Genomic DNA, 56,093 nt, shown 5'->3' with positions numbered 1-56,093 from the left:
CAAGTCACCCCACGATCAAGCCGAACGCGGCCATCGCCGCAGCCGCCTGCGCATGCGAGATGCGCGCCTTGCGGAAGTGCTTGGCGTCCATCACGTTCAGCCCGCTGATATCGGTATCACGCAGGTCGGCACCATCGAAGCGCGCCAGTCGTGCCTGCACGTTGCGCAGGCTGCCGCCCTCGAACACCGCATCGCGGAAGTCGCAGCCGGAGACATCGGCTTCGGAAAAATCATTGCCGCACAACGGCGACTTGCGGAATGACAGCCCGCGCAGGTCGGCGCTGACCACCAGGCAATCGCGGAACGACAGCAGCCAGCCACCGGCTTCCTGCAGCTGCGCGCCGGTCAGCTTGCAGCCCAGGAACTGCACCGACGACAGCGTCGAGCGGCGCCAGTGACTGTTGTTCAGATCGCAGTGTTCAAAGCGCGAATCGCTCAGCTGGGCCGAAGTGAAATCGACACCGGCACCACGGCAGCGGCTCCACTGCGTTTCCTCCAGCGAGGCCGCCAGCCACTGCGACCCGGCCACTGCACAGTGGTCGAACTGGAACCCGTCCATGTCCAGGCGGGAAAAATCGCCGTGCTCGAACGAACATTCCTCGAAGCGCGCCGCGCGCGGATGGGCGGCGACAATCGCCTGCATGCGCGCGCGGTCGATGGTTTCGCCGTGGAAACGAGCCTGGGCCATGTGTACTGCCGTTGTTTCAAGCCAAGGTGCATTCTCGCCAACTCTGCGGCGCAGGGGCAGTCTTGTGATGCCGGCTTGGCCGTGCACAGCGCCGTCTCTATTCCGAAAAGTTGAACATCGGCGGCTCCACTGCGCGCTGCCAGTACGACGGTGCGGCCATGTAGAAGCGCTGTGCTTCGGCACGCGCGAACCAGGCCGCGGCGGCATCGCGGTCGCGCGGTACGCCCGGTGCGCCGCGGCCCAGCAGCAGGCCGGCGAAGTACTGGCCAAAGACATGGCCATGCTCGCCGGCCTGCTGGTACAGCTGCAGCGCCCGCGCGGGATCACGCGGCAGGCCGACGCCGCGCTCCAGCGCCGCGCCCAGGTCCACCTGGGCATCGGCATCGCCACGGGCAGCGCGCCGCTGCAGCCTCACCAGCTGCGGGTGCGGCGTGCCGTCCTGCGTTGCCAGTGCGGCCGGCAGTCCGGATGAGCGTGAGGGCAGGCGCTTGTAGACCATCTGCCGCAGGTCCCAGCGCAGCGCCTGCGCGGCGTCGCCACGCTGCCGGTAGGTCTGGGCCAGGTCGGCGAATGCATAGGGATTGCCATGCTGGGCGGCGGCCAGATACCAGCGCTCGCCACGTCGCCACGATGCCCGGATGGGCGGCGCGGTGACCACGTCGGGCGCCGTGCCGTGGCGCAGCGTGCCCTCGCTCCAGATCCGCCCCAGCGCTGCTTCGGCCCGGGTGTTGTGGAACGTCCACGGCTGCGCGGCGGCCGCCCGGGCATACAGATCCAGCGCACGCCGGTCATTGCGCACCTCGAAGTACTCGGCGGCGCTGAAGGCGCTCTCGAAGCGGCCATCGGCGGCCTCGCGTTCCCAGGTGGCGGCCAGCGCGGGCGGCGTGCGCGGCGCTGGACTGCTGCAGGCGCCCAGGGCCAGCGCACAGGCCAGGCCGAACAGGTGGGGCAGGGGGCGTCCAATGCGGTGTGGCATTCCAGTGGTCGATTCATGGCGGGGCCGCAGTATGCCGTTGCGGCGCTGTCTGCGGCCTGCTCTGGTTGCCGACGCAACTGTTGCACGGCCGCGGAAAGCGGGGTAGCTTCAATCCCATGTCGATCCGCCTGGCCACCGCCGTCAATACCAACCGCAATAATCTGCGCACGAATAATCGTGCGCGGCCGATGCGGGACTGCGCCCTGGGTAGATAGACAGCTTCATACGCCCGGACACCAGAAAACCCGCATCGGTCGATGCGGGTTTTTTTGTGCCCGGGTGCAGCCTGCCCGGGCCTGGTTGGCCGGTCGAACACCTTCCCCCCGTGTAATCCCCCACAACAGGAGCCCTCCCATGTGTTCGATCTTCGGCATCTTCGGCCTGCAGGCCGGTGACGATCTTCCCGCCCTGCGCCGCCACGCGCTGGAACTGTCGCAGCGGCAGCGCCACCGCGGCCCGGACTGGAGCGGGGTATACCTGGACGAAGGCGCACTGCTGGTGCACGAACGCCTGGCCATCGTCGATCCGGCCGGCGGTTCGCAGCCGCTGCTGTCGGCGGACGGGCAGCTGGCGCTGGCGGTGAACGGCGAAATCTACAACCACCAGGCGCTGAAGGCGGGCCTGACCCAGCCCTACGACTTCCAGACCGGTTCGGACTGCGAGGTGATCAACGCGCTGTACCGCCAGGGCGGTGCGCCGGCGCAGTGGCTGGAGCAGATCAACGGCATCTTTGCCTTTGCCCTGTGGGACCGCGATGCCGGTCGCGTGCTGGTTGCCCGCGATCCGATCGGCGTGGTGCCGCTGTACTGGGGCCACGATGCCCAGGGCCGCTTGCGCGTGGCCTCGGAAATGAAGGCGCTGGTGGACACCTGTGCTGACGTGGCGCAGTTCCCGCCGGGCCATTACTACGACAGCGCCAGCGGCGAACTGGTCCGCTATTACCAGCAACCGTGGCGCGACTACGCCGATGTGGAAGGGCGCCAGGCCGACCTGGCCGAGCTGCGCCAGGCCTTCGAACAGGCGGTGGAACGCCAGCTGATGAGCGATGTGCCCTACGGCGTACTGTTGTCCGGTGGCCTGGATTCGTCGCTGGTGGCGGCGGTGGCCGCACGCTTTGCCCGCCGCCGCATCGAAGATGGCGGCCAGAGTGAAGCCTGGTGGCCGCGCCTGCACTCCTTCGCTATCGGCCTGCAGGGTTCGCCGGACCTGGCCGCCGCCGCGGTGGCCGCCGAAGCGCTGGGCACCGTGCACCACGGTTTCGAATACACCTTCGAAGAAGGTCTGGACGTACTGCCGGAAGTGATCCGCCACATCGAAACCTACGATGTGACCACCATCCGCGCGTCCACCCCGATGTTCCTGCTGGCACGGCGGATCAAGGCGATGGGGGTGAAGATGGTGCTGTCCGGCGAAGGCAGCGACGAGATCTTCGGCGGCTACCTGTACTTCCACAAGGCGCCCGATGCGCGCGAATTCCACCAGGAACTGGTGCGCAAGCTCGATGCCCTGCACAACTACGACTGCCTGCGTGCCAACAAGTCGATGATGGCCTGGGGCGTGGAGCCGCGCGTGCCATTCCTGGACCGCCAGTTCCTGGACGTGGCGATGCGCTTCGATGCCGCCCACAAGATGGTCGGCGCCGGTTTCGGTGGCCGCCGCATCGAGAAGGCGGTACTGCGCGAGGCCTTCGATGGCTACCTGCCCGACAGCATCCTGTGGCGGCAGAAGGAGCAGTTCAGCGATGGCGTGGGTTACGGCTGGATCGACGGGCTGAAGGCACATGCCGAAGCGCAGGTGAGCGACCGCGTGCTGGCGGCCGCCGACAAGCGCTTCCCGCACAACCCGCCGCAGACCAAGGAGGCGTACTACTACCGCCACCTGTTCGAGCAGTTCTTCCCCAGCCATGCCGCCGCGGAAACCGTGCCAGGCGGCAAGTCGATTGCCTGTTCGTCGCCGGCGGCCATCGCCTGGGATGCCAGCTTCGCCGCGGCCGCCGATCCGTCCGGCCGCGCCATCGCCGGCGTGCACGAACAGGCCCTGGCCTGAGCGATGACCGGTAGCGCCGGGCCATGCCCGGCGCAAGCAAGTATCATCGGCCCCCTGCGCATTGGGGAATGTTCATGGACGTACAGAACGGAGGCCACGCGCCGCCGATGAAATGGGGGTGGCGCTACCTGGCCTGGGCCGCGCTTCCGCTGCTGGCCGGCCTGTTGCTGGCCCGCTATGCCGGCCCGGGCGTGCCGGTGGCGGCGGCCAAGGCCGAAGCCGTGGTCGGCGCCGATTGGGCCCATCACCTGACCTCGCCGCTGGGGCTGTTCCTGCTGCAGCTGCTGGTGCTGCTGCTGGTGGCCAAGGGTGCCGGCGCGCTGCTCAAGCGCCTGGGGCAACCGGCGGTGATCGGTGAAATGGCGGCCGGCCTGATGATGGGGCCGCTGCTGCTGGGCAGTCTGCTGCCGCAGGTCCATGGCCTGCTGTTCCCGGCCGCGTCGCTGGGGCCGCTGGGCATGCTCAGCCAGTTGGGCGTGTTGATGTTCCTGCTGGTGGCCGGTGCCGAACTGGACCTGGGCGCACTGCGCGGGCGCCGCCGGTTCGCGTTCACCGTCAGCCACGCCGGCATTGCCGTGCCATTCGTGCTGGGCGTGCTGCTGGCGGTGTGGCTGTACCCGCAGCATGGGCCGCAGGGCGTGGGCTTCACCGCGTTCGCGCTGTTCGTGGGCGTGTCGATGAGCATCACCGCTTTCCCGGTGCTGCTGCGCATCCTGGCCGACCGCGGCATCACCCACAGCCCGCTGGGGCAGACCGCCATTGCCTGCGCTGCACTGGGCGATGCCACGGCGTGGTGCCTGCTGGCATTGATCGTGGCTGCCGCGCAGGCCACCGGCTGGCTGACGGCCAGCCTGAACCTGGTGTGCGTGGTGCTGTTCGTGGCGATCATGCTGGGCGTGGTGAAGCCCTGGTTCGCGCGCCAGCAGATTGTTGCCGGGCGCGAGGGGCGCTGGTTGCTGGGCATCCTGCTGCTGGCCCTGGCCAGCGCGCTGGTGACCGAAATGCTGGGTATCCATGCCTTGTTCGGTGCGTTCGCCGCCGGCGTGGCGGTGTCGTCCAACGAGCAGCTGCGGCACCTGCTGATGGCGCGGGTGGAACCGTTCGCGGTGACCCTGCTGCTGCCGCTGTTCTTCGCCATGACCGGCCTGCGCATGCGCGCCGATGCGCTGCAGACCCAGGACATCCTGCTGTGCGTGGTGGTGATTGCGGTGGCCACGGCGGGCAAGCTGCTGGGCACCTTCAGTGCCGCGCGCAGCACCGGCATGCCCAGCCGCGAGGCCTGGCGCCTGGGCGCGCTGATGAACACCCGCGGCTTGATGGAGCTGATCGTGCTGAACCTGGGCTACGAACTGGGCCTGCTGGGCGATCGCTTGTTCGCGGTGCTGGTGATCATGGCGCTGGTGACCACCGCGATGACCGGGCCACTGCTGAACCTGATCGAGCGCCGCCGCACCGCGCGGTAGCTTTTGTAGAGTCGAGCCATGCTCGACTTCCGCTCTTGTAGAGTCGAGCTTGCTCGACTGAACCAGAACCAGCCGAGCACGGCTCGGCTCTACAACAAAAGCAGTCGAGCAAGCTCGACGCTACGGTTACCTGGCTGGCACCAGGGTCATGGTGTGCTGCGCGGGGCCTGGCAGGAACGGGGTCGGGCGGCCGTGTACCCAGTCTTCGTGGCCGGCGCCCCAGTACGGTGACAGCGGGTGCCCGCTCTGCCCGCCGGGCATGTGCACGATGCCGTCGGCTTCGTTGCCGGGCGACACCACCATGCGCTGCGATGCGCCGAAGTTCGGCCCCTGCACACGCGGCATGTCACGGTCGCCGGGCAGCGGATCGGCTGGCATGCACAGCCAGCGCTGGGCAAAGGCGGGCAGGGCGCGCGCCACCGGCTGGCAGATCGCCGCGGTGTTGCGTTCGCCCCAGGTGCGCTCCTGCAGCGGCCCTTGCTGCGACAGGTCGGCCTCCAGTTCGCGTGCGGCCGTGGCCAGCAGGTCATCCCAGCTGGCCACGCCCGGCGGCAGCAGATTCGCCGGGCGCTGTTCCAGCATCGGCCAGACCACGCCTTCCAGCTGCGCCAGCCGCGGCGGCAGGAAGTCATCGCCCAGCTGCGCCTTGGCCGGTGCCAGCAGGGCGCCCTCCACGGCATCGAGCACCTTGCCGCGGAAGCCACGGGTGATGCGGTAGCTGACCGAACCCACTGATGCGCGGCCGTCCCAGTGCGCGTTGGCCGCATGCAGCCGTTGCAGCGCAGGGTCGCTGCTGTTGGCGGTCACCTCCTGCAGCAGCGCCCACCAGCGCTGCAGGAATACCGCCCGATCATCCAGCTGGATGGCCAGCAGCGCGTGTTCGTCGAAGCGATCGCGCGCGACCAGCAGGTCGCGGATCTGCTGGCCCCGTGCGCCCAGGTCGTAACCGCCATTGCCGACGGTGGCCAGTCGTTGTTCGTCCACCACCCGGCTGTTGGCGGTCCACAGCCGATGCTCAAGCGGGTCGATCAGCGCCGGAGCGGCATCGCTGCGGATGCCCCAGGGCGCGCAGTCGGGCGTGTCCAGGTTGTCGTTGAATCCCTGTGGCAGGCAGCCCAAGCCGCGGTCGGGACGTGCGCCCACCAGGCGCCAGGCGATACGCCCGCTGCGATCGGCAATGACCAGGTTCTGCGCCGGAATGCCTGCATGGTCGGCCACCTGAAGCGCCTGCTGCAGCGTGCCAGCGCGGGCCATGTCGGCGAAATCCATGCGCACCGCACCCGGCAGCTGCGCGACCCAGCGCAGCGCGTCGCCGCTGCCGTCTGCATGGGTGTGCACGATCGGCCCCCAGGCGCTTTCGCGCACCGGGAAGCGGACCGGCGCCTGCCCAGCCACGTCGATGCGTTCTTCGTGCACGGTCACGGCCGCATCGGCCGGTTCGCGGCGGAAGTCGGCCGTGTCGATGTAGCTGTTGGTGAAGCCCCAGGCCACGTGGCCGTTGCTGCCCACGATCACCGCCGGCACGCCCGGCAGCGAGAAGCCGCTGATGTCGACCCGGCCGCCCGGTGCACCGGGATCGGGATAGCGCAGCCGCACGCGGAACCAGAGCGCCGGCGCGCGCAGGCCCAGATGCATGTCGTCGGCCACGATGGCGCGGCCGTCGCGGGTCAGCGTGCCATCCACTGCGAAGTTGTTGCTGCCCACGGCATCGGCGTCCGCCGCGCCGGTGGCGGGCACGGCGGCAAGCGTGCGCAGGTCCAGCTGGGTGGCATCGGGCAGGGCCGCGTTGCCGCGCGGTTCGCCCAGCAGCGGTGCATCCCACTGGCTGCCGTCGTGGGCCAGCAGCGTGTACAGCGCCGGCGGCACCGCCGCGCGGATGCGCGCCAGCGCCAGTTCGTTCTGGTTGGCCGGGTCCTGCAGGTCGGCATACATGGCCAGCCCGGCCAGCACACTGTCGCTGGCCTGCCAGGGCCGTGGCGCCTGGCGCAGCAGCAGGTAGGCCCACGGCCGCACCGGCAGCGCGGCCAGCCCTTCGTTCACGCCGGCCACGTAGGCCTGCACCACGGCCGGCTGGCTGCCCAGCGCCTGCGCAAGATGGGCGTCGGTGCGCGCGCGCAGGCGGTGCACGCGCATGCGCTTGTCGGCCTCGATGGCCGCCGGCCCGAACAGGGCGGACAGCTCGCCGGCGGCACTGCGCCGCATCAGGTCCATTTCGAAGTAACGCTCCTGCGCGTGCACGCGGCCCAGTGCGCGCATGGCGTCGGTCTGGTTGCCCGCGGTGATGGTGACCACGCCCCGCGCGTCGCGCTCCACGCTGACGGCCGCGGACAGGCCCGGCAGGGCACGTTCGCCGTCCAGCTCGGCCAGGCTGCCGCGCAGCAGCAGCCAGATCGCCAGGCTGGCCAGTACCACCAGGGCCAGCACACACCACAACAACCGCAGCAGCCAACGACGCATGGACAGGGCCCGTGAGCAGGTGAACCCCGATTCTAGCCACAGCCGGTGACCGGCCGCATCGCGAGCGCAACTGCGACTGATTCTGATTAGATCACCGTGATTTCAGATGGGGCACCATGGGCGCCATCGATTCACAGGAGCTCCCCCCATGAAAGGCAATCCGGACGTCATCGCCTGCCTGAAGGAACTGCTGCGCGGCGAACTTGCTGCCCGCGACCAGTACTTCATCCATTCCCGCCGCTACGAGGACCAGGGCCTGTTCGCGCTGTACGAACGCCTGAACCACGAGATGGAAGAGGAAACCCAGCACGCCGATGCCCTGCTGCGCCGCATCCTGTTCCTGGGCGGCGACCCGGACATGCGCCCGCACGCCAGCGAGCCGGGCAAGACCGTGGAAGAGATGCTGCAGAAGGACCTGGACACCGAGTACGCCGTGCGCAACAACCTGGCGGCCGGCATGAAGCTGTGCGAGGAGAACGGCGATTACGTCAGCCGCGACATCCTTCTGGCGCAGTTGAAGGACACCGAAGAAGACCACGCTTGGTGGCTGGAACAGCAGCTGGGCCTGATCAAGCGCATCGGCCTGGAGCTGTACCAGCTGAGCAAGATCGAAAGCGGCGGCGCCCCGGCGCATTGATCTGCAGGTGGCGCCGGGCCATGCCCGGCTGCTTCGCTTCATGTAGAGCCGAGCCATGCTCGGCTGCTGTTGGATCCGAGTCGAGCATGGCTCGACTCTACAACGTTCTGTCGCCCGCCAGCACTGGAGCATCGCGCGCCCGCTTTCGCCAGCCAGCCGCTCCGCCGCCCGCCAGCCGACAAACGAAAAAGCCGGGGAATGCCCCGGCTTTTTCGTGTCTGCTGGCCGCCGGGGCGTGTCAACCAAGGTTGACACCTACCGAAGCGGGGGGCCGGGGTCGCGGGGCCGGGGTCAGAGCCCTTTCCATGGGAAAGGGATCCGACCCCGCGCCGTCACTCCACCGACAGACCTTCGACCTTCTGCCAGCCGCGCGGCAGCAGGTGGCCGCGGGTGGCGCGGGCGCCCAGGTAGGCTTCCAGTTCGTTGAACTTCAGGCCCATGGTGCGCTGGCCACTGCGCACCTGCAGGGTCTGCCCCGGGCTGATGGCCACCACGGCCACCACGCGCTCGGTGGCGAGCTTGGCCTTGGGGATCTCGATGATCTTGTTGCCCTTGCCCTTGTCCAGTTCCGGCAGGTCGCTGGCGGTGATCGCCAGCAGGTTGCCCGAGCTGGTGACCGCCACAATGCGGTCGGTGGCCACGTTGGCCACCACCGCCGGGGTCAGTACCGACGAGCCGGCCGACAGGTTCAGCATGGCCTTGCCGGCCTTGTTGCGGCCGATCAGGTTCTCGAAGCGGGTGACGAAGCCGTAGCCGTGGGTGGACGCCAGCACGAAGCGGGTGTCCGGTTCGGCGCTGGCCAAGGTGACGAAGCTGGTGCCCGGCGCCGGCGAGAAGCGGCCGGTGAGCGGTTCACCATTGCCGCGCGCCGAGGGCAGGGTATGCACCGGCGTGGAATAGGCGCGGCCTTCGCTGTCCAGGAACGCGACCTGCTGGGTGCTGCGTGCGCGCACGGCGCCCTGCAGGGCGTCGCCATCGCGGTAGGACAGGGCGGACGCATCGACGTCGTGGCCCTTGGCGGCTCGGATCCAGCCCTTCTCCGACAGCACCACGGTCATCGGCTCGCTGGGCACCAGCTCGGTTTCGTCGATGGCCTGCGCGGCCTGGCGCTGCACCAGCGGCGAACGGCGCGCGTCGCCGAACTTCTTGGCATCGGCCTGCAGCTCGTCGCGGATCAGCTTCTTCAGCTTGGCCTTGCTGTCCAGGATGCTGAGGATCTTCTCGCGTTCCTTGGCCAGCTCGTCCTGCTCGCCGCGGATCTTCATTTCTTCCAGGCGGGCCAGCTGCTTCAGCTTGGTTTCCAGGATGTACTCGGCCTGGTCTTCGGACAGCCCGAAGCGCGCGATCAGCGCCGCCTTCGGTTCGTCCTCGGTACGGATGATGTGGATCACCTCGTCCAGGTTCAGGAACGCCACCAGCAGGCCTTCCAACAGGTGCAGGCGGCGCTCGACCTTCTGCAGGCGGTGCTGCAGGCGGCGGGTGACGGTGCTGCTGCGGAATGCCAGCCACTCGCTCAGCAGGGTCTTCAGGTTCTTCACCTGCGGACGCCCGTCCAGGCCGATCACGTTCAGGTTTACGCGGTAGCTGCGCTCCATGTCGGTGGTGGCGAACAGGTGGCCCATCAGCTGTTCGGCGTCCACGCGGTTGGAACGCGGCACCAGCACCACGCGCACCGGGTTGGCGTGGTCGGATTCATCGCGGATGTCTTCCAGCCACGGCAGCTTCTTGGCGCGCATCTGCGCGGCGATCTGTTCGATCACCTTCGACGGCGACACCTGGAACGGCAGCGCGGTCACCACGATGTTGTTGGCTTCCTTGGTGAAGGTCGCACGTGCACGCACGCTGCCGTTGCCGGTTTCGTACATGTTGCGCAGGTCGTTGGCCGCGGTGATGATCTCGGCGTTGGACGGATAGTCCGGGCCCTTCACGTGTTCGCACAGGTCGCGCACGCTGGCGTCGGGATCGTCCAGCAGGTGCAGCAGGGCGCTGACGATCTCGTTGAGGTTGTGCGGCGGCACGTCGGTGGCCATGCCCACGGCAATGCCGGTGGTGCCGTTCAACAGCAGGTGCGGCAGCCGCGCCGGCATCCAGGTCGGTTCCTGCAGCGTGCCGTCGAAGTTCGGCGCCCAGTCGGTGGTGCCCTGGCCCAGCTCGCCCAGCAGCACTTCGGCGATCGGGGTCAGCTTGGATTCGGTGTAGCGCATGGCCGCGAACGACTTCGGGTCGTCGCTGGAACCGAAGTTGCCCTGGCCTTCGATCAGCGGGTAGCGGTACGAGAACGGCTGGGCCATCAGCACCAGTGCTTCGTAGCAGGCGCTGTCGCCGTGCGGGTGGTACTTACCGATGACGTCACCGACGGTACGCGCGGACTTCTTCGGCTTGGACGCGGCGTTCAGGCCCAGCTCGCTCATCGAATAGATGATGCGGCGCTGCACCGGCTTCAGGCCGTCGCCGATGAACGGCAGGGCGCGGTCCAGGACCACGTACATGGAGTAGTCGAGGTAAGCGCGTTCGGCGTACTCGCGCAGCGGCAGTTGTTCGAAACCGTGGAACACGGGGCGGGCAAGTTCGGTCATGCGGCGTTGTTACCTATGTCGGGAGGCGAAGACGGCGGTCGGCGCTCTCAATACGCTGATTATCCGGATGCGGCGGGGGATGCCAAGCCGCGCGCGGGGTCCAGGGTCGATTCCAGGCCATTGCCGACCCGGGCCAGGTAGCGCCCGGGGGGCAGGCCGAAGTGGCGGCGGAACACGGTGACGAAGGCGCTGGCGCTGCTGAAGCCCAGTGCGTGGGCGATGTCGGCCACGCTGTGGCCCTCGCTCAGCCGGCGCAGGGCCTCGGCCAGCCGCGCCTGCTGCCGCCACTGGGCGAAGCTGAGGGTGGTCTCGTCGCGGAAGTGCCGGGTCAGGCTGCGCGGCGACAGCCCGGCCCAGTGTGCCCAGTCGGCCAGGCTGCGCTCGTCGGACGGTTCGGCCAGCAGCTGCGAGGCGATCTTCAGCAGGCGCCGGTCACGCGGCATGGGCAGGTGCATGCGCTGGCGGGGCGCGTTGCGGATCTCATCCAGCATGACCTGGATGATGTGGCGGCGGTCCTCGCTGCCTTCGTATTCCAGCGGCCACTCACAGATGCGCTCGGCCACCGCCTGGGCCAGCCGTGACAAGCCCAGCACGCAGGGGTCGGCGGGCAGGTCGCTGCATAGGGGCGCGGCCAGGGCCATGCCCCAGCCGCGCATCGGCCCGTCCAGGCTGACCGTGTGGGCTTCCAGCGGCGGCATCCAGCCGGCCGAACCCGGCGCCAGCGACCAGGTGCCGTGCGAGGTGCGGGTGGTCAGCAGGCCGCGTTCCACGCAGATCAGCTGCGCCCGCGCATGGTGGTGCCAGTCCACTTCACGGGCCAGGCCCTGTGGGCTGTCGAAGCGGAAGGCGATGATCGGCGGGCCATCGTTGCGCTCGAACCAGTCCAGCGCCACCTCGCGCAGCAGGGTGGGTGGGCCCGGTTCACCGGCGTTCACGCGCGCCGGGGGTGGCTGGAATGTGACATTCATTGGCTGGATTGTACTACCGGGCCAGCCTAGAGGCCCATTAAGGTGTGCGCCTTCATCGAATCCAGCCCATTGCTGCAACACAGCATTTGATGCCAGATCGAATATTTCCATTGAGAAATATTTTTTTTGGAAGAAAATGCTCTCCCATGATCTGTCCTCCCACGACCCCGGCCGGCTTCGGCCCCCCCAGCTTTGGCCTGCTGCTGCGCCAGGTGCGCGACGGCCTGGTCCGCCAGCTCGATGCGTCCATGGCCGAAGAAGACCTCGGCATCGGCTTCACCCATTACATCGGCCTGAAGCTGCTGGCGCGCATGGCCCCGTGCACGGCCAACGAACTGGCCCAGGCCATCGACCAGGTGCCCAGCGCGGTGACCCGCCTGCTGGACAAGCTGGAAGCGCTGGGCTGCGTGCGCCGCGAGCCGCATGCGCAGGACCGCCGGGCGCTGCAGATCGTGCTGACCGATGAAGGCCGCGCCCTGTGGGCACGGCTGCAGAAGCGCGGCAACGCGGTGATGGATTTCGCCCTGCGCGATCTGTCCGCTGACGAACGCGCGCTGTTGTTGTCCCTCCTGACCCGTATCCGCGATTCCCTGACGACCCCATGAACCCGATCCCGTCCCTTACTCTCCGCCGGTCCGGGCGTGCGCTGCTGGTATCTGCGCTGGCCCTGGCCCTGGCCGCCTGCGCCAGCAGCCGCGGCCTGACCCCGCAGGGCCACGTCCTGGACGTGGACAGCCTGCACAGCGAACGCACCCTGGCCGACAGCGACCTGAGCGCGGCCGGCTTCCCCGCCCAGGACTGGTGGAAGGCCTTCGGTGACGCGCAGCTGGATGCGCTGATTGCCGAAGGGCTGGCCAGCCACCCCAGTCTGGACGCGGCCGACGCGCGCCTGCGCCAGGCCCAGTCGCAGGTCGGCACCGCACGTGCTGATCGCCTGCCCAGCCTGTCGGTGTCCGGTGGCTACACCGGTGTGCGCCTGCCCGAATCGATGGTGGGCGATGAAGTGGGCGGCCATTACGGCGGCAGCGGCCAGGTCGCCTTCGATTTCAGCTACGGCATCGACCTGTGGGGCGGCAAGCGCGCCGCCTGGGAAGCGGCCGTGGATGGCGCACACGCGGCCACCGTCGACGCGCAGGCGGCACGCCTGAACCTGTCCACCGGCATTGCCCAGGCCTACGCCGAACTGGCCTATGCGTGGCAGCTCAACGATGTGGCCGAGGAAGAACTGGCGCGTTCGCAGAAGTCGCTGGAGCTGACCCGCCAGCGCCGCCGCGCCGGCATCGACAGCGACCTGCAGGTGCGCCAGGCCGAGGCCCGCGTGCCGGCCGCGCAGCAGCAGCTGCAGGCCGCCCAGCAGCGTATCGACGCCGGCCGCACCGCACTGGCCGCGCTGGTCGGCAAGGGCCCGGACCGTGGCCTGTCGATCGAACGCCCGCAGCCGCTGAACCCGCTCGCCCTGCAGTTGCCGGGCGTGCTGCCCAGCGAGCTGCTGGGCCGTCGCCCGGACATCGTCGCCGCGCGCTGGCGCGTGGAAGCGGCCGACAAGCAGATCAAGGTGGCCAAGACCAAGTTCTACCCGAGCTTCAACCTGACCGCGCTGGCCGGCGTGGTGGCGCCGAACGTGGGTGACCTGCTGCAGAGCAGTTCCACCTTCGCTTACATCGGCCCGGCGCTGAGCCTGCCGATCTTCGAAGGCGGCAAGCTGCGCGCGAACCTGGCCAACACCGATGCGCAGTACGACCTGGCCGTGGCCAACTACAACCAGGCCGTGCTGGATGCGCTGCGCGACGTGGCCGACCAGGTCAACGCGGTGCGCTCGCTGGGCCAGCAGGCGCAGTCGCAGCAGCAGGCGGTGGATACCGCCCGTGCCGCCTTCGATATCGCCCAGCAGCGCTACCGCGCCGGCATCGGCAGCTACCTGGACGTGCTGAGCGCGCAGTCCACCCTGCTGCAGTCGCAGCAGCAGCTGGCCGGCCTGCAGTCGCAGCAGGTGCAGACCTCGGTGCGCCTGAGCAAGGCGCTGGGTGGTGGTTTCCAGCCCAGCGACGCCGACCGCGCACCGGTCGCCTCCCATTCCGATTCCTCGCATTCCTGAAGATTCCTGCCATGAGCCAGACCCAGACTCCTGCGGCACCCGCCGCCCCCAACCGCCGCGGCAACCTGCTGCGCGGCCTGTTCGTGATCGTCGTGCTGCTGCTTGCGGCACTGGCGCTGTGGTACTTCATGTTCGGTCGCTGGTTCGAAGAAACCGACGACGCCTACGTGCAGGGCAACCTGGTGCAGATCACCCCGCTGGTGCCCGGCACCGTGGTCGCCATCAATGCCGATGACGGCATGCGCGTGGAGCGCGGCCAGCTGCTGGTGCAGCTGGATCCGGCCGACACCTCGGTGGCGCTGCAGCAGGCCGAAGCCAACCTGGCCAAGACCGTGCGCCAGACCCGTGGCCTGTACCGCAGCGTGGAAGGTGCCCAGGCGGACTTGAACGCCCGCCAGGTGACCCTGAAGCGCGTGCGCGAAGACTTCGCCCGCCGCAAGGACCTGGCCGCCACCGGCGCCATTTCCAACGAAGAACTGGCCCACGCCCGCGACGAGCTGGCCGCCGCCGAAGCGGCCGTGGCCGGTTCGCGCGAGACCGTCGAGCGCAACCGCGCGCTGGTCGATGACACCGTGATCGCCACCCAGCCGGACGTGCAGGCGGCCGCCGCGCAGCTGCGCCAGGCCTTCCTCAACAACGCCCGCGCCGGCATCGTTGCGCCGGTGACCGGCTACGTTGCCCGTCGTTCGGTGCAGGTGGGCCAGCGCGTGCAGCCGGGCAATGCCCTGATGGCCGTGGTGCCGACCGAGCAGATGTGGGTGGAAGCGAACTTCAAGGAAACCCAGCTGCGCCACATGCGCCTGGGCCAGGAAGTGGAGCTGAAGTCGGACCTGTATGCCGGTGATGTGAAGTACACCGGCCGCATCCAGAGCCTGGGCCTGGGCACCGGTTCGGCGTTCTCACTGCTGCCGGCGCAGAATGCCAGCGGCAACTGGATCAAGATCGTGCAGCGCGTGCCGGTGCGCATTGCCATCGATGCCAAGCAGCTGGCCGAACACCCGCTGCGCATTGGCCTGTCGATGAAGGCCGAAGTGAGCCTGCGCGACCAGAAGGGTGAAGTGCTGCCGACCGCTGCCGCCAAGGGCACCGTGTTCGACACCGATGTGTATGCCAAGCAGTTGCACGATGCCGACGAGGTGATCCATACGATCATCCAGGGCAACCTGCCGCAGCAGGCCAAGGCGAGCTGAGGTCGGCCATGTCCGCACAAGCTCCAGCCGCGCCCGGAACGCCGGGCGCACCGGCGGCGCCGGGTGCGGCCGCCGGATTCCTGCCGCCCAGCGTGGCCCTGTGCACCGTGGGCCTGGCGATGGCCTCGTTCATGCAGGTGCTCGACACCACCATCGCCAACGTTTCGCTGCCCACCATCGCCGGTAACCTGGGCGCCAGTTCGCAGCAGGCTACCTGGGTCATCACCTCGTTCGCGGTCAGCACGGCCATCGCGCTGCCGCTGACCGGTTGGCTCAGCCGTCGCTTCGGTGAGCGCAAGCTGTTCATCTGGGCCACGCTGGCCTTCGTCATCACCTCGCTGCTGTGCGGCCTGGCGCAGAGCATGGGCATGCTGGTGGTATCGCGTGCCCTGCAGGGCTTCGTGGCCGGCCCGATGTACCCGATCACCCAGTCGCTGCTGGTGTCGATCTATCCACGCGAGAAACGTGGGCAGGCGCTTGCCCTGCTGGCGATGATCACCGTGGTGGCGCCGATCTGCGGCCCGATCCTGGGCGGCTGGATCACCGACAACTACAGTTGGGAATGGATCTTCCTGATCAACGTGCCGCTGGGCATCTTCGCCGCGCTGGTGGTGGGCAACCAGTTGAAGGGCCGCCCGGAGCAGATTGAAAAGCCGAAGATGGACTACGTCGGCCTGGTCACCCTGGTGATCGGTGTGGGCGCGCTGCAGCTGGTGCTGGATCTGGGCAACGACGAAGACTGGTTCGCGTCGACCAAGATCGTAGTGCTGGCCTGCGTGGCGGTGGTGGCGTTGGCGGTGTTCCTGATCTGGGAACTGACCGACAAGGACCCGATCGTCGACCTGAAGCTGTTCCGTCACCGCAACTTCCGCGCCGGTACGCTGGCGATGGTGGTGGCCTACGCGGCGTTCTTCAGCGTGTCGCTGCTGATCCCGCAATGGCTGCAGCGTGACATGGGCTACACCGCCATCTGGGCGGGCCTGGCCACGGCGCCGATCGGCATCCTGCCGGTGATCATGACCCCGTTCGTTGGCAAGTACGCCTCGCGCTTCGACATGCGGATGATCGCGTCGTTTGCGTTCGTGTTCCTGTCCTTCACCAGCTTCATGCGCTCGGACTTCAACCTGCAGGTGGACTACGCACACGTGGCCGGCGTGCAGCTGATCATGGGTATTGGCGTGGCGCTGTTCTTCATGCCGGTGCTGCAGATCCTGCTGTCGGACCTGGACGGTCGCGAGATCGCGGCGGGCTCTGGCCTGGCCACCTTCCTGCGTACCTTGGGTGGCAGCTTCGCCGCATCGTTGACCACGTGGTTGTGGGCGCGGCGTACCCAGGTGCACCACGCCGACCTGACCGAACACATCTCGGCCTACCAGCCGGGCATGCAGGACCAGGTGACCGCGATGGGGCAGGGCGACCTGCAGCATGGCGCCGCGGTGCTCAACAACATGATCAACCACCAGGCCTCGCAGATGGCGTTCAACGACATCTTCTACCTGCTGGGTTGGACCTTCCTGGCGATCATCGCGTTCCTGTGGCTGGCCAAGCCGCCGTTTGGCGCCGGTGCCGGTGCCGCGTCTGCTGGCGGCCATTGATCGTGCGATTCGTAACATGAAAGAACCCGCCGCATGGCGGGTTTTTTCTTGGCGTTCTCTTGGGCGTGGCGTAGCGCACGGGCCGGGCACGTGCGTGCGGGACTCGCCGCACATCGGCCATCAGCCATGAGCGCTGTTCAGGTGCCCACATTCGACAGGCCGCACCGACGTTCCATCCAATGGACAGCTCGCAGCAGCTCCTGCTGAGGCAGCGATCGAAATGCATGCAGAACGCGCATCTCCAGTGGATCGTGGATCATCTCGACCTCGGCCGGAGGCGCTGCGTCCGGCTCCACCACTCCAGGGGCTCCACGCCCAGTGGCCAGCCATTCGAATGACACGCCGGTAACCACTGCAAGACGCAGTATGCGGTCCGTTGCAGGTCGCCCTCGTGCAGTGCCTTCCCAGTTCGCGATCGCGGTTCGTGTCACGCACAGTCGCTGCGCCAGCGCCTGCTGCGTCATTCCCGCGCTGAGGCGGGCTATCCGCACCCTCCTTGAAAAATGCATGACCTACCTTCCATCCATGAAAAGCGAGGTGAACAGAAATATCGCTCCGCTGCAGCTTAGTCAAGACGGCAGGCGGAAGAGTGCCTCAGCCAGCTCACCGAGACGAGAATCCGCGATCAGTTCAAACAATCCGCCCGCCCGCCTTGGCGTCCGCTGGGTGAGCAACTCTGACCATCTGTGTCTCGCACTACGCACATGCTGACGCAAGCTACTGATAGTCAATGGATTGAGCCTATTGAAGGGCAGCCAATGCCCATGCGCTCGATCTGAAATCGTATTGACACACGTTAAGCCGTGCTTCAAAAAGCAGCTGGGCACAGTCTGAATTCCATCACTGGCCAAAGGCTGTTTGTAGTGATGGTCGCGCCTTCAAGCGCGCATTGAGCGCAGGAGCAGACAATGCGTGGCCGCATGCAGGCTGGGGTGCGAAGAATTCGCTTGAATCAGCACATTGATTCAACGATTGGCTGCCGGAGCCGTTCCGGATTGAACCATGGACAGAGATACATTCAATGATGAATTTCCTGGAAGACAGTACTGCCATTTCCTTCACCGACGCAGAAGCAATGGAAGCCGACATCGCCGCGCCGAGCCAGGCCGTCATCGTAGGCGAGAACCTCATCTTCATCACCCGGGACCCGGAGTAAGAAGGCAAGGTCGCAAGACCTTCTTTCCGTCTCTTCATTCAAATCACAAGGAAGAACCATGATCAATTTCAACTACGAATCCGATGCGCTGGCCGCCGTGGAGATCGAGGACATCGATGACGCCACCCCGAGCGTCACCATCATCACCAACTCGAACTTCACGTTCATCGTGCACGACCCCGATTAATACCCCTGCCGAGTGGGGGCGCCGCCCCCGCTCGGCATCCGCAACACGCTGAACAGGGATGTGAAGTGAACTGCATCATCGTAGAGCAGGTAGAGCCGACCCGGCTGGCGCGTACACTTGACTGGCATCTGAAGCACATAGAGAACTATCAGCCGTACTTTCCCGCGCACCACTACCGCGAGGACAAGGACACGCTGGCGTGGCGTTCCAAGCCACTCTGTGAACTGATATACCTCGTTCTGATCCTGCACCGGCTGGGGCTCGCGTCACCTGAATTCATCGCGTTGGAGCAGCGTACGCTGCGGGCGGCGCGTGAGTTCGAGTGGGAGGCGCTGATGGCCGAAGACCCGTCCTCATCGGTCTGCGTTGCCATGGCCATGGATCTACTTGACCTGCACGCGGTGCCGATACCCGGTCTCCGCGCGCAGTTCCTGCGCGCGCGCGCCAGCGGATATTTCCATTCCGTTCTGCGCATTCCCTTTCGCGACATGGACTATCACTACATGATGTCCAAGGTCGTGTCGGATGGCGATCGTGGTGCGCTCGATGCAGGTTTTGCGCTGACCGCGTTCGGTCTGGGAAAGAACCCATGCAGCTATACGGTCAATGACATCTACTCGCTGACACATGCGCTTTTCTACCTTACCGACATGGGCGCGATCGAGCTGGACCCGCTCACGTCAGGCGTAGCCGATGGGCGTCTGCGGCGGACCTTGATGGTCCTGGTCGCCATGCTGCTGCGCGGTGACAACAATGATGTACTGGGTGAGCTTCTGATCTGTGTTCGAATCTGCCGCCTTTCACTCAACGGCTTCGAGCAGCGGCTGTGTACTGCGGCAATGGCGAAGATCCTGGCGGGGATGGCGCCGGACGGGTGTGTTCCGTCTTCCACCCGATCGATCGAGCGCGCCGCCTGTGGTAGCGCCAAGTTCCTTGAGGTCTATCACACCACTTTGGTGGCCTCCATTCTGCTTGGTTTGCGCGGGGAGTAAGGATGGGCATCCTGTCACTGGTCGACCTCTGCGAACTGCAGTCGCGTGAGCTGCTTGACGACCTGGGGGAGCATCACTGTGAATCCGTCTTGGCCAGCGTCGGCGTGGTTGCTCAGTATCTCATTCTGGCTGGGCGATCAGATGCGCTGGTACGGCTGCGCGAGTTGTTCGCCGCGCGCGTACTGATACTGTTGCGTAATGGGCGGCTGCATGACTACGCATCAGCCAAGCGCGATCATTCATCGTCACTCTCGGCGATGGTGCGGCTGGCTGCATCCCGGCCGGATTTCAGCCTGCTGGATCGTCGTGCCGTGGACGCCATCTTCCACGGCTGTCTTGCGCGTTGTGAAATGAGCCCACTGGCGCGGCTGTCATTGGACGCGAACCTGGCATCGCCACTGGGGCGGGACGAGCCACCTGATCCATGGAGCAAGCGCGCGGTGGCCAGCACTGTTCTGGACAGCCGTCTGTTGCACGGCTACTACGGTGAGGGCGACATCCTGACGCTGGTCAGGCTCGACGCGTTGGTTCAGGAGCGGGTGGTTGATGCCGGCTGCTTCCCGGTGCGGTGGGGATCTGTGATGTTGTACGAGGCCCTGCGGGAAGGGGCTGTCGCATGGGTGGCTACGTTGCGATCGCTGGCCGGAATGCTGGGCGCGCCGCCAGCACTGCGCGCGGCAGCGTACGCTGCCGTTGTGGCCTGCGTGAATCATTCGGCAAGGACCGGTGAGCTGGTCCCCCTTCAGCAGGCGCGCCCGCAGGATGAAGAGTTTGCCGCAATGGCACAGCTTGGTCTTCGTCTACAGGCAAGCATTGCCTGCATCAGGTGCATGGAATCGGAGCAACGGGTATGAATCAGGTTCAGGATTTCGCTCTTTCGGATGAAGAAGCCACTGTGCGCTATCTGCTCAAGCACGCGTCCGCAGTTTCGCGGGATACGCGGCTTATCGCATCGTCCTTCTCGGCTACGCTGGGGCTTCTCTATCTCGAACGAAGGGCGCTTGCGGCTGGGGGCGGAGCGGGCGCGCTCTCCAGTGCTGCGCTGGCAGCGCTCGATCACTATCTGTGCACGGACCAGGGCGCGATCCTGGATGCGCTGGACCCGGCGATGGTCCTGCGTGTAGCCGCTGCGCTTCCCGTGCGGTCACATTGGGCGGGCATTGCGCGCGCGCGCGGCGAAATCGCGGCGCAGTTCGCGCGAGTGCCCGGGCCGCACTCGGGGCGCGCGCGGTATATCGAGTCGCTGCTGTCAGCGCCTCGCGTCGAGGTGTCATCGCAGCTACCCCTGTCTCCGGATGCGGTTGAGGTTCTGCAATGGGCCCCTCCTCAGCTTGTTGCCTATGCGTACGAGCTGATGGCCCAACCGCATCGGCTTGATCCGGACCTTGCCGAGTGCCTGGCGTTGATTGCCCTGTCTGATCTGCGGAAGTATCGATTCGATACCGCCTGCACACTGCTGTGTGCGCTTCTTCACTGCGGTTGCCGCTCCGACTATTTGGATATTGGCATGGAGTTCATCCGGCTACAGCGGCGGTCCAATGGCAGCTACGGCCATGTGAACATGCTGAACAAGAAGAACGTCATCCCGGATGATCTGGATCTCCAGTTCCACCTCCCATTCACGGTGCACGCACTCGCCGTCCAGGACGCGGGCCTGCGACCGCTGCCCCTGCGGGGTGCTGCATGAACGCGCATCTCGCGCTGGTGCGACTGGCCAGCCAACAATGGCGGTTGTACGCCCTGTCGATCCTGCTGATTCTGTTGGCGAGCGCACTGATCCTGGTGGCACCAAAGCTTCTCGGCGACGTGGCAGCGCGCATCGACACTTCCAATGTGGGAGCTTCCATCGATGCGGTCTGGCCATCTATCGCCATGTTGGGTGTACTGTTGGTAGTACAAGGTGTAGTGGCATCCATCTTCACCTATACCTCGATGGTGGCTTCTGAACGGATCGCCTTTTCGCTACGCCGCCGCTTCTTCGAGGCTCTGATGCGGCGCCCGATTGATTCGCTGAGTTCGCACGAACGAAGCGTGTCGCGCCTGATTTCAGACGTGTCGGTGATCCAGGCAGGGCTATCCACCAACCTGACCGTGTCACTGCGGAACAGCCTGCTTTTTGCAGGTGCTCTATGTGCGATAGCGGTGATTGACATCACCATGGCGCTGGTCTGCGTGGCGTGCATGGGCATCAATGCCTGGATCATGTGGGCGCTTTATGGGCGGGTGACCGCAGGTGGGCTGCAGATTCAGGAGTTGCGTTCGCGCTACACCGCGGTTTTCACCGAGGCGTCCTCGGGGTTGTTTGCCATTCAGGCCTTTGCGGCGCAGGACTTCTTCCTTGGCCGTTTCACTGCATCGCTGGCGGTGGCCAATCGGGCGGTTGGTCGAAACCTGCGTCTGATGGCGTTGGCGACACCTGTGGCGCAGGTGGCGTTTACGCTGTCGTTGGGTGTGATTGTCTGGCTGGGCGCGCGCAAGGTCGTTGCAGGCTCAATCAGCAGTGCCAGTCTGATCTCACTTCTTGCCTTCATGTACATCGCCATCACGGCAGCCGGTCGTCTCAACGGGAATGCGGGAAAGCTGAGGCGGGCTGCAGCGGTCCTCAAAGCCAATCCGTTGCTGTCGGACACAAGCGTCGCCCCGGCAATTGGTGCAGACGCCCGAAATGATGTGGTGGAGGGTGCGATCAACGTGGTCGGGGTCGGTTTCCAGTTCCCTGGAAGTGCGATCCCGGTGTTGCGGAACCTCTCGTTTTCAGTTGCTCCGGGCTCTTTTACCGCCATCATCGGCAAGAGTGGAGTGGGCAAGAGCACGCTGGCTTCGTTGCTGGCCGGGGTTACCCAGCCGACGATGGGGGTCGTGTCTGTCGGTGCGCGCCCCGGTGCCGGCGGGATGGTGATCGTGCCGCAGCATCCTTGCGTCATTGCCGGAACCATCGCTGACAACATACGCTTCGGGCAGCTGGATCTCACAGATGACGAGGTGCGGGATGCAGCAGCGCGAGCGCACCTGAGTGAGTTCATCGCACCCGCAAACACCCTTGAGTACGAAATTTCGGAAGGCGCACGGAACCTGTCACGTGGCCAGCAGCAGCGGATCGCGCTTGCCAGGGCCTTGGCGCGCAACCCGTCGGTATTGTTGCTGGATGAGGCAACGGCTTCGCTTGATGCCGAGTCGGAGTCTGGTGTATTGGCATTGCTGGAAGCGATGAAGGGACGGGTCACCATCGTGGCGGTCACCCACTCCGAGGCGATGGCCAGATGTGCCGATCAAGTGGTGATCATCGAGTCGGGTGCTGCCCGCGTGGAACGATCCCGGGGCCTGTCGCCGACGTTCGGTGTCGAGGCAGTTGCGTGATGAAGGGCGAACTCATTTTCGAGGAGATGGCGTTTGACGCCGGTGGTCGCGTGGTCCGCACCGGTACCCTGGCCTTGGGTGCCGGACTCTATCTGCTGGAAGGGGCCAACGGTGCAGGCAAATCGACGCTGTTTGACTGCATGTTCGGTTTGCGCCGCTCTATGTCCGGGGCGGTGTCACTTGATGGCATCAACTCCATTTCCAAACGACGCCAGTTTCTATCGATGGCATCCTATATGCCCCAGAGTTTTCCCTGCTATGGGCACATGACGGGTTCCGAGCTGCTGGTGCATTTCCTGCGGTTGCGCGGCATCGGCCGACACGACGCGGAGCAGAGTGCGCAGTTCTGGCTGGCCCGGGTTGGACTGATGGGGGACGCCTACCGCCGCTGCGAGCAGTACAGTGTGGGTATGCTGCAACGGCTTGGGTTCGCGTATGCGTTGCAGGCGCCAACGCGTGCCTGCATCCTGGATGAGCCGACCGCGGGTGTGGATGCCGTCTCACGTCAGACCATGTACTCGATTCTCGTTGCAGAGGCCGCTGAGCGCATCATTGTCTTCACCGATCATGACTTCCCTTCCAGTTGCGCCGCCAGGCTCTCGGCACGGTTGCGTCTGGAAGGCGATCGGCTTGTGATTCAGGGGATATGAGCGCTATGGCGTTGCGATCTCAATGGGTCTCGCTTTGGGTATGGAGTTGCGGCACGTTCCGTGCGCGTTACAGGGACCATCGCAGTCTACTGAGTGCGGGCCTCGTTCTGGTGTTCTGTGCGGCACTGGTGCCCGGCCACGGGGCGGGATATTCGCTGCTGCTCGTCGGCAATCAAGCGGTAGTCATGACAGCCGACACCGCGATGGTGCTGGCCACCGTGCTGTGGGGCGTGTTCCTGTTTCCGTTCCTGATATTCATGATCGGCGGAGCCCCCGCGATCGAGCGTGCCCAAGGTGCGTACCGGGTTCTTTACTGTGCCCCCCTCAGGCCGGTACTGGGTGTGGCGGGCAATCTGCTTGGAGGCACTGGCATTGCGGTGTGCTTCTTGCTCCTGTCGTGCCTGTGCATGGGAGTGTTGGCGTACTTCAAGTACGACCAGTTTCCCGCTTGGCCGGTAGTGGGCATGTCGCTGCTGCTCGGCGCCGTGGTTGTGTCGGTGGCGCTGGTGGTGGTGATCGTGCTGGACGCGCTGGTGCCGATGAATTCGCTGGGGCGGGTGCTGGTTGTGATCTGCGCGTGGTTGCTTCTCCTGCAGCTTACGATGCTGCACATTTTCGACGCCTTCGGCATCGGATTGATCAACGGTGCCGTGTCCGCGACGGGGCCGATGACATTGGGGTTCACCACGCGGCTTGGCGTTGGCACGGTGCAATGGCATCAGCTCTCAGGCATCTCGGACTTGGCCTGTGCCCGGCTCAGCATGCTTGGCGCAATGCTGGGTCTTGCCGGAGCACTGTTCCTGTCGTGTTGGCGGTGGATGCGGGTGCAGGTGCAGGCAAGGGGGCGCCCGCGCCGGTATGTGCATGCACGCCATCAGACCGTCGCACCCGCACAGCCGGTGGCGCCGGTGCTGGCAGCTGGGAACGTTCGTCTGTGGCGGGTTGTCTGGCAGTTTGCCCATTGGTACCGGCGCCGGTCGTCCTGGGGTTGGCTGTTGGCGGCGGCTGCGCTGTTGAGCTGCGTGGACAGCGCAGGTACACCCATGGCCGTTCTGCTCGCCTTGGCATCGGTGCTGGCAGGCGCTGCCAAGGATGGAGGGCGTGAAATCCGTGCCTTGGATGCGCTGGATGCCTGTCAGCCCGCATTGTATGGCTTGCGCGGTCTGTTCGTTCCCGCGCTCGGACTGATGTTGCCCGCCGCGGTGGCGGTGCTTCCGGTCATTCAGGCAGGTGCTTTGCGCTTGCTTACCGTGGAGGCGGGTCTGCTCTGTGTTGCCTTGTGCCTGGTCCTGTGCGGGCGCCGGGCGCAAAGGCCAGCGCTGGGCTTCGCGAGTTGCCTGCTTGCGGTCTACGCCGTCGTCGCCGAGGCCATTTCTCCTGCGCTGGACTTCATCGGGTTCCGAGGCGCAGGGCTGCCTTCACTGGCGACCGCTCTCGGGCTGTCAGTGGGGCTCTGCGCGATAGAACTGATCCGACTGCGGATGCAGCGGCAAGGCGCTTGCCGGCGCTGACGGCAACGTCGGCATCCTCAAGCTGCTGAAACGAAAAAACCCGCTTTCGCGGGTTTGATCATCTTGAGTCATGGTGCCCAGGAGAGGACTCGAACCTCCACGGTTTTACCCGCTAGTACCTGAAACTAGTGCGTCTACCAATTCCGCCACCTGGGCGACTCAGGAGAGAAATTGTGCGGTAAGCACGCCGATGTGTCAACACAATTTCACACTTATTTTTCAGTGCGAACGCCCAGGTGCTGCAGCAGGCTGCGCATCGGTGCCGACAATGCCTGCGCATCGGCAATGCACACGCAGAGACGGCGCTGCGCCCAGCCATCTTCCAGTGGAACGGCAACGGTGCCGGTGCTGCGCCGGTGCTGCCGGGCCAGCGTGCGCGGCATGATGCCCACGCCGATGCCGTGGCCGACCATCGTGCACAGGCCCTCGAAGGTTTTCATGCGGATGCGCACATCCAGCACGCGACCGGCGGCAGCGGCCAGTTCTTCGATGTAGGTCTGCAGGGCATTGCCGTCGGCCAGCGCGACGAAGGTTTCACCCAGCACATCGGCGAAGGACACGCTGCGGCGCTGGGCGAAACGGTGGTGGCCCGGCAGCAGCATCACCAGCGGATCTTCGGCCACCACATGGCGCTGCAGTCCCTCGGCCGGCACGGCGTCGCTGATGATGCCGGCCTCGGCCTGTCCGGCGCGGAGTGCGCGCACGACTTCGTTGCTGGTGCGCTCGTGCAGTTCCACCCGCAGCCGCGGCCGTTGGGCCAGCCACGGTGCCAGGCGCGCGGGCAGGTAGTTGGTCAGCGCAGCGGTATTGGCATACAGGTGCAGGGTGCCGCGCGCGCCCTGTGCGAATGCCTGCAGCTCGCCGCGCAGCTGCGCCTGCTGCTGCACGATCAGTCGCGCATGGTGGGCGAGAGCGGCACCGGCTTCGGTCAGGCTTACCCCGCGTGGATGCCTGTCCAGCAGCGTGCTGCCGGCATCGGCTTCGATGGCGCGCAGGCGTTCACTGGCCGACGCCAGGGCCAGGTTGGCCTGTGCCGCACCGGCGGTGATGCTGCCCGCGTCGGCGACGGCCAGGAATAGGCGCAGATCGGCAATGTCCAGTCGCATGGGAATGACCTCGGCAGGGGAGGTGCCTTCGGCTGGTCCGAAGGGTGGGGCCGCAAAGCCGCATTGTGCGCCGTTGCCGCGGCCGCTCCAATGGCGGCATGAACGAGACGATGTACTTCTATGGGTTGCTGGTGGTGGTGTTCGTGCTGGCCGGCGTGGTCAAGGGCGTGACCGGCATGGGGCTGCCGACGGTGGCGATGGGCTTGTTGGGCGGCGCGCTGTCGCCGGTGGCGGCCGCATCGATGCTGTTCATTCCCACCTTCGTGACCAATGCCTGGCAGTTGTTGTCCGGCCCATCGCTGGGCCATACCGTGCGGCGGCTGTGGCCGATGATGCTGGCGGTGGTGGTGGTGACGCTGGGCTCGGCGGCGCTGCTGGTGCGGGTGGACCGCGATCTTTCGCGCATGGCGCTGGGCGTGGCATTGGTGGTCTATGCGCTGTACGCACTGGTTGCGCCGGTATTCCATGTACCGCAGCGGCGCGAGCGCTGGCTGGGGCCGCTGGTCGGGGCGATTTCCGGCGTGGTGACCGGTGCCACCGGTGTATTCGTGATGCCGGCGGTGCCTTACCTGCAGTCGCTGGGCCTGCAGCGCGACGAACTGGTGCAGGCGCTGGGCCTGGCGTTCACCGTATCGACAATTTCGCTGACCACGGGCCTGGTGCTGCATGGCGCCTTTGGCGTGCAGCAGCTGGGAATGAGCGCGTTGGCGGTGGTGCCGGCGCTGGCGGGCATGTGGCTGGGGCAGGTGATCCGGCAGCGCATCAGCGCACGGGTGTTCCGCGCGTGCTTCCTGGGGTTCCTGTTGCTGCTGGGGCTGGAACTGGTGCTGCGGCCGTTGTTCTGACGGTCCGTTTTTGTAGAGTCGAGCCATGCTCGACTGCCCTACATGGAATCAGTCGAGCATGGCTCGACTCTACAGGTCGGTGCAGTCGAGCAAGCTCGACTCTACGGGTCGGCGTGGCCCGGATCGCGGGCATGAAAAAACCCGCTTTCGCGGGTCTTTTTCATTCTCGACGTGGTGCCCAGGAGAGGACTCGAACCTCCACGGTTTTACCCGCTAGTACCTGAAACTAGTGCGTCTACCAATTCCGCCACCTGGGCGTCGAGGAGCGAGATTATGGGGTGTTGTTACGGGGGTGTCAACACCTTTTGCAGCCCCGGGGTTGGATCCCGTTTCGCTTGCGAAAGGGGCTCTGACCTTGGGGCCAGATCGCCGGATCGCAGGCAAAAAAAATCCCCGCCGAAGCGAGGAGTTTTTTCGTTGGTGCCCAGGAGAGGACTCGAACCTCCACGGTTTTACCCGCTAGTACCTGAAACTAGTGCGTCTACCAATTCCGCCACCTGGGCGTTCCAGAGGCGCAATTGTGAAGATGAATCGGCAGGCTGTCAACGCTTTCGCCCAAAAATTTCACGCCCGCCTGCAAACGTGGCCGCTGACCCGCTGTGCACGCCTGCAACGGCTACCATGTAGGGCGATGACTACCAAAAAACCAAGCAAGGGCGGGAGCAAGTCCCGCAGCCAGGCCCCGACCAAGGGTGCCAAGGCGGGCGCAGCCCGCACCGCCAAGCCGGGCAAGCCGTTGCCGGGCTGGTTCCCGGAATTGAATGAAGGCGGTGCACCGCCGCGCGGCCGCAAGGGCCGCAGCGCCGATGCCGCCGCCCCGGGCCCGGCCCCAGGCCGCAAGCTGCCGCCGGCCGGCAAGGTGATCGACGATCCCTATGCGGCCCGCGAAGCCGAAAAGTATGAACAACCCATTGCCAGCCGCGAGGCCATCCTGGCCCTGCTGGAGCGTTGCGAAGGGCCGCAGACCGCCGAAGAACTGGGCGCACGCCTGGGGCTGACCGCCGCCGATCGTGCCGAGGCGCTGTCGCGCCGGCTGGGCGCGATGGTGCGCGATGGCCAACTGGTGCAGAACCGCCGCGGTGGCTTCGCGCCGATCCAGACGCTGAACCTGGTCACCGGCGTGGTGATCGCCAACCCGGAAGGGTTCGGCTTCCTGCGCCCGGTCGAGGGTGGCGACGATCTGTTCCTGCCGCCCTATGAAATGCGCAAGGTCATGCACGGTGACAAGGTGCTGGCGCGGGTGACCGGCATCGACCACCGCGGCCGCCGCGAAGGCAGCATCGCCCGCGTGCTCGAGCGCGGCATGACCCGCCTGATCGGTCGCTTCAGCATTGAAATGGGCATCAACTACGTGGTGCCCGATGACAAGCGCATCCAGCGCAACGTGCAGGTACCGCCGGACCAGACCGGTGGCGCGCGCGATGGCCAGCTGGTGGTCTGCGAACTGACCCAGGCACCGGACAGCCGCCGCCCGCCGATCGGCCGCATCATCGCCGTGCTCGGCGACAAGCTGACCGCTTCGCTGGTGGTGGAAACGGCCATCCACGGCCACGAACTGCCGTTCGAGTTCCCGCAGGAAGTGCTGGACGAAGCCGCCTCGGTGCCGCTGGTGGTCGAGCCGGCGATGATCGGCAACCGCGTCGATCTGCGCAGCACGCCGCTGGTCACCATCGATGGCGAGGACGCCAAGGACTTCGACGACGCGGTGTACTGCGAACCGAATGCCGACGGATTCCGTCTGGTGGTGGCCATCGCCGATGTGTCCAACTACGTGCGCCCCGGCACGCCGCTGGACGAGGAAGCGCAGAAGCGCGCCACGTCGGTGTATTTCCCGGGCTTCGTGGTGCCGATGCTGCCGGAGACGTTGTCCAACGGCATCTGCTCGCTGATGCCCAAGGTCGACCGCATGTGCTTCGTCTGCGACATGCAGATCGACCGTGACGGCGTGGTCAGCCAGTCGCGCTTCTACGAAGCAGTGATGAACTCGCACGCGCGCCTGACCTACACCCAGGTGTGGAAGGCGGTGGGCGAGGACGATGCCGATACCAAGGCTTGGATGGGCGAACTGCTGCCGCAGGTGCAGCGCCTGCACCAGCTGTACAAGGTGCTGGCCAAGGCGCGTGCCAAGCGCGGTGCCATCGAGTTCGAAAGCAGCGAAGTGCGCTTCGTGCTGGACAACCGCGGCGAAGTGACCCAGGCCGGCATGCTGGTGCGCAACGATGCGCACAAGCTGATCGAGGAATGCATGATTGCCGCCAATGTGGAGGCGGCCAGGTACCTGTTGTCGCGCCACGTGCCGGCGCCGTACCGCATCCACGAAAAGCCGCCGGAAACCAAGTACGCCGACCTGCTGGAATTCCTCAAGGAGTTCAAGCTGAGCCTGCCGCTGTGGTCGAAGGTGCGCCCGGGCGACTACACCAAGCTGCTGAAGAAGATCCGCGACCGCCCCGATGCCACGCTGCTGGAATCGGTGCTGCTGCGCAGCCAGAGCCTGGCCATCTACAGCCCGGACAACCACGGTCACTTCGGCCTGGCGCTGGAGGCGTACGCGCACTTCACCTCGCCGATCCGCCGCTACCCTGATCTGCTGGTACACCGTGCGATCAAGCACGCGCTGTCCGGCAAGCCGCTGGACACCTTCACCTACAACGCCCGCGAGATGGCTGCGCTGGCCCTGCAGTGCTCCGAACGCGAGCGCCGTGCCGACGAAGCCGAGCGCGAAGTGGACGAGCGTTACCGCGCGGCGTGGATGGAAAAGCACGTGGGCGGCCAGTTCGACGGCGTGATCAGCGGCGTGACCAGCTTCGGCCTGTTCGTGGAACTGGACGATTCCAAGGTGCAGGGCCTGGTCCACGTGACCCAGCTGCCGCAGGACTACTACAAGTTCGACGCGACCCGGAAAACGCTGAGCGGCGAGCGCCGTGGCGCCAGCTACCGGCTGGGTGACCGCGTTCGCATCCTGGTGCTGAAGGCCAGCATGGAAGAGCGCAAGATCGACTTCCGCCTGGTCGAGCACAAGGGCGAGGACGAAGGTGACGGCCTGCCGCCGTTGCCCGAGCGTGGCAAGCCGGCCAAGCGCAAGAAAGAGAAATATTGAAGGGTGTGCCGACCAACGGTCGGCACCCACCCCGCCCGGTAGGTGCCAACCTTGGTTGGCACACCCCTCACCCGGTAGGTGCCAACCTTGGTTGGCACGACGTTTCCGAGGAACCCACCATGCAGGGCCATCCCGAATACAGCGGCGGCTGCCAATGCGGCGCGATCCGCTTCCAGGTGCGCGGCCAACTGACCGACAGCTCGATCTGCCATTGCCGCATGTGCCAGAAAGCCTTCGGTGCCTACTACGCGCCGCTGGTTTCGGTACGCGGCGCACAGTTCGCCTGGACCCGCGGACAGCCGCGCCATTTCCAGTCCTCCAACGTGGTGCAGCGTGGGTTCTGCGCCGACTGCGGCACGCCGCTCACCTACGAGGCGCCCGATGGCATGGCGGTGGCGGCCGGGGCGTTCGACCAGCCCGAGCGGTTGCCACCGACCATCCAGTACGGGGCCGAGCGCAAGCTGCCCTTCGTGGATGATCTGGCCCGGTTGCCGGCGCGGCGCACCGAGGAGGACGTGGCCGCGCTGGAGTTCCTGGCCACGATCGTGTCCCACCAGCACCCCGACCACGACACCCCGCACTGGCCCGCGCGCAGCCGTTCAGCCGAAGGATGAACGGCGGGTAGCGCCGGGCCATGCCCGGCGGGCACGCAGCGCGGCCGCCGCCGATGCTCTACCATAGCCACCCCCTTTCCGGTCCCCGCCCGCATGAGCAAGAACAGCCAGTGGATTGTCGGCGTCAACGCCGTCGCCTCCTCCATCGAGAACGACGCCGACAACGTCCGCGAAGTGCTGGTCGAGGCCGGTGCGAAGAACCCGCGCCTGACCGAAATCGAAGAGAACGCCCGCCGCAAGGGCATCGACGTGCGCAAGGTCAACAGCCAGGCGCTGGATGGCGTGGGCGGTTCGGTGCGCCACCAGGGCGTGGCCGCGCGCTACGCCGCTGCCCGCACCTACAGTGAGAACGAGCTGGAAGGCCTGGTGACCGCTGCCGAGGGCAAGGCCCTGCTGCTGGTGCTGGACGAGGTGCAGGACCCGCACAACCTGGGCGCCTGCCTGCGCTCGGCTGCAGCGTCCGGTGCCACGGCGGTCATCATTCCCAAGGACAAGTCGGCCACGGTGAACGCCACCGTGCGCAAGACCTCGGCCGGCGCCGCCGACCGCATTCCGGTGGTGGCGGTGACCAACCTGTCGCGCTGCCTGAAGGACCTGCAGAAGCAGGGCGTGTGGATCTACGGCCTGGCCGGCGAAGCCACCGCTTCGCTGTACGACCTGGACCTGAAGGGCAACATCGCGCTGGTGCTGGGCGGTGAGGCCGACGGCCTGCGCCGCCTGACCCGCGAGAACTGCGATGGCCTGGTGAAGATTCCGATGCCGGGCGAGATCGAGAGCCTGAACGTGTCGGTGGCCGCCGGCGTCAGCCTGTTCGAGGCCGTGCGCCAGCGCGGTTGAGCGCGGGATTGGATCCCTTTTCTCTGGAAAAGGGCTCTGACCCCTTCCCATGTGCCGTGTCGACCAAGGTCGACACCTACCTGGTAGGCGCCAACCTTGGTTGGCGCTCCTGCCGCCTCACCCCGCGCTGCCGCCCAGTGCCTTGAACAGGGTGACGTCGTTGTTCAACTGGCTCTGCCGCACGCGCGCCAGCGACAGTTCGGCATCGCGCCGGGTCTGCTGCGCTTCCAGCCAGGTGCGCAGATCGGTGGCACCCACCCGGTAGCGCACTTCCTGCGCGCGTTCCACTTCCACCGCCTGGTCGTACGAGGCCTGCGAGGCTTCGACCTGGCGTGCCAGCTGTTCGCGTGCCGACAGCGCGTTGTCCACTTCAGACAGTGCCGTGTACAGCGTCTTGCGGAAGTTGGTGGCGTCGATCTGGTAGGCGGTGCCGGCAATGTCGGTATCCAGCTGCGCCCGCTGCAGGTTCAGGAACGGCAGCGACAGGCCCGCGCCCAGCGTGGCCACCGGGTTGCGCAGCACATCACCCAGTGACGTGGCGCTGGAACCCACGCTGCCGGTCAGGCTGAGCGCGGGGTAGTACTGGGTGGCCGTGACCTTGATGGTCTTCAGGCTGTTGCGCAGGCGCAGCTCGGCCGCGCGCAGGTCGGGGCGGCGGCCCAGCAGATCGGCCGGCAGGCCTTCGGCAATGGCCGGGCTGCGTGCATCGTCCAGGTTCTGCGGCTCGTCCTGCTGCGGCCACGGCGTGCCGTCCAGCAGCACGGTCAGCGCATTGCGTACTTCCACCCGCTGCTGTTCCAGCGCGCTCTGCGCCGAGCGCTGCGACTGCAGGTTCTGCTCTGCCTGGCGCACTTCCAGCCGCGATACCGCACCGGCGTCGAAGCGCGCCTGCACCAGGTCGCGGGTGCGCTGCAGGCGCTCCAGGTTGGCCTGGCCGCTGCCGATGGACTGGTTCAGATAGGCCAGGGTCCAGTACTGGGTGATGGTGTCGCCGATCACCAGCAGTGCGGTGTTCTGCCGGTCTTCCTCGCTGGCCTGGGCTTCCCAGCGGGCGATGTCGCGCTGGGTGCGAAGGCGTCCCCACAGGTCGATTTCCCAGCCCAGCGACACGCCGGTGGAATAGCTGCGGCTCCAGTCGTCGGCCTGGTCGGTGGCACGGCTGCCGCTGCCACTCACGCCCGACGAGGACGGCTGCGGCCACAGCGCATTGCTGGCCAGCCCGGCCTGCAGGCGCGCGCGCTGCACGGCCAACCCGGCAGCGCCCAGGTCACTGTTGGCCTGCAGTGCGCGTGCCACCAGCCGGTCCAGGCGTTCATCGCCGAACCCCTGCCACCAGGTGTCCTGGCGGATATCGCGGCTGGGCGTATCCAGGCTGCTGCGCGGGTCGTCGGCGGGCGCGTTGAGGGTGGCATCGCCGCGGCCCCAGGTGGCGGCCACTTCGGGATCCTGGGTGGGGTAGCGGCCCACCGATGCGCAGCCGGACAGGGCCAGCAGCACGGCGCCGGCCAGCAGCAGGCGGGTGGGGGCAGGGAAGGGCAGTCGGGTCATCATCATCTTCATTCGCGGGCCAGTGCCTCCACCGGGTCGAGCTGGGCGGCACTGCGTGCCGGCAGGAATCCAAAGGCCACGCCGATCAGGGTGGAGCAGGCGAACGCGGCCACGATCGAGGCGGTGGAGAACAGCACCTGGAAATCACTGGAGAAGCGTCCGATCAGCGCGCCCAGCAACAGTGCCAGGCCCACGCCGAGCAGGCCGCCGAGCAGGCAGACCAGTACCGCTTCGATCAGGAACTGCTGGCGGATGTCGCTCTGCCGCGCGCCCACGGCCATGCGCACGCCGATCTCGCGGGTGCGCTCGGTCACCGACACCAGCATGATGTTCATCACCCCGATGCCGCCCACCAGCAGCGCGATGGCGGCGATGGCGCCGATCAGCAGGGTCATGGTGCGGGTGGTCTGCTCGATGGTCTCGCGGATTTCCGCGCTGTTGCTCAGGAAGAAATCCTCGGTGCCATGGCGCAGCGTCAGCAGGCGGGTGATGGCCTCCTGCGCGGCATCCATCGGCGTTTCGTCATTCACCCGCACGGTGATGCTGGACACGTGGCTCTGCCCCAGCATGCGCGACATCACCGTGGTGTAGGGCACGAACACGCCCAGGCTGGTGCTGCCGCCAAAGCCGAAACTCTGCTTCTTGGCCACGCCCACCACGCGAACCGGCACGTTGCCGAGCAGGATCACCTGGCCGACCGGGTCGCTGTCGGGGAAGAACTGGGTCTTGGTGTTCTCGTCGATCACCGCTTCCTGCGCCAGGCCCTTCACCGCATCGGTGTCGAAGAAGCTGCCGCTGAGCAGGGTGATGCCCTTCACCCGGAAGTACTGGTCGCCCACGCCACTGATCTGCGCGGTGGCCGACTGGTTGCGGTAGCGCGCGGTAACCGAGGTCGACACGCTGGGCGTGGCGCTGTCCACGTAGCTCTGGGTGGCCAGTGCGTCGGCGTCGGTGGCCTTCAGGGTCTGCACCCGCGCCGAGCGCATGTCACCAAACCCGCGACCGGGGTAGACGTCGATGGTGTTGGTGCCCAGCGCGCTGATGTTCTGCAGGATCTGCTGCTGCGAACCGTTGCCCAGGGCCACCACCGAGACCACCGAGGCGATGCCGATGATGATGCCGAGCATGGTCAGGAAGGTGCGCAGGCGGTGCGCGTTCATGGCCAGCAGGGCCATGCGGAAGGCTTCGGTGAAGCGGTCGCGTGCGGCGCGCCAGTTGCTGCCGTGGGCCACGTCGATGCTCGCTTCGCGCTGCGCCCGATGGCTGGGCGCCTTCGGGTTGGCGCGGTCGGCGATGATTTCACCGTCGCGGATCTCGATGATGCGCTGGGCGTGCTCGGCCACGCTCATGTCGTGGGTGACGATGATGATGGTGTGGCCTTCGGCGTGCAGCTCGCCGAGGATGGCCATCACTTCTTCGCCGGATTTCGTGTCCAGCGCGCCGGTCGGTTCGTCGGCCAGGATCACCTCGCCACCGTTCATCAGGGCGCGGGCGATCGATACGCGCTGCTGCTGGCCACCGGAAAGCTGGCCGGGCTTGTGGTGCATGCGGTCGCCCAGGCCCAGGCGCTGCAGCAGTTGTTCTGCACGGGCGTTGCGCACCGGGCCGGGGCTGCCGGCGTAGACGGCCGGCACTTCCACGTTGCCGCGCGCGTCCAGGTCGCCCAGCAGGTGGTAGCGCTGGAAGATGAAGCCGAAATGTTCGCGGCGCAGTTCGGCCAGCGCGTCCGGTTCCATGTTGCCGGTCTCGCGGCCGGCCACCTGGTAGCTGCCACGGGTGGGACGGTCCAGGCAGCCCAGGATGTTCATCAGGGTGGACTTGCCCGAGCCGGACTGGCCAACGATGGCCACCATTTCACCGGCATGGATATCCACGTTGACATCGCGCAGCACGGCGATGGTTTCGTCGCCGGCGGGAAACTCGCGGCGCAGATCCCGCAGGCGCAGCAGGGGGGCGCCGTGGCTCATCGGCGCGGCCCCATGCCACCGGGCGGGCCCATGCGCATGCCGCCGCTGCGGTTGCTGTTGCCGCTGCTGGCCGCCGCGGCGCTGGCTTCACCCACCACCACACGTTCGCCTTCTTCCAGCCCGGACAGGATCTGCGCGCTGGCGCCATTGCTGATGCCCACCTTCACCTTGCGCGGTTGCGGCTGGCCGTTTTCGCCCACCACGCGCACCATGCGCTGGCCATCGCGGGTCTTCGGGCCCAGCGCCACGGCCGGAACCAGCAGCGCGCCCTTGGCCTGGTTCAGCAGCACCGAGACCTGCGCGGTCATGTCGATGCGCAGGGTGCCGTCGGGGTTTTCCACGTCGAACAGGGCGTTGTAGTACACCGCGCTGCTGGAGCTGGAACTGGACGAACTGCTGGAGCTGGACGAGCTTTCATTGGCGATGGATGACGGCGCCGGATTGATCTGCCGCAGCGTGGCGTGGTACTTGCGGTCCGGATCGCCCAGGGTGGTGAAGTACACCGGCATGCCGGCCTTGATCTTCACCACATCGGCCTCGGACACTTCGGCGTTCACGGTCACTACGTCCAGCCGCGCCAGCATCACGATGGTCGGCGCGGTCTGGTTGGCGTTCACGGTGCGGCCTTCTTCGGCCACCACGGCCACCACGGTGCCATCCATCGGCGCGGTGATGCGGGTGTAGGCCAGGTTGGCGCGGGCGGTGCCCAGTTCGGTTTCGCGGCCCTTGATCTGCGCCTCGTAGGATTGCAGCTGCGCGCGGGCCGTCTTAAGCGTGGCTTCGGCGGCATCGTATTCCTGGCGCGAGGTGGCTTCGGCGGCCAGCATCTGCTTCTGCCGGGCGAAATCCAGCTCGGCCTGGCGCAGGGTGGCCTGCTGCACGGCGCGCTGGGCGATCACCTGGTCCAGCGATGCCTGGGCATTGAGCACCTGGTTCTGCTGGGTGGTGGCATCGATCTCGGCAATCAGGTCACCTTCCTTCACCGTGTCGCCCAGCTGCACCTTCAGCGATTTGATCTGGCCCGAGGCCTGGGCACCCACGCTGACCAGCTTGTAGGCATCGATCACCCCGGTGGCTTCCACGGTCTGTTCGATATCGCCACGGCTGACCGCGGTGGTGGCCAGGGCCGGTGCGGCCGGCTTGCGCAGCAGCCACCAGGCGGCGACGGCAGCGACCAGGACAAGCACGGCGATCAGCATCAGGCGACCTTTCCGGGTCGCGGGCAACAGGCGGGAGATCACGTCGGGGGCTTCACTCTGGGGGCCGCGGGGCGGCGTTGGCAGGCATTGTGAAGAGCCGACGAGGCCGCGCTCAATCCTCGGGGTGTGTCTGTATGTAACACTGTCGGGCAGAGTGCGTAACCACAGGTATCCGGCCCCGCCGTGGATACAGTGCTACGCAATGGCCAGGATGCGGTTCAGCTCCCGACACGGGAAAATCGCCACATGGAGACCGAAACCCCGATGCATCGACTGCTGATCGTCGACGACGACAACGACATCCGCACCCTGCTGGCCGAACAGCTGGGCAAGGCCGGCTATCTGGTCAGCACCGCCGCCGACGGCACCAGCATGCGCCAGCTGCTGGACCGCGAGCACGTGGACCTGATCGTGCTGGACCTGAACCTGCCGCGCGAAGACGGCCTGACCCTGTGCCGCGACCTGCGCGCACGGTCCAACACACCGGTGATCATGCTGACCGCGCGTGCCGAGCCGATCGACCGCGTGCTGGGCCTGGAAATGGGCGCCGACGATTACCTGGCCAAGCCGTTCGAACCGCGCGAGCTGCTGGCGCGCATCCGCAACGTGCTGCGCCGGACCGAAGCATTGCCGGCCAACCTGGAGCCGCTGGCCGTGCGCCGCGCGCGTTTCTCGCGCTGGGTGTTCGACCTGGAGCACCGCCACCTGGTGGACCCCGATGGCCGCGTGGTGGTGCTGTCCGGCGCCGAATTCCGTCTGCTGCGTGTGTTCATCGCCCATGCCAACAAGGTGCTGTCGCGCGAGCAGCTGGTGGCGCTGAGCAGTGGCCGCAACTATGAAGCGCAGGACCGTGCGATCGACCTGCAGGTCAGCCGCCTGCGCAACAAGCTGGCCGACGATGGCGGTCCGGATGGCCTGATCAAGACCGTGCGCAACGAAGGTTACGTGCTGGCCTCGTCGGTGCAGATGGAATAACCACGATGCAGCGCCTGCGCCACTTCCTGTCCTCGATGGTGGGACGGCTGTTCGTGATCCTGCTGCTGGGCATGGCGGTGGCCGCGATCGGTGCGACCATGCTGGCCTCTTCGAAGCGCCAGCAGGAATTCGAGCGGCAGAACCTGAACCGCGTGGCCGATCGCCTGCAGGGCTACGTGAACATGCTCGACGGCAACCCGGAGCTGCGCGAGCGCCTGCTGGAGACCGGCGGGCCGAGCGTGCGTTCGTTGCCGCCGGATGCGCGCCTGGGCCGGCAGGACACCGCGTTGATGCAGGTGCTGGATGACCGCGCCGGACCGGTGGCGCGCGCGCATGTGCACTTCACCTCGTTCCGTTCCTGCATTCCCCGCCTGCAGGAATTCCTGCCGCCACCGCCGCCGCCGAATGGTCATCGACGTCCGCCGCGCGAGCGCGATCCGTCCTTCATTCCGCCCAAGTGCCGGGCGGTGGATGTGACGCTGAGCGACGGCACCCTGCTGAAGCTGGCACTGGATTCGCCGGCCGTGGCGCACAACGGCATCCTGGCGGTCGATCCGCTGTTCCTGACCCTGCTGGTGCTGGCCATCGGCGTGCTGGCCTATATCGTGGCGCGCATGTCCAGCAAACCGCTGCAGGAACTGGCGTCGGCTGCCGAAGAACTGGGCGACGATCTGCAGCGTGCACCGCTGCCGCTGCGCGGCCCGCGCGAGGTGCAGCGCGCCGCCGAGGCCTTCAACGCCATGCAGCAGCGCCTGCAGCGGCACCTGGCCGAGCGCACGCAGATGCTGGCGGCGATCACCCACGACCTGCAGACGCCGCTGACCCGGCTGCGCCTGCGCCTGGAAAACGTGGGCGACGAAGCCCTGCGCGAACGCCTGATCGGCGACCTGGCCGCCATGCAGGCGCTGGTGCGCGAAGGCCTGGAACTGGCGCGCAGCGCCGAGAGTTCCGAGCAGCGCGCCGCCCTGGACCTGGATTCGCTGCTGGAAAGCATTGTCGAGGACACCGCCGAGGGCGGTGCCGACGTGGCCTTCCAGGGCCGCAGCGGGGCGGTGCTGATGCTGCGCCCGCTGGCCATGCACCGGTTGTTCTCCAACCTGGTGGACAACGCGGTGATGTACGCGCAGCGGGTGCGGGTAAGGGTGGAACGCGATAATGAGGGCATCACCGTGGTGGTGGCCGACGATGGCCCCGGCCTGGCCGACGACCAGCTGGAAGCGGTGTTCGACCCGTTCGTGCGGGTGGAGACGTCGCGCTCGCGCGAAACCGGCGGCGCCGGGCTGGGTCTGACCATCGCCCGTGCCCTGGCCGAAAAGGATGGCGGCCGCCTGTGGCTGCGCAACCGGCCGGCCGGCGGCCTGGAGGCCGTGGTGCACTGGCCGGCCAGCACCCAGGCGCGCCAGTAGATCCACGCCATGCGTGGATGACATTACGGCCGGGCGCCAGGGCTGCGGTGACGCCGAAGGGGGTGTTTGCCCTATCATTCGCGTCAACTTCCCAGCGCTTGACCGATGACCCAGCCCGTTCGTGCCGGCGTGCGGCCCCGTGCCGCCCAGCTGACCCCGTTGCTGCCTGTTGCCTGCCCGGGCAACCGCACCTGGCCGTTGCCCCTGCGGTAATGGGCGGAAAGGGGGCTGGCAGGCGCCTGGCGGGGCGCCACCCGGGAACCTGGATCGCACCGCTGCTGCGGTGGGCGTTGCTGTGCCTGCTGCTGGCCCTGGCGCCGCCACTGGCCGCGGCCCAGGACGGCGCGCCGCCGCTGCGCGATTACGCCATTGATGTGTGGACCTCGCGCAACGGGCTTCCGCACAACTCGCTGCGCGACATCGCGCAGACCCCGGAAGGGCACCTGTGGTTCGCCACCTGGGAAGGGCTGGTGCGCTACAACGGGCTGGATTTCACCGTCTTCGACCGCAGCACCCGACCGGGGCTGCCGGACAATGGCATCGGCGCGCTCTACGTCGATCGGCAGGGCGGCCTGTGGATCAGCGATTCGCGCGGCAACGTCAGCTACCGCTCCGGCGATGGCCGCTGGCGGGTCTGGGAGCACGGGCCGAACAGCCCGCAGGTGCTGATCCAGGCCATGCAGATGGACAGCCAGGGCCGCCTGTGGCTGCTGTACGAAGGCAAGGGCCTGGGCTACCTGACCCCCGACGGCGGCATGGTGTTCGAGACCCCGCCGCCGGGCCTGCCGGTGGCGATGAGCTTCACCAAGCTGGTGGTGGACGCCCAGGACCGGGTGTGGATCGGCACGCTGGACGGCCTGCTGCTGCGCGACACAGACGGCGACATGAAGCGCGCGCCGCCGGGCTGGGGCGTGGGCAGTGGCCTGTCCTGGCCGTACCGGGCGCCCGATGGTGCGCTGTGGATCGTGGCCGGTGAGCGCCTGTACCGGGTGGAAGATGACCGCCTGGTGCTGGTACACCGCCTGCCCGGCCAGCTGCACATGACGGCCATGCTGCAGGACCGCCATGGCGATATCTGGCTGGGCACCGAGAACCAGGGCCTGCTGCGCATTTCCGCGCACGGCATGGAGCGCCTGCCGGCCGGCCTGAACCTGCCGGGCGGGCGCGTGGTCAGCCTGCGCGAGGATGCCGAAGGCAGCATCTGGGTGGGCGCCAATGGCGGCCTGTACCGGCTGCGCGAAACCTTGTTCAGCAGTTACACCGAACGCGACGGCCTGAGCGGCGATTACGTGCGCACGGTGTTCGAGGACCGCGACCGCCGCCTGTGGGTGGGCAGTGCCAGTGGCCTGGACGTGCAGACCGATGATGGGCACTTCCGTGCCATGCCGCTGCACAACCGCGGCGGCAAGGCGCCGTCGGTGCTGAGTCTGGCGCAGGGGCCCGACGGCGACCTGTGGGTGGGGACCTTCGGCGACGGCGTGTACCGGCTGGATGCGCAGGGCCAGCTGCGGCACAACTACGATGCGGCCGATGGCATGCCCGGCGGCAACATCCGCGCGATCAGCGTAGGCGCCGACGGCGTGGTGTGGGCCGGCACGCAGAAGGGCGTGGTCTCCATCGAGGGCAGCCGTGTGCAGGTGTCACGCGTGCCGGGCATGCCCAGCGGCCTGATCACGGCGCTGGAGCACGACCACCAGGGCAATCTGTGGATCGGCACGATCGACGGCATCCATGTACTGCGCGGCGGCAAGGTGCAGCGCATCGACCTGACCGCGCTGGGCGGCGGCCGCAGTGTGTTCGGCTTCCGCCAGATCGGCGAAGCCATGTGGATCAGCAGCGACCGCGGCCTGTACCGCTGGCAGGGCGGGCGCCTGTCGCGCGTGGGGCTGGAACAGGGCATGCCGGTGGATACGGTGTTCCAGCTGGTGCCCGACCGCCTGGGCAATGTCTGGGTAAGCAGCAACCGCGGCGTGCTGCGGACCGACATGGCCACGCTCAACGCGGTGGCCGATGGTCGCGCGCCGCGGGTGTCGGTGGAGCGTTACAACGAGATCGATGGCATGGCCAACGCGCAGGCCAACGGCAGTTCCGGTCCGTCGGCGATCCTGCGCCAGGACGGCACCTTCTGGGTGGTGACTGCCGGCGGCCTGAGCACGGTCGACCCGCAGCGCCTGCAGCGCTTCCGCGAGCGCCCGGCGCCGCCTGCCGCCATCGAGAGCGTGCAGGTGGATGGCGTGCCGGTGCACTGGGAAGGCACCGACCACAATTCCATTCCGGGCGGGCGCCGGCTGGCGGTCAGCTTCGTTGGCCTGAGTTACCTGATGTCCGACCGCATCCGCTACCGCACGCGGCTGGAAGGGCTGGACCATGGCTGGGTGGAACGCGGCGCCCAGCGCAGCGTCGAATTCATCGGCCTGCCGCCGGGGGATTACACCCTGCATGTGTCGGCCGCGCATCCCGGCGGCGCCTGGGGCCAGCAGGAAGCGGTCTGGAGTTTCAGCGTGCAGCCGTTCTGGTGGCAGCGGCACAGCGTGCAGGCATTGATCGCGCTGCTGTTGATTGCCGGGCTGGTGGCCCTGTACCGGTTCCTGCTGCAGCGCTACCGCTCCAGCAACCTGCGCCTGGCCCAGCGCGTGGATGAGGCCACCTTCGATCTGCAGGCGCAGACCGTGCACCTGCAGGCGCTGAACCAGGAAAAGACCGAGCTGGCCGAGCGCCTGGCGCGGCAGGCCGAAGCATTCGAACGGCAGGCGCGCGAGGATGCGCTGACCGGCCTGGCCAACCGCCGTGGTTTCGATGAAACGCTCGCGCGTGACTTCGCCCGTGCGCAGCGCAGCGGCCACCCGATGTGCCTGGTGGTGCTGGACATCGACCACTTCAAGGACGTGAATGACACCTACAGCCACAGCATCGGCGATGCCGTGCTGGTGGAAGTGGCGCAGTTGATTGCCGCCGCCAGCCGCGATTCCGACCTGCCGGCGCGTACCGGTGGTGAAGAGTTTGCGCTGCTGCTCAACGACACCCGCCTGGAAGAAGCCGCGCAGCTGTGCGCGCGCCTGCGCGGCCTGTTCCACGACCATGCCGACTGGGCAGGCGTGCCCGCGCTGCGGGTGACCTTCAGTGCCGGCCTGGTGGAACTGGCGGCGGACGACCGCACGCCGGCACTGCTGTACCAGCGCGCCGACCGCGCGCTCTACCGCGCCAAGAGCGACGGCCGCGACCGCACCAGCATCGGTTGATGCCCATCCACAGCCCGGTGGGCGATGGGTGCGGACCGTTGGTCCGCACGACCGATGCATTCATCCACGCATGGCGTGGATCTACTGCACTTCGTTTTTCTGATGTTTCCGTGGCGGGACAGGAAACTGTCCGTGGCCGGGCGGGTGGGCTGCGCAGGGGCGTGAGCCGCATGGATGCGGCGACCGAGCTTACAGGGACGTACTTGCAGCGTCCCCTGCGCAGCCCACCCGCCCGGCCCAGCCCAAGCGCTGCCGGGCGCGCCGCGAGGGGCGCCGCCGTTGGCTGTTTATCGCGGCCAGGCGTTGGCGATGGTGCAGAACAGCCGGGCGGTCTGTTCGGTGTCATACACCGCGCTGTGCGCTTCGTTGGCATCCCAGCCCAGCCCGGCGGCATTGGCCGCGCGTGCCAGCACGGTCTGCCCGTAGGCGATGCCGGCCAGGGTGACGGTGTCGAACACGCTGAAGGGATGGAACGGATTGCGCTTGTGGCCGGTGCGGGCCACCGCGGCGTTGACGAAGCCGAGGTCGAAATGCGCGTTGTGGCCCACCAGGATCGCGCGCTGGCAGCCGTACTTCTTCATGGCTGCGCGCACCGGGGTGAAGATGTGGTCCAGCGCGGCCTTTTCTTCCTTGGCCAGGCGGAACGGGTGGTCCAGGATGATGCCGGTCACTTCCAGCGACTTCGGATCGATCTCCAGGCCTTCGGCCGGAACCACGTGCGCGCTGGCGGTCTGGCCGGGGTAGAGCAGGCCGTTCTCGTCCATCTCGATCGGCACGGCGGCGATTTCCAGCAGCGCATTGCGCTGGCTGTCGAAGCCGCCGGTTTCCACGTCCACCACCACCGGCAGGAAGCCGCGGAAGCGTTGCGACATCGCGCGCTGCGCCGGCGGTGCTAAGGAAACGGGGGCGGCGTCAGGTGCGGGGGTGGGGTCATTCATGCGCGGATTCTAGCAGAGCGACCCTGAGCGCCCGGCCACGCAGTGCGTGACCGGGACGCTGCGGACAGGTCAGCGACGTGCCAGCACCACGTCGGCGATGACGCCGGTGGCCACGGCAATCAGCACGTAGCGGCCGTCCACCTTGCGCCATTCTTGGCCGCGGGCCGGGGCATGCAGGCCATGGTGGCGGTAATCGCGCACGTACTCGCCGCGATGGTCGTGGGCGAGCTTGTGGCCGCGACGCGGCGGATCGCGACGGTCGTCGTGGTGATCCTTGTGGCCATGGTGGTCGTCGCGGCCACCGGCGCCGTAGGGTGCGGCCATGGCGGGCGAGATGGCGGTGGCCAGCAGGGGCAGCGAAAGGGTGGCGGCAATCAGGCGCTTCATGGGGCAACTCCGGGGGAAGGACGTGGTCGTCGAGGCCACGGATCCAGCATCGGATTTTTTTCATGAATAGGCGATTAAATCCGCCGTTTCTGCGGTTTCGGTGCGTATCGGCGTGTAACGTGTGCGACCTGGCCGACCCGGATTCCGGTAGGTGCCAACCAAGGTTGGCACACCGCGTACCAACCAAGGTTGGCACCTACCGATCCGTGGCGCCCCAGCGTGCCATCCACGCATCCAGGCTCAACCGTCCCGCACCGCTGAACAGCAGCGGCAGCAGCATGGCCATGAACAGCACCGGCAGTTTGAAGTTGCCAAAGCCCTGGTCGCTGATCGCATAGCCCATGGCCAGGTCTGCCAGGGAATTCCAGTGCATTGGCCAGTGCACGGCGTAGGTGGCAACCGCGGTCAGCACCAGCAGGCTGGCCGCGGCGAAGCGGGTGCCAAGGCCGAACAGCAGGCAGGCCGCGCCGACCAGTTCAAACCAGGTCGCCAGCTGCCAGTTCACGCTGGCCGGCAGCTGGTCGAACGGAAACGGGAAGGCCTGCTGCAGCTCGGCGAACCAGTTCTGGCCCTGCAGCTTCTCGCGGCCGGATTCGAAATACTCCCAGGCCAGCAGCAGGCGCAGGCCCAGCGGGGCCAACCACGGGCCGCAGCGGTCCAGCTGGCCGCGCAGGGCAGCCAGGGGCGAGGTTTTCATCGGGGAATCTCCTTGGGTGGATCAGGCCACGGTGGGCAGGGGGCCGATCACCCCGGCCTGCAGGAACTGCTGCAGCAGATGTGTGCCAGGTTCGATCAATGCACCGGCGTCGAGCTGGTGCAGGCGGGCCAGTTGCTGCAGGTGCTGCTGGCCGGTAGCGCCTGGCGCCTCGGCGATCAGCATCAGCAGATGTGCGGCCAACGGGCTGAGCTGGGCGAAGCGCACCGCACCGTCGGCATCGCGGCGGACCAGCAGCCCGGTGGGTTCGGCGGGCACTTCGGCAGGGGCATCATCGCTACCCAGCCGGTGTACCGGCCAGGCGTACAGCAGCGGCCAGGCCAGCGCGGAGCAGCGCAGCGGCACCTGCATCGGGTCAATGCCGCTGGCCGGTGGCAGCGGCTCGGCCGTGCGCTGGTAAAGCTCGGTTTCCACCCATTCGTAGTGCGCCAGCTCGGCCAGCGCGGGGTGGGGCAGCTGCGGCTGCGCCTGCAGCCATTGCACGAACTCGGCCGCCACCGCGGTGAACAGCGGTGTGCGCGCGTGATGGTGGGCGAAGTAGTGCCGCACCAGATCGGCCCAGGCCGGTTCGCCGAGCAGGCGCACGCAGACCGGGAAGCCATTGCCGAGCAGGCCCAGCAGGTTGTTGAACAGCAACCGCTGGTACACCGCCACCCGTCGCGGATCCAGATCGGCGGGCGCGGGCACGTGCTGCGGGTCGCGCAGGTGTGCGGTAAACGCGTGCTGCTGCGCGCGCAGAGTGGTTGGAGCGTCAGCCATGTGCAGCTCCCGCATGGCGGGCCTGCAGGCGGCGGATGGTGTGCAGTTCGCCCAGCAGTTCGGCATAGGGCGGGAAGTTGAAGTCGCGCTCCAGCAGGGTGGGGCGCGGGCCGAAGCGGGCGTAGCTGCGTTCCAGCAGCGCCCACACCGGGTCGATCACCGCGCTGCCGTGGGTATCGATCTTCAGGTCCGGAGCCTCGTCCAGATGACCGGCCACGTGCAGGCAGACGATGCGCTGCGCCGGCAGGCCTGCAATGAACGCGTCGGCATCGTAGCCATGGTTGCAGGCATTGACGTACACGTTGTTGACGTCCAGCAGCAGGTCGCAGTCGGCCTCGGCCAGCACGGCGTTGGTGAAGGCCAGCTCATCCATCGCCGGCTGCGGAGCCAGGTAATAGGACACGTTTTCCACCGCGATGCGGCGGCCCAGGATGTCCTGCACGTGGGCAATGCGGGCGGCGGTATGGCGTACCGCTTCATCGGTGAAGGGGATCGGCAGCAGGTCGTACAACTGGCCCTCGTCGCTGCAGTAGCTCAAGTGCTCGCTGTACAGCGGCACGCGGTGGCGCTCGAGGAAACGGCCGACCTGCTGCAGCAGCTGGGTGTCCAGCGCAGCACTGCCACCCAGCGACAAGGACAGGCCGTGGCAGCTCAGTGGATGGCGCCGGGCCAGTTCATCCAACGCCTCGCCGGCAGGGCCGCCCACGTTGATCCAGTTTTCCGGCGCGCACTCCAGGAAATCGAAATCGCCGGCCGGGGCATCGCGCAGGTCCTGTAGCAGCGCCCGCCGCAGGCCCAACCCGACGGCTGCCGCGGGCAGCGGCAACCGTGGGTGGACGACGCTGGCCGCAGCGTCAGTGCTTGCCACCGCACTTGCCTTCGCCGCACTTGCCTTCGGCCGCCTTCTTGCCGGCCTCGGTCTTGGCCTTGCTGTCGGTAGCGCTACCGGCAGCGGCCTTGCCCTTGTCACCGCCGCACTTGCCTTCGGCGCTCTTGCCGTCCGCGCCGCACTTGCCCTCGGCGTGCTTGGCGGCATCGGCGGCCTTGGCGTCGGTGGCCTTGGCATCGCCGGATTTGGCAGCCTGGCCGGCCACCAGATAGCCCTGGGCAAGGTCGGTCATGCTCAGGGCCGAAGCACTGGCAGTCACGCCCAGGCCTGCGGCCAGGGCAGTGGCGGTCAGCAGGGACAGGGTCTTGTTGGAACTGCTCATCGGTCGTACTCCTTGGGTGGTGGGCGGCTGCCCGGGGTGAAACGATGGTGCAGCGATCCTACTCAAGGAATCTTCGCCGAAAGCTAAAATTTTCGTGAGGAGTGGCGTCGGTCCACCCGTGCGGGAGGCCGGGGTCGGATCCCCTTCCGCAGGAAAGGGCGCTGCCCCCCATCCACGCATGGCGTGGATCTACCGGGCGGTGGGGCACGGGGCATCCACGCATGGCGTGGGCGGCAGTAGATCCACGCCATGCGTGGATGGGCCGCCGGGAAACCCGCCAAAAAAAAGCCGCTGTCACATGGACAGCGGCCCCTTGGACCCCACTTCAGTGTTGCAGTGCGGGATCAGATTGCGTCGGTGCTGGAGGTCTCGTCGCGCTTTTCACGCGGCGGCAGCGGCTGTTCGCCATGCACCAGGAACCACACGTTCTCGGCGATGTTGGTGGCGTGGTCGCCTACGCGTTCCAGGTTCTTGGCCATGAACAGCAGGTGCGTGCACGGGGTGATGTTGCGCGGGTCTTCCATCATGTAGGTCAGCAGCTCGCGGAACAGCGCGGTGTATTGCGCGTCCAGGCGGGCGTCGTCCTGGCGCAGTTCCAGCGCGGCGTCGGCATCGTTGTCGCGGTAGGCGGCGATGGCGCGGCGCACCTGCTGCGCGGCCAAGCGACCGAGGGCACGCAGGCCCTGGATCTGCGGCAGCGGCGGCACCTTGCCCAGCGCGATGGAACGCTTGGCCACGTTGGCGGCGTAGTCGCCAATGCGCTCGATGTCGGCCGGAATGCGCAGGCCGGCCAGGATCTCGCGCAGGTCGCGGGCCATCGGGCCACGCAGGGCCAGGCGCATCACGTCGTGGCTGATCTGCTGTTCCAGTGCATCGATGGCTTCATCGTTGGCGATGATGCGATGGGCGGCGTTCTCATCGCGCTTCTCGATCACGTCCATCGACGCTTCGAGCTGGGCGACGGCCATCTCGCCCATGCGCACGATTTCGGCCACCAGGCGCTGCTGCTCTTCGTCGTAGCTCTTGACGATATGGTCGTTGGGAAGATTCATGGTTGTTCCGCTCGGTAGAGTCGAGCCATGCTCGACTGACGTTGTCTGTGATTCGATCGACGATTCAGCCAAAACGACCGGTGATGTAGTCCTCGGTCTGCCGTTGCGACGGCTGCGAGAAGATCACTTCGGTGCGGTCGTGTTCGATCAGGTCGCCCAGGTACATGAAGGCGGTGTAGTCAGACACGCGCGCGGCCTGCTGCATGTTGTGGGTGACGATGACGATGGTGTACTCGTGCTTGAGTTCTTCCACCAGCTGTTCGATGCGGCTGGTGGAAATCGGGTCCAGCGCCGAGGTCGGTTCGTCCAGCAGCAGCACCGACGGGCGCAGGGCCACGGCACGGGCGATGCACAGACGCTGCTGCTGGCCGCCGGACAGGCCCAGCGCGCTCTGGTTGAGCTTGTCTTTCACTTCGTCCCACAGCGCGCCCTGGCGCAGGGCCTGTTCCACGCGGTCGGCCATGTCGGCCTTGCTCAGCTTCTCGTGGTGGCGGATGCCGTAGGCCACGTTCTCGAAGATGGTCATCGGGAACGGCACCGGCTTCTGGAACACCATGCCGACCTTGCTGCGCAGGCGGTTCATCGGGTACTTCGGCGACAGGATGTTCTCGCCGTCCAGCAGCACTTCACCGCGCGCTTCCAGCTTCGGGTACAGCGCGTAGATGCGGTTGAAGATGCGCAGCAGGGTCGACTTGCCGCAGCCGGAAGGACCGATCAGCGCGGTCACGCGCTTTTCCGGAATTTCCAGGTTGATGCCCTTCAGGGCATGGAACTTGTCGTAGTAGAAGTCCAGTCCGCGCGCGGCAAGCTTGACCGGAGCCGGCGTGTGCAGGCTCTCGTGCGAGGACGGCACGGCGATGCGCTGCATCGGCACGGCGTTGGAAAGGTCGTTCATGGCGGTATCCACGGAAAGGTCAGTCATGGGAGATACGGTTGCGCAGCAGGATGCCGCGGGCGGCAAGGCTGACCAGCAACACGAAGACAGTCAGCACCAGGGCGCCGGCCCAGGCCAGCACCTGCCAGGATTCATACGGGCTGCCGGCGAACTGGTTCATCACCACAGGCACCGAGGCCATCGGCTGGAACACGTTGCTGTTCCAGTACTGGTTGCCGAAGGCGGTGAACAGCAGCGGCGCGGTTTCACCGGAAATGCGGGCCAGGGCCAGCAGGATGCCGGTGATGATGCCGGCCGATGCACTGCGGTACAGCACCTGCACGATCACCTTCCACTGCGGGATGCCCAGCGACAGGGCCGCTTCACGCATCTGCGAAGGCACCAGGCGCAGCATTTCGTCGGTGGTGCGCACCACCACCGGCAGCACGATGAAGGCCAGCGACAGCGCACCGGCGAAGGCGGAGAAGCTGCCGCCGGTCTGCATCACGTACAGGGTGTAGACGAACAGGCCCAGCACGATGGACGGTGCCGACAGCAGGATGTCGTTGACGAAGCGGACCACGGTGCCGGCCTTGCGGGCGTTGCCGTACTCGGCCAGCCAGGTGCCGGCCAGCACGCCCAGCGGGGTGCCGATGCCGATCGCCAGCGCACACATCACCGCGCTGCCGAAGAAGGCATTGGCCAGGCCGCCTTCCTGCATGGGCGGCGGGGTCATCTTGGTGAACAGATCCCAGTTGATGCCGGCCAGGCCCTTGGCGGCCAGGGTGAACAGGATCCAGCCCAGGAAGAACAGGCCGAACAGCGCAGTGGCGCAGGACAGCGCGATGGCAACGACGTTGCCGACGCGGCGGCGCAGGTACAGCGAATCAGCGGTGGTGGACATCAGTTGCCCTCCTTGCGGGACAGGCGCATCAGCATCAGGCGGGCGATGGCCAGCACCACGAAGGTGACGATGAACAGGACGAAGCCGAGCAGCAGCAGCGCCGAGCGGTAGGTTTCAGTGGCTTCGCCGAAGTCATTGGCGATCAGCGCGGCGATGGTGGTGCCCGGTTCCAGCAGCGACGGCGACAGGCGCACGCTGTTGCCGATCACGAAGGCCACGGCCATGGTTTCGCCCAGCGCACGGCCCAGGCCCAGGAAGATGCCGCCGATCACCGCCGAGCGGGTGTAGGGCAGCACGATGTCCCAGCTCACTTCCCACTTGGTGGAACCCAGCGCATAGGCCGATTCCTTCAGTCGGGTGGGCACGGTCAGGAACACTTCGCGCATCACCGACGAGATGAACGGAATGACCATGATCGCCAGCACGAAACCGGCGGTGAGCATGCCGATGCCCAGCGGCGGGCCCTGGAACACCGGGCCGATGATCGGCCACTCGCCCAGGGTTTCATTGAGGAACGGGGTCACGTACTCGGTCATCACCGGCACCAGCACGAACAGGCCCCACATGCCGTAGATGATCGAGGGAATGCCCGCCAGCAGTTCGATGGCGGTGCCGACCGGGCCGCGCAGCCAGCGCGGGGCGACCTCGGTCAGGAAGAAGGCGATGCCGAAGCTGACCGGTACGGCGATGACCATCGCGATGAGCGCGGTGACCAGGGTGCCGTAGATCGGGGCCAGCGCACCGAACTTGTTTTCGACCGGATTCCAGTCGGAAGAGAAGAAGAAGCTCAGGCCCTGCATCTGCAGGGCGTGGCGACCACCCCACAGCATCGACAGCGCGGCGCAGGCCAGGGCGATCAGGACGAAGATGACGGTGCCGACCAGCACCCATCGGAACAGTTTGTCGTTGCGGGCATCACGCGTGTCACGCGTGGACGGGGCGGCTACAGGCTGGGCGATGGCATTCATGGGGACGGCAGGGCCAGGAAAGGGCGGGGCGGCACGGCGTGGTAGAGACGGTGCCCGCACGCGGCGGGCACCGTCGGGTCCATCACTTCAGCTCGGTGCCCCAGTAGGCCTCGATCTGCTTGACCAGTTCGGCCGGCAGCGGCACGTAGTGCAGCTCGTTGGCCTGGGCCTGGCCGTTTTCGAAGGCCCACTTGAAGAACGCCAGGGCGTCCTGGTTGCGCTTGGCATCCTTGGGCTGCTTCTGCATCAGCATGAAGTTGGTGGCGGTGATCGGCCACGCCTGCTCACCCGGCGCGTTGGTGATGACCAGGTTGAAGTCCTTGGCGCTGGCCCAGTCGGCGCTGGCGGCAGCCGCGGCGAAGGTTTCAGCGTTCGGCTGCACCCAGGTGCCGGCCGCGTTCTGCAGGGCGGTGTAGGGCATGGCGTTCTGCAGCGCATAGGCCAGTTCGACGTAGCCGATCGAACCCTTGATCTGCTTCACGTACGAGGCCACGCCTTCGTTGCCCTTGCCACCCACGCCGTCCGGCCACTGCACCGAGGTGCCTTCGCCGACCTTGGTCTTCCACTCCGGGCTGACCTTGGACAGGTAGTTGGAGAAGTTGAAGGTGGTGCCCGAACCATCCGAACGGTGGACCAGGGTGATCTTGCCGTCCGGCAGGGTCACGCCCGGGTTGGCGGCGGCGATGGCCGGGTCGTTCCAGGTCTTCACCTTGCCCAGGAAGATGTCGGCCAGCAGGGCGCCGGTCAGGCGCAGCTTGCCCGCTTCCAGGCCTTCGATGTTCACCACCGGCACCACGCCGCCGATGGCCGAGGGGAACTGGGCCAGGCCGGCCTGGGCCAGTTCGTCGCTGGCCAGCGGCTTGTCCGACGAACCGAAGTCGACGGTACCGGCCTTGATCTGGGCGATGCCGCCACCCGAACCGATGGACTGGTAGTTGATCTTGGCGCCGGTGGCGGTGTTGTAGTCAGCCGACCACTTGGACACCAGCGGGAAGATGAACGAGGCGCCGGCGCCGGACACTTCAGCGGTCACCTTGTCGCCGGCAGCGGCCGGGGCGGCGGCGCTGTCGGCGGCCGGCTGCTGCGCGGCCTGCTTGTCGCCACCGCAGGCCGACAGGCCCAGGGCGATGGCCAGGGAAAGGGCGGCGAGGCCGGCCGAGTGCAGTTTCATGGTCACTCCATAGCGGGGTAGAGCCGACACCGTCGGCGGATGCGGCTATGAAATGATGTTTTTGTTACAACCGTATGACGTCCATGACAGAGGTGTCGGACATCACGTTCTGACGGGGGTTTCACGGGTTGCGCGGCCGCCGTGGGAGGGCCAGCGGCCCGCATATTGCGCGGCCGGGCCTTGGTAGAGTCGAGCCATGCTCGACTGCCGTGAGCCTTCAGTCGAGCAAGCTCGACTCTACCCACAGCGGGCCCACAAACAGAAAGGCGCCGGACCCGAAGGTCCAGCGCCCGTTGGGGCCGGCGGGGGAGAGAGGACCCGCCGGCCCCCGTTCCTGCGGGGGAACGCCTTGCTACGCCACTCAGTACTTCAGGTTCTGGGTCCAGTAGGTTTCGATCTGCTTGACCAGGGTGTCCGGCAGCGGCACGTAGTCCAGCTGCTTGGCCTGTGCATCACCGTTCTTGTAGACCCAGCGGAAGAATTCCTGGGTGGCCTTGGCGCCGGCCACGTTCTTGGGCTGCTTGCGCACCAGGATGAAGTTGGTGGCGGTGATCGGCCACGCTTCGGCGCCCGGGGCGTTGGTCATGACCAGGTAGAAGTCCTTGGCGCTGGCCCAGTCGGCGCTGGCGGCAGCGGCCGAGAACGAGGCGTCGGACGGCTGCACGATCTTGCCGGCGGCGTTCTTCATCGCTGCGTAGGACATCTTGTTCTGCAGCGCGTAGGACAGTTCGACGTAGCCGATGCCGCCCTTGATCTGCTTCACGTAGGCGGCCACGCCTTCGTTGCCCTTGCCGCCGATGCCGGCCGGCCACTGTACCGAGGTGCCTTCACCGACCTTGCTCTTCCACTCCGGGCTGACCTTGGACAGGTAGTTGACGAAGTTGAAGGTGGTGCCCGAGCCGTCCGAACGGTGGACGATGGTGATCTTGGCGTTGGGCAGGGTCAGGCCGCTGTTCAGGGCAGCGATGGCCGGGTCGTTCCAGGTCTTGATCTTCCCCAGGAAGATGTTGGCCAGGGTCGGGCCGTCCAGCTTCAGCGCGCCCGGGGCAACACCGGCCACGTTGATCACCGGCACCACGCCGCCGATCACCGACGGGAACTGGGCCAGGCCAGCGGCCGCCAGTTCTTCCGGCTTCAGCGGGGCATCGGACGAGCCGAAGTCCACGGTGGCCGCCTTGATCTGGGCAATGCCGCCGCCCGAACCGATCGACTGGTAGTTCACCTTCTTGCCGGTGGCGCCGCTGTAGTCGGCCGACCACTTGGACATGACCGGGTAGATGAACGATGCGCCCGCGCCGGTCACATCGGCGGCATTGGCGGCAAACACGGACGATGCGGCCAGGATGGCGACAGCGGCGCGCGACTTGAAGGCGTGGATCACGGGAGAGACTCCTGGGGTGGTCGAAGGGCGGCTGCCCGACGTTTCGGTGCACATTCCATAACGGTTGCGTGACACCCCGGCGTCTGTCACATGACGCATCCATGACAGCGTGGGTGGCGGTGGCCGCAACAAGAAAAGGCACGGCCGAAGCCGTGCCTTGGGTACGCGCAGCGCGGGCGCCGCAGCGCTCGCCGCTTACCAGAAGAACTGGGCGCGGGCTTCCAGGATGTTCGGATCGTCATTGACGAAGCCGCGGGCGCTGGAGCTGTACTTCTTGCTGTCCACCATCACGTAGTTCAGCATCAGCTTGAAGTTCGAACGCCAGTACCAGTTGGCGCCGACGGTCCAGATGTCCATCTTGCCGCCCAGCACGCCATCGACGATCGGCGGACGGCCGGCCACCGGGTTGGCACGCAGGTTGCCGTCGTTCAGATCCATGTGGTCGTAGCGCACGCCCAGCTGCCACTGGCCGCTGGCCGGGTTGTCCGGCAGGCCGGTGCCCGGGGTGCCGCCCTTGTAGCTCCAGGTTTCGCCGGTCACGTTCCACACGCCGCTGACGTAGTAGCCGTCGCTGGTGTAGTTGTCGTGGTCATAGCGCTTGGCCTTGCTGCTGTAGTACTCGGCCTGGGCCTTGAACGGGCCCTGGAAGTACATGGCTTCGGCGCCGACGGTGCTGACGCGGTCGGTGTCGGTCATGTTGCCGCTGTCGACCAGGCGCGCGGTGGCCAGATCGGCGTTGGGACGGGCACGCACGCGCAGGGTGTCAGCATCGGCGTCGTAGTCCACATAGCTCAGGCCGAAGTGCAGCACCTGGCCCTTGTCGTTGATCGGCGCCCAGGTACCGCGTGCGCCGTAGCCGCTGCCGTGGGCCAGGTTGCGGGTCAGCTCGCGACCGAAGGCGCTGGCGGTGACCGACCAGTTGTCCTGGCCGTAGCTGTACGCACCACCCAGACGGCGGGCGACGGCGTAGGTGTTGGTCACTGCGGCCTTGGAAATGAAGTCGTTGTTCTTGGTGCTGGACAGTTCTTCCAGGCTGTTGGGCTGCTTGAACTGGCCCAGCTGCAGGAAGTGGCTGCTGTTGCCGGCCAGCTTGTACTTCACGTTGGTGTCCAGGAACTTGTCGGCCTTGGCGTCGTAGCCGACCACCCATTCCACATTGCCCGGGCCCTTGCCCTTCAGCACCAGCTCGGCGCGGCGCAGTTCGAATTCGCTGTCCTTGCCGTTGCCGGCGTCACCGCCGTTGAGGTCCACGACGTCATTGTCGAACCAGTTGCCGTCGGCCTGGACCAGGCCTTCGAAGGTGATTTCCGAACCGCCGATCACATCGATGGCGACTTCAGCGTGGGCAGCCGGCACATACAGCGCAGCAGCCACGGCCACCGTCAGGAGTTGGTGATGCAGTTTCATGGGAAGGAGCCTTGCAGGCAGGTGGGAAGATGCGCGCAGGCTAGAAGGTGAAGATTGCGTAAATGTGACAGTTCACGCACAAGTACACGCCCCGCCACGGCAGGGCCTGCCGATGTAAACGCTTGCGTGTGACGCTGCGGTTGCGCCCCGATTGCAGTAGATCCGCGCCACGCGTGGATGCTTTTCGGTGGCGGGTCAGAGCCCTTTCTGCGAAAGGGATCCGACCCTGGCCCTCCCGCCTACGCCGCGGTTTTTTCCTTGAACCGGCACAGATCGGCAATCACGCAGCCCGGGCAATCCGGTTTGCGTGCCTTGCACACATAGCGCCCGTGCAGGATCAGCCAGTGGTGCGCATCGAGCAGGAACTCGGCCGGAATGGCCTTCACCAGACGGTCCTCGACTTCGCGCACGTTCTTGCCCGGGGCCAGCCCGGTGCGGTTGGCCACGCGGAAGATGTGCGTGTCCACCGCCATCACCGGCTCGCCGAACGCGGTGTTGAGCACTACGTTGGCGGTCTTGCGGCCCACGCCGGGCAGGGCTTCCAGTGCGTCGCGATCGCGCGGCACTTCGCCGCCATGCTTGTCCAGCAGGATCGCGCAGGTGGCGATCACGTTCTTCGCCTTGGCGTTGAACAGACCAATCGTGGCGATGTACTTCTTCAGGCCTTCCTCGCCCAGTGCCAGGATCGCTGCCGGTGTATTGGCCACCGGAAACAGGCGGCGGGTGGCCTTGTTCACGCCCACGTCGGTGGCCTGCGCGGACAGCGCCACCGCCACCAGCAGCTCGAAGGGCGTGCTGTATTCCAGCTCGGTCTTCGGGTGCGGATTGAGTTCGCGCAGGCGGGTGAACATTTCCACCACGTCGGCGCGCGGCATCACGCTGCCGCGGCGCGCCGGTGCGCGCGGGGTCTTCTTCGCGGTGGCCATTACTGTTCCTTGCCTGCCGCGCGTGCCTTGGCCCGGGCCAGGATGGCGGCCGCGGCGGAGGGCAGGGCGGGTTTCACGTCCGGCGCCGGTGCCGGCATGCGCCGGGCATCGCGCTCGGCTTCGCGGCGGGCCAGGCGCACGGCACGGTCGCGATAGCGCTCGCGTGCGGCCCAGGCACGCTGCAGCTGTTGCTGGGCGTGCAGCAGGCGCTGCGCAAGTTCGGGGTGGTCGGGCAACAGGCGCGCATCGTCTGTGCTGGCCACGTAGTCCATCAGGCCTGCCTGCAGCGCGCCATCGAGATCGTCTGCCTGGACCCGGGCAAACAGCTGCACGGGGTTGGGTCGGGATGTCATGACGTCAGCGGTTCTGGAAGGCCGGCGGGCGGCGCTGCAGGAACGCGCTGGTGCCTTCGCGCATGTCCTCGGTGGAGAACAGCAGGCCGAACTGCGCGCTCTCGTATTCCAGACCGGATTCCAGGCTGCATTCGCCCCCCACGTGTACCGCGTCCAGCAGGCCACGCAGGGCCAGTGGCGCCGACTGCGCCAGTTGCCGCGCCACGGCCTGCACGCGGGCGTCCAGCGCATCGGTGGGCACCACTTCGTTAACGATGCCCAGCGCCAGCGCACGGGCGGCGTCGATGGGGGTGCCCAGCAGGCACAGTTCCAGGGTGGCGGCGCGGCCGCACAGGCGCAGCAGGCGCTGGCTGCCGCCGAAACCGGGAATCAGCCCCAGGTTGATCTCCGGCTGGCCGACCTTGGCCGTATCGGCCGCGATGCGCAGGTGGCAGGCCATGGCCAGTTCCAGCCCGCCGCCCAGTGCGAACCCGTTCACCCGGGCGATCACCGGCTTGGGCATGCGCTCGATCTGCCGCATCAGCTGCTGGCCCAACAGCGAGAAGTCACGTCCCTGAACCGCACTGAGCGTGTTCATTTCCGCGATATCCGCCCCGGCCACGAAGGCCTTGGGGCCGGCCCCGGTCAGCACCACCACCCGCACCGAAGGCTCGGCCGCCGCGGCGCTGAACGCCTGCGCCAAAGCCTGCAGGGTGGCCGCGTTCAGTGCATTGAGCTTCTCCGGGCGCTGCACGGTGAGGGTGCGGACGGCACCGTCGTCGGCCACGGTCACGGGGTGCTCGGCGGGGGCTGGGGCCACGGAAGACTCCTGAAACGTTAAAAAAAAGTGAGATTGAACTCTTGAAACGCAGACAGGTCATAGCCTGCGTGGTCAGTGGCGGTTCCACCTTATGGCCGCTATCCTAACCCGTCGCCTCAGGGCGGCGCAGAACGTCCCTGAGTTACCACCCCTGGAGAACTGTTTGATGAAGTTGCGTTCTATCGCGGTCGCCGTCGCGGCCCTGGCCCTGACGGGCAATGCCTTCGCCCAGGACGTTTCGTCCGAAAAGGGCAAGCTGAGCTACTACTTCGGTTACGACTACGGCAACAACCTGGCAGAGCTGACCGCCCGCGGTGAGCAGCTGGACATCAACTCGGTGGTGAAGGGTCTGCAGGACGCCTACGCCAAGAAGCAGCCGGCGATCACCGCCGACCAGCTGAAGCCGGCCGTTGAAGCGTTCCAGAAGCGCGAGCAGGGCCGTGCCCAGGCTGCCAAGGCCGAGTACGAAAAGGCTGCTGCCGAAAACAAGACCAAGAGCGACCAGTTCGTTGCGGCCAACAAGGCCAAGGCGGGCGTGCAGTCGCTGCCGAGCGGTGTGCAGTACCGCGTGATCGAAGCCGGCAAGGGCGCCAAGCCGACCCAGGCCAGCACCGTGCAGCTGGAAGTGGCCGGCCCGTATCCGTTCGGCCAGCGTCCGACCGAAGCGCGTCCGGCCCAGCAGATTCCGTCGATCAAGGTCAGCGAAGTCGAAATGAAGGCCATGCGCGAGACCCTGCTGCAGATGCCGGCAGGCTCGAAGTGGGAAATCACCCTGCCGCCGGACCAGGCGTACGGCGCCGACCCGCGTACCGGCTTCCCGCCGAACGTGGCGGTGCAGTTCGAAGTGAAGCTGGTCAGCGTCAAGTAAATC

Annotated in this window: 49 protein-coding genes and 3 tRNA genes; 23 read left to right on the top strand and 29 right to left on the bottom strand. The window is 66.8% G+C overall.

Annotated elements, in window-relative coordinates:
- Positions 1-4: 4 nt before the first annotated feature.
- Both G4G00_RS05660 and G4G00_RS05655 read right to left on the bottom strand, forming a co-directional pair.
- Positions 5-688, bottom strand: coding sequence for a pentapeptide repeat-containing protein (locus G4G00_RS05660; RefSeq protein ID WP_164271757.1), 684 nt, complete (start codon positions 686-688; stop codon positions 5-7).
- Positions 689-785: 97 nt separating this feature from the next.
- Complete coding sequence (locus tag G4G00_RS05655) at positions 786-1,664, bottom strand: tetratricopeptide repeat protein (RefSeq protein ID WP_164271754.1); 879 nt, start codon at positions 1,662-1,664, stop codon at positions 786-788.
- Positions 1,665-2,018: 354 nt separating this feature from the next.
- Here G4G00_RS05655 and asnB point away from each other — a divergent pair, with 354 nt between their 5' ends.
- The gene (gene asnB, locus G4G00_RS05650; protein WP_108755782.1) at positions 2,019-3,710 is read left to right on the top strand and encodes an asparagine synthase B; all 1,692 of its coding nucleotides are present in this window, start codon (positions 2,019-2,021) and stop codon (positions 3,708-3,710) included.
- A gap of 68 nt (positions 3,711-3,778) precedes the next feature.
- Positions 3,779-5,173 (top strand): cation:proton antiporter, encoded by a 1,395-nt coding sequence (locus G4G00_RS05645; RefSeq protein ID WP_108752605.1) that lies wholly within the window; start codon positions 3,779-3,781, stop codon positions 5,171-5,173.
- Positions 5,174-5,299: 126 nt separating this feature from the next.
- On the opposite strand, the gene G4G00_RS05640 is transcribed toward G4G00_RS05645, so the two are convergent.
- Positions 5,300-7,630, bottom strand: a complete 2,331-nt coding sequence (locus G4G00_RS05640; protein ID WP_164271751.1) for a penicillin acylase family protein — start codon at positions 7,628-7,630, stop codon at positions 5,300-5,302.
- Positions 7,631-7,778: 148 nt separating this feature from the next.
- Between G4G00_RS05640 and bfr the strand changes: the two genes are divergently transcribed.
- Positions 7,779-8,267 carry a bacterioferritin gene (gene bfr / locus G4G00_RS05635; RefSeq protein WP_108749081.1) on the top strand — a complete coding sequence of 163 codons (489 nt, stop codon included), beginning with the start codon at positions 7,779-7,781 and terminating at the stop codon, positions 8,265-8,267.
- A 332-nt stretch (positions 8,268-8,599) separates the two neighbouring features.
- On the opposite strand, the gene parC is transcribed toward bfr, so the two are convergent.
- Both parC and G4G00_RS05625 read right to left on the bottom strand, forming a co-directional pair.
- Positions 8,600-10,843, bottom strand: a complete 2,244-nt coding sequence (parC, locus tag G4G00_RS05630) for a DNA topoisomerase IV subunit A (protein WP_108752607.1) — start codon at positions 10,841-10,843, stop codon at positions 8,600-8,602.
- Between the two features lie 59 nt (positions 10,844-10,902).
- Positions 10,903-11,811, bottom strand: a complete 909-nt coding sequence (locus G4G00_RS05625; RefSeq protein ID WP_108749083.1) for a helix-turn-helix transcriptional regulator — start codon at positions 11,809-11,811, stop codon at positions 10,903-10,905.
- Positions 11,812-11,957: 146 nt separating this feature from the next.
- Here G4G00_RS05625 and G4G00_RS05620 point away from each other — a divergent pair, with 146 nt between their 5' ends.
- From G4G00_RS05620 to emrB, 4 genes are read left to right on the top strand one after another with little or no spacing between them, the layout of a single operon-like run.
- Positions 11,958-12,416 carry a MarR family transcriptional regulator gene (locus G4G00_RS05620; RefSeq protein WP_164271748.1) on the top strand — a complete coding sequence of 153 codons (459 nt, stop codon included), beginning with the start codon at positions 11,958-11,960 and terminating at the stop codon, positions 12,414-12,416.
- Entirely contained in the window at positions 12,413-13,906 is a 1,494-nt protein-coding gene (emrC, locus tag G4G00_RS05615; protein ID WP_108752609.1) for a multidrug efflux transporter outer membrane subunit EmrC, read from the top strand. The genes G4G00_RS05620 and emrC overlap by 4 nt, the downstream gene beginning before the upstream one ends.
- A gap of 11 nt (positions 13,907-13,917) precedes the next feature.
- Positions 13,918-15,096 carry a multidrug efflux MFS transporter periplasmic adaptor subunit EmrA gene (emrA, locus tag G4G00_RS05610; protein ID WP_108749086.1) on the top strand — a complete coding sequence of 393 codons (1,179 nt, stop codon included), beginning with the start codon at positions 13,918-13,920 and terminating at the stop codon, positions 15,094-15,096.
- An 8-nt stretch (positions 15,097-15,104) separates the two neighbouring features.
- Positions 15,105-16,691, top strand: coding sequence for a multidrug efflux MFS transporter permease subunit EmrB (gene emrB, locus G4G00_RS05605; protein ID WP_108749087.1), 1,587 nt, complete (start codon positions 15,105-15,107; stop codon positions 16,689-16,691).
- A gap of 137 nt (positions 16,692-16,828) precedes the next feature.
- Here the strand turns inward: emrB and G4G00_RS05600 are convergent, their stop codons facing one another.
- Positions 16,829-17,200, bottom strand: coding sequence for a helix-turn-helix transcriptional regulator (locus G4G00_RS05600; RefSeq protein ID WP_108752610.1), 372 nt, complete (start codon positions 17,198-17,200; stop codon positions 16,829-16,831).
- Between the two features lie 512 nt (positions 17,201-17,712).
- On the opposite strand from G4G00_RS05600, the gene G4G00_RS22095 reads away from it, so the two are divergent.
- From G4G00_RS22095 to G4G00_RS05570, 8 genes are all read left to right on the top strand, one after another.
- Positions 17,713-17,847, top strand: a complete 135-nt coding sequence (locus G4G00_RS22095) for a hypothetical protein (protein WP_267895882.1) — start codon at positions 17,713-17,715, stop codon at positions 17,845-17,847.
- Between the two features lie 58 nt (positions 17,848-17,905).
- Positions 17,906-18,034: a hypothetical protein gene (locus tag G4G00_RS22090; RefSeq protein ID WP_267895883.1), complete on the top strand. Its 129-nt coding sequence runs from the start codon at positions 17,906-17,908 to the stop codon at positions 18,032-18,034.
- A gap of 65 nt (positions 18,035-18,099) precedes the next feature.
- Entirely contained in the window at positions 18,100-19,026 is a 927-nt protein-coding gene (locus tag G4G00_RS05595) for a hypothetical protein (protein WP_108752611.1), read from the top strand.
- Between the two features lie 2 nt (positions 19,027-19,028).
- Positions 19,029-19,880, top strand: coding sequence for a hypothetical protein (locus G4G00_RS05590; RefSeq protein ID WP_164271746.1), 852 nt, complete (start codon positions 19,029-19,031; stop codon positions 19,878-19,880).
- Positions 19,877-20,713 (top strand): hypothetical protein, encoded by an 837-nt coding sequence (locus G4G00_RS05585; RefSeq protein WP_164271743.1) that lies wholly within the window; start codon positions 19,877-19,879, stop codon positions 20,711-20,713. Before G4G00_RS05590 ends, G4G00_RS05585 begins: the two co-directional genes overlap by 4 nt.
- A complete protein-coding gene (locus tag G4G00_RS05580) occupies positions 20,710-22,383 on the top strand; it encodes an ABC transporter ATP-binding protein (RefSeq protein ID WP_108752614.1) in 1,674 nt (557 codons plus the stop codon). Before G4G00_RS05585 ends, G4G00_RS05580 begins: the two co-directional genes overlap by 4 nt.
- Positions 22,383-23,033, top strand: coding sequence for an ABC transporter ATP-binding protein (locus G4G00_RS05575; RefSeq protein WP_164271741.1), 651 nt, complete (start codon positions 22,383-22,385; stop codon positions 23,031-23,033). Before G4G00_RS05580 ends, G4G00_RS05575 begins: the two co-directional genes overlap by 1 nt.
- 185 nt (positions 23,034-23,218) lie before the next feature.
- Complete coding sequence (locus tag G4G00_RS05570) at positions 23,219-24,544, top strand: hypothetical protein (protein WP_108752616.1); 1,326 nt, start codon at positions 23,219-23,221, stop codon at positions 24,542-24,544.
- A 71-nt stretch (positions 24,545-24,615) separates the two neighbouring features.
- On the opposite strand, the gene G4G00_RS05565 is transcribed toward G4G00_RS05570, so the two are convergent.
- Together G4G00_RS05565 and G4G00_RS05560 are read right to left on the bottom strand one after the other, a co-directional pair.
- Positions 24,616-24,700: transfer RNA gene (locus G4G00_RS05565), tRNA-Leu, on the bottom strand.
- A 56-nt stretch (positions 24,701-24,756) separates the two neighbouring features.
- Positions 24,757-25,650 (bottom strand): LysR substrate-binding domain-containing protein, encoded by an 894-nt coding sequence (locus G4G00_RS05560; RefSeq protein ID WP_108752617.1) that lies wholly within the window; start codon positions 25,648-25,650, stop codon positions 24,757-24,759.
- 98 nt (positions 25,651-25,748) lie between these two features.
- On the opposite strand from G4G00_RS05560, the gene G4G00_RS05555 reads away from it, so the two are divergent.
- Complete coding sequence (locus G4G00_RS05555; protein ID WP_108752618.1) at positions 25,749-26,495, top strand: sulfite exporter TauE/SafE family protein; 747 nt, start codon at positions 25,749-25,751, stop codon at positions 26,493-26,495.
- A gap of 172 nt (positions 26,496-26,667) precedes the next feature.
- Here G4G00_RS05555 and G4G00_RS05550 read toward each other — a convergent pair.
- Together G4G00_RS05550 and G4G00_RS05545 are read right to left on the bottom strand one after the other, a co-directional pair.
- A tRNA-Leu gene (locus G4G00_RS05550) sits at positions 26,668-26,752 on the bottom strand.
- Between the two features lie 161 nt (positions 26,753-26,913).
- Positions 26,914-26,998: transfer RNA gene (locus G4G00_RS05545), tRNA-Leu, on the bottom strand.
- Between the two features lie 128 nt (positions 26,999-27,126).
- Here G4G00_RS05545 and rnr point away from each other — a divergent pair.
- From rnr to rlmB, 3 genes are all read left to right on the top strand, one after another.
- Positions 27,127-29,592, top strand: a complete 2,466-nt coding sequence (gene rnr / locus G4G00_RS05540) for a ribonuclease R (RefSeq protein WP_164271737.1) — start codon at positions 27,127-27,129, stop codon at positions 29,590-29,592.
- 119 nt (positions 29,593-29,711) lie between these two features.
- Complete coding sequence (locus tag G4G00_RS05535) at positions 29,712-30,206, top strand: GFA family protein (protein WP_108752620.1); 495 nt, start codon at positions 29,712-29,714, stop codon at positions 30,204-30,206.
- A gap of 93 nt (positions 30,207-30,299) precedes the next feature.
- The gene (gene rlmB, locus G4G00_RS05530; RefSeq protein ID WP_107230358.1) at positions 30,300-31,043 is read left to right on the top strand and encodes a 23S rRNA (guanosine(2251)-2'-O)-methyltransferase RlmB; all 744 of its coding nucleotides are present in this window, start codon (positions 30,300-30,302) and stop codon (positions 31,041-31,043) included.
- A 117-nt stretch (positions 31,044-31,160) separates the two neighbouring features.
- Here rlmB and G4G00_RS05525 read toward each other — a convergent pair whose 3' ends face one another.
- From G4G00_RS05525 to G4G00_RS05515, 3 genes are read right to left on the bottom strand one after another with little or no spacing between them, the layout of a single operon-like run.
- The gene (locus G4G00_RS05525; protein ID WP_164271734.1) at positions 31,161-32,603 is read right to left on the bottom strand and encodes a TolC family protein; all 1,443 of its coding nucleotides are present in this window, start codon (positions 32,601-32,603) and stop codon (positions 31,161-31,163) included.
- The gene (locus G4G00_RS05520; RefSeq protein ID WP_164271731.1) at positions 32,600-34,558 is read right to left on the bottom strand and encodes a MacB family efflux pump subunit; all 1,959 of its coding nucleotides are present in this window, start codon (positions 34,556-34,558) and stop codon (positions 32,600-32,602) included. Before G4G00_RS05520 ends, G4G00_RS05525 begins: the two co-directional genes overlap by 4 nt.
- Positions 34,555-35,799 (bottom strand): efflux RND transporter periplasmic adaptor subunit, encoded by a 1,245-nt coding sequence (locus G4G00_RS05515; RefSeq protein ID WP_108761630.1) that lies wholly within the window; start codon positions 35,797-35,799, stop codon positions 34,555-34,557. The genes G4G00_RS05520 and G4G00_RS05515 overlap by 4 nt, the downstream gene beginning before the upstream one ends.
- Positions 35,800-36,003: 204 nt before the next feature.
- Between G4G00_RS05515 and G4G00_RS05510 the strand changes: the two genes are divergently transcribed.
- The 3 genes from G4G00_RS05510 (at position 36,004) to G4G00_RS05500 (ending at position 41,377) form a co-directional block, all read left to right on the top strand.
- Entirely contained in the window at positions 36,004-36,732 is a 729-nt protein-coding gene (locus G4G00_RS05510; protein WP_108752624.1) for a response regulator, read from the top strand.
- Between the two features lie 5 nt (positions 36,733-36,737).
- The gene (locus G4G00_RS05505) at positions 36,738-38,138 is read left to right on the top strand and encodes an ATP-binding protein (RefSeq protein ID WP_108752625.1); all 1,401 of its coding nucleotides are present in this window, start codon (positions 36,738-36,740) and stop codon (positions 38,136-38,138) included.
- A gap of 212 nt (positions 38,139-38,350) precedes the next feature.
- Positions 38,351-41,377, top strand: a complete 3,027-nt coding sequence (locus tag G4G00_RS05500; protein ID WP_108752626.1) for a ligand-binding sensor domain-containing diguanylate cyclase — start codon at positions 38,351-38,353, stop codon at positions 41,375-41,377.
- Positions 41,378-41,664: 287 nt separating this feature from the next.
- On the opposite strand, the gene rnt is transcribed toward G4G00_RS05500, so the two are convergent.
- The 16 genes from rnt to G4G00_RS05420 all read right to left on the bottom strand — a co-directional run bounded on the left by rnt (position 41,665) and on the right by G4G00_RS05420 (position 55,222).
- Positions 41,665-42,249: a ribonuclease T gene (gene rnt / locus G4G00_RS05495; RefSeq protein ID WP_012510544.1), complete on the bottom strand. Its 585-nt coding sequence runs from the start codon at positions 42,247-42,249 to the stop codon at positions 41,665-41,667.
- Between the two features lie 135 nt (positions 42,250-42,384).
- On the bottom strand, positions 42,385-42,702 hold the full coding sequence (locus tag G4G00_RS05490) for an RcnB family protein (protein WP_164271728.1): 318 nt from the start codon (positions 42,700-42,702) through the stop codon (positions 42,385-42,387).
- Positions 42,703-42,898: 196 nt separating this feature from the next.
- Positions 42,899-43,399: a DoxX family protein gene (locus tag G4G00_RS05485; protein WP_108752628.1), complete on the bottom strand. Its 501-nt coding sequence runs from the start codon at positions 43,397-43,399 to the stop codon at positions 42,899-42,901.
- A gap of 21 nt (positions 43,400-43,420) precedes the next feature.
- Complete coding sequence (locus G4G00_RS05480; RefSeq protein WP_164271725.1) at positions 43,421-44,176, bottom strand: putative DNA-binding domain-containing protein; 756 nt, start codon at positions 44,174-44,176, stop codon at positions 43,421-43,423.
- A complete protein-coding gene (locus G4G00_RS05475) occupies positions 44,169-45,044 on the bottom strand; it encodes a DUF692 domain-containing protein (RefSeq protein ID WP_108752629.1) in 876 nt (291 codons plus the stop codon). Before G4G00_RS05475 ends, G4G00_RS05480 begins: the two co-directional genes overlap by 8 nt.
- Positions 45,031-45,387: a hypothetical protein gene (locus G4G00_RS05470; protein WP_164271722.1), complete on the bottom strand. Its 357-nt coding sequence runs from the start codon at positions 45,385-45,387 to the stop codon at positions 45,031-45,033. The genes G4G00_RS05475 and G4G00_RS05470 overlap by 14 nt, the downstream gene beginning before the upstream one ends.
- Positions 45,388-45,731: 344 nt before the next feature.
- Entirely contained in the window at positions 45,732-46,439 is a 708-nt protein-coding gene (gene phoU / locus G4G00_RS05465) for a phosphate signaling complex protein PhoU (protein ID WP_108752631.1), read from the bottom strand.
- Positions 46,440-46,503: 64 nt separating this feature from the next.
- On the bottom strand, positions 46,504-47,334 hold the full coding sequence (gene pstB, locus G4G00_RS05460) for a phosphate ABC transporter ATP-binding protein PstB (RefSeq protein ID WP_108757682.1): 831 nt from the start codon (positions 47,332-47,334) through the stop codon (positions 46,504-46,506).
- 19 nt (positions 47,335-47,353) lie between these two features.
- A complete protein-coding gene (gene pstA, locus G4G00_RS05455; protein WP_108755802.1) occupies positions 47,354-48,217 on the bottom strand; it encodes a phosphate ABC transporter permease PstA in 864 nt (287 codons plus the stop codon).
- Positions 48,217-49,185, bottom strand: coding sequence for a phosphate ABC transporter permease subunit PstC (gene pstC, locus G4G00_RS05450; RefSeq protein WP_108749106.1), 969 nt, complete (start codon positions 49,183-49,185; stop codon positions 48,217-48,219). Before pstC ends, pstA begins: the two co-directional genes overlap by 1 nt.
- Positions 49,186-49,267: 82 nt before the next feature.
- Positions 49,268-50,356 carry a phosphate ABC transporter substrate-binding protein PstS gene (pstS, locus tag G4G00_RS05445; RefSeq protein WP_108755803.1) on the bottom strand — a complete coding sequence of 363 codons (1,089 nt, stop codon included), beginning with the start codon at positions 50,354-50,356 and terminating at the stop codon, positions 49,268-49,270.
- Between the two features lie 361 nt (positions 50,357-50,717).
- Positions 50,718-51,737 (bottom strand): phosphate ABC transporter substrate-binding protein PstS, encoded by a 1,020-nt coding sequence (gene pstS / locus G4G00_RS05440; RefSeq protein WP_108749108.1) that lies wholly within the window; start codon positions 51,735-51,737, stop codon positions 50,718-50,720.
- A gap of 195 nt (positions 51,738-51,932) precedes the next feature.
- On the bottom strand, positions 51,933-53,144 hold the full coding sequence (locus G4G00_RS05435; protein WP_108752635.1) for an OprO/OprP family phosphate-selective porin: 1,212 nt from the start codon (positions 53,142-53,144) through the stop codon (positions 51,933-51,935).
- Between the two features lie 239 nt (positions 53,145-53,383).
- Positions 53,384-54,070, bottom strand: coding sequence for an endonuclease III (gene nth, locus G4G00_RS05430; RefSeq protein ID WP_164271719.1), 687 nt, complete (start codon positions 54,068-54,070; stop codon positions 53,384-53,386).
- Positions 54,070-54,423, bottom strand: a complete 354-nt coding sequence (locus G4G00_RS05425) for a hypothetical protein (protein WP_108752637.1) — start codon at positions 54,421-54,423, stop codon at positions 54,070-54,072. Before G4G00_RS05425 ends, nth begins: the two co-directional genes overlap by 1 nt.
- Positions 54,424-54,427: 4 nt before the next feature.
- The gene (locus G4G00_RS05420; protein ID WP_164271717.1) at positions 54,428-55,222 is read right to left on the bottom strand and encodes an enoyl-CoA hydratase-related protein; all 795 of its coding nucleotides are present in this window, start codon (positions 55,220-55,222) and stop codon (positions 54,428-54,430) included.
- 166 nt (positions 55,223-55,388) lie between these two features.
- Here G4G00_RS05420 and G4G00_RS05415 point away from each other — a divergent pair, with 166 nt between their 5' ends.
- Positions 55,389-56,090 (top strand): FKBP-type peptidyl-prolyl cis-trans isomerase N-terminal domain-containing protein, encoded by a 702-nt coding sequence (locus G4G00_RS05415; protein WP_108752639.1) that lies wholly within the window; start codon positions 55,389-55,391, stop codon positions 56,088-56,090.
- Positions 56,091-56,093: the final 3 nt, after the last annotated feature.

The sequence above is a fragment of the Stenotrophomonas sp. B1-1 genome (genome assembly GCF_010894375.1).
GTDB lineage: Bacteria > Pseudomonadota > Gammaproteobacteria > Xanthomonadales > Xanthomonadaceae > Stenotrophomonas.
This window is presented reverse-complemented; position numbering and strand designations above follow the sequence as displayed.

Coding starts and splice junctions, on each gene's coding strand:
- G4G00_RS05435 (WP_108752635.1), bottom strand. CDS start 53,144: ATGAAACTGCATCACCAACTCCTGACGGTGGCCGTGGCTGCTGCGCTG.
- pstC (WP_108749106.1), bottom strand. CDS start 49,185: ATGAATGCCATCGCCCAGCCTGTAGCCGCCCCGTCCACGCGTGACACG.
- G4G00_RS05575 (WP_164271741.1), top strand. CDS start 22,383: ATGAAGGGCGAACTCATTTTCGAGGAGATGGCGTTTGACGCCGGTGGT.
- bfr (WP_108749081.1), top strand. CDS start 7,779: ATGAAAGGCAATCCGGACGTCATCGCCTGCCTGAAGGAACTGCTGCGC.
- G4G00_RS05485 (WP_108752628.1), bottom strand. CDS start 43,399: ATGAAAACCTCGCCCCTGGCTGCCCTGCGCGGCCAGCTGGACCGCTGC.
- phoU (WP_108752631.1), bottom strand. CDS start 46,439: ATGAATCTTCCCAACGACCATATCGTCAAGAGCTACGACGAAGAGCAG.
- G4G00_RS05555 (WP_108752618.1), top strand. CDS start 25,749: ATGAACGAGACGATGTACTTCTATGGGTTGCTGGTGGTGGTGTTCGTG.
- pstA (WP_108755802.1), bottom strand. CDS start 48,217: ATGTCCACCACCGCTGATTCGCTGTACCTGCGCCGCCGCGTCGGCAAC.
- emrC (WP_108752609.1), top strand. CDS start 12,413: ATGAACCCGATCCCGTCCCTTACTCTCCGCCGGTCCGGGCGTGCGCTG.
- G4G00_RS05655 (WP_164271754.1), bottom strand. CDS start 1,664: ATGCCACACCGCATTGGACGCCCCCTGCCCCACCTGTTCGGCCTGGCC.
- G4G00_RS22095 (WP_267895882.1), top strand. CDS start 17,713: ATGATGAATTTCCTGGAAGACAGTACTGCCATTTCCTTCACCGACGCA.
- G4G00_RS05520 (WP_164271731.1), bottom strand. CDS start 34,558: ATGAGCCACGGCGCCCCCCTGCTGCGCCTGCGGGATCTGCGCCGCGAG.
- G4G00_RS05570 (WP_108752616.1), top strand. CDS start 23,219: ATGACAGCCGACACCGCGATGGTGCTGGCCACCGTGCTGTGGGGCGTG.
- G4G00_RS05415 (WP_108752639.1), top strand. CDS start 55,389: ATGAAGTTGCGTTCTATCGCGGTCGCCGTCGCGGCCCTGGCCCTGACG.
- parC (WP_108752607.1), bottom strand. CDS start 10,843: ATGACCGAACTTGCCCGCCCCGTGTTCCACGGTTTCGAACAACTGCCG.
- G4G00_RS05535 (WP_108752620.1), top strand. CDS start 29,712: ATGCAGGGCCATCCCGAATACAGCGGCGGCTGCCAATGCGGCGCGATC.
- G4G00_RS05590 (WP_164271746.1), top strand. CDS start 19,029: ATGGGCATCCTGTCACTGGTCGACCTCTGCGAACTGCAGTCGCGTGAG.
- pstS (WP_108755803.1), bottom strand. CDS start 50,356: ATGAAACTGCACTCGGCCGGCCTCGCCGCCCTTTCCCTGGCCATCGCC.
- G4G00_RS05490 (WP_164271728.1), bottom strand. CDS start 42,702: ATGAAGCGCCTGATTGCCGCCACCCTTTCGCTGCCCCTGCTGGCCACC.
- G4G00_RS05585 (WP_164271743.1), top strand. CDS start 19,877: ATGAATCAGGTTCAGGATTTCGCTCTTTCGGATGAAGAAGCCACTGTG.
- G4G00_RS05510 (WP_108752624.1), top strand. CDS start 36,004: ATGGAGACCGAAACCCCGATGCATCGACTGCTGATCGTCGACGACGAC.
- G4G00_RS05640 (WP_164271751.1), bottom strand. CDS start 7,630: ATGCGTCGTTGGCTGCTGCGGTTGTTGTGGTGTGTGCTGGCCCTGGTG.
- G4G00_RS05580 (WP_108752614.1), top strand. CDS start 20,710: ATGAACGCGCATCTCGCGCTGGTGCGACTGGCCAGCCAACAATGGCGG.
- G4G00_RS05560 (WP_108752617.1), bottom strand. CDS start 25,650: ATGCGACTGGACATTGCCGATCTGCGCCTATTCCTGGCCGTCGCCGAC.
- rnt (WP_012510544.1), bottom strand. CDS start 42,249: ATGTCGCAACGCTTCCGCGGCTTCCTGCCGGTGGTGGTGGACGTGGAA.
- pstB (WP_108757682.1), bottom strand. CDS start 47,334: ATGAACGACCTTTCCAACGCCGTGCCGATGCAGCGCATCGCCGTGCCG.
- G4G00_RS05600 (WP_108752610.1), bottom strand. CDS start 17,200: ATGCATTTTTCAAGGAGGGTGCGGATAGCCCGCCTCAGCGCGGGAATG.
- nth (WP_164271719.1), bottom strand. CDS start 54,070: ATGGCCACCGCGAAGAAGACCCCGCGCGCACCGGCGCGCCGCGGCAGC.
- G4G00_RS05645 (WP_108752605.1), top strand. CDS start 3,779: ATGTTCATGGACGTACAGAACGGAGGCCACGCGCCGCCGATGAAATGG.
- rnr (WP_164271737.1), top strand. CDS start 27,127: ATGACTACCAAAAAACCAAGCAAGGGCGGGAGCAAGTCCCGCAGCCAG.
- G4G00_RS05525 (WP_164271734.1), bottom strand. CDS start 32,603: ATGAAGATGATGATGACCCGACTGCCCTTCCCTGCCCCCACCCGCCTG.
- G4G00_RS05470 (WP_164271722.1), bottom strand. CDS start 45,387: ATGAGCAGTTCCAACAAGACCCTGTCCCTGCTGACCGCCACTGCCCTG.
- G4G00_RS22090 (WP_267895883.1), top strand. CDS start 17,906: ATGATCAATTTCAACTACGAATCCGATGCGCTGGCCGCCGTGGAGATC.
- G4G00_RS05660 (WP_164271757.1), bottom strand. CDS start 688: ATGGCCCAGGCTCGTTTCCACGGCGAAACCATCGACCGCGCGCGCATG.
- G4G00_RS05480 (WP_164271725.1), bottom strand. CDS start 44,176: ATGGCTGACGCTCCAACCACTCTGCGCGCGCAGCAGCACGCGTTTACC.
- rlmB (WP_107230358.1), top strand. CDS start 30,300: ATGAGCAAGAACAGCCAGTGGATTGTCGGCGTCAACGCCGTCGCCTCC.
- emrA (WP_108749086.1), top strand. CDS start 13,918: ATGAGCCAGACCCAGACTCCTGCGGCACCCGCCGCCCCCAACCGCCGC.
- emrB (WP_108749087.1), top strand. CDS start 15,105: ATGTCCGCACAAGCTCCAGCCGCGCCCGGAACGCCGGGCGCACCGGCG.
- G4G00_RS05425 (WP_108752637.1), bottom strand. CDS start 54,423: ATGACATCCCGACCCAACCCCGTGCAGCTGTTTGCCCGGGTCCAGGCA.
- asnB (WP_108755782.1), top strand. CDS start 2,019: ATGTGTTCGATCTTCGGCATCTTCGGCCTGCAGGCCGGTGACGATCTT.
- G4G00_RS05620 (WP_164271748.1), top strand. CDS start 11,958: ATGATCTGTCCTCCCACGACCCCGGCCGGCTTCGGCCCCCCCAGCTTT.
- G4G00_RS05500 (WP_108752626.1), top strand. CDS start 38,351: ATGGGCGGAAAGGGGGCTGGCAGGCGCCTGGCGGGGCGCCACCCGGGA.
- G4G00_RS05505 (WP_108752625.1), top strand. CDS start 36,738: ATGCAGCGCCTGCGCCACTTCCTGTCCTCGATGGTGGGACGGCTGTTC.
- G4G00_RS05625 (WP_108749083.1), bottom strand. CDS start 11,811: ATGAATGTCACATTCCAGCCACCCCCGGCGCGCGTGAACGCCGGTGAA.